Below are 54,995 nucleotides of genomic sequence, written 5' to 3' on the forward strand. Positions count from 1 at the left end.
CTCGCTCGGCACGAACCACGGGCGGGCCCGCACCCCGGTGGAGATCAGCACCCGGTCGAAGGGGACCTCGCGTCCGTCGGCGAGCCGCACATGGTCGGTGGCCAGGTCGAGACCGCTCGCGGGCACGCCGAGCAGCCACTCCGCGTCGATATCACGGCGCCGTGGCAGCGTGGTGCCGTCGGCGGGCACCCATCCCGTCAGCACCTGCTTGGACAAGGGGGGACGGTCGTAGGGCTCGCCCAGCTCGTCGCCGATCATCGTCAGCGATCCGGTGAACCCCTCGTCGCGCAGGGACTCCGCGGCCCGCAGTCCCGCCAGCGACGCCCCGACGATCACGATGCGGCCGTCGCGCCGGAACGCGCGCAGGTTGTCGGCGCTGGTCATGACCTCGCCGCCGTCACCGGTACGTCCCGCTCCGCCGCCCGCCCCTCCAGCCGGTCCACCAGGATCGCCTGGACCGGGCAGGCCGCCGCGGCGCGCAGTACCCGGTCGCGCTGGGCGTCGTCCGGGTCCGGGTCGTACATCAGCGCTTCCTCGCCGTGCATCCGGAACGCGTCCGGAGCCAGGAAGGCGCACTGCGCATACCCTTCACATCGGGAAAGATCTACGACGACTCGCATCCCGACCTCCACGGGGGGCTGCAGGCTGCGGGCCCCGAAGCCGGTCCCGCCGTGTCCCGCCGCCACACGCGGCGGGACGGCGCACCGCGCCTGTCGGGTCTCCGCAGGAAGAATGGGTGATCGCGAGAAGGAAATGGCTGATCGGATCGTGAGAGGGAATCCGCCGTCACGCGAAGGCGACCGGCGTCGGTAGGACCGCCCGGAGATCCTGACCTTTCACCCGATCAGCGTATGCCGGGCGCACATCGCCCGCACCCGGAGAGACCCGCTGCTCACGGCCCGGCCGCGGGCGGCCGACCGGTGCGGTCCGCCCGTGCCCGGCGGGTGACGCGGGCGTGCCGATGGTTCGGTGTCGGGAGCAGCGCCCGGCCGGGGCGACCGCCGGAGCAGGAGGTTTCCCGATGGCCTCGGACCAGCCCGTCCCCTCCCGTGCCACACCCCCGCGGCCGGCACCGCAGCCAACACCGCAGCCGGCGCCGCACCCCCTCTCCGAAGCGGCGTTCCGCGACCTGTACCGCCGGCTGCGGAGTCACGCCCGGGACGGCGGAGCGGGCCGGCGGGGCGCGCTGGACCGGCTGACGCCCGAGCGGGTCGTGGCGGCCGCCGCCGAGGTCCGGTCCGGGCGCACCGTGTCGCTGGCCGCGCCCGTGGAGACGCGGCGCGCTCCGGACGACCCGGAGCCCGCGACGCACCGGATGACGGCTCCCGTACGCGGGGAGACCGCCGCACCCGGGCTCGCCTTCGCCCGCGACCGGTTCGCCATGAACGTGCACGGCGACGTCGACAGCCACCTCGACGCGCTGTGCCACGTGATCTTCGACGGCGAGCTGTACGGCGGCGTCCCGTCGAGCACCGTGACACCCGACGGCGCCGAAGCCCTCACCCTCGACCTGGTGCGGGACGGCATCGTCGGCCGGGGTGTCCTCCTGGACGTCCCGCGGCTGCGCGGGGTGCGGTGGCTGGAGCCCGGCGACCAGGTGACCGCCGGGGACCTCGCCGCGGCCGAGACCGCCCAGCGGACCACGGTCGGACCGGGTGACCTGCTGTTCGTACGGGTGGGGCACCGCCTGCGGCGCCGGACCCTCGGCCCCTGGGACGTGACCCGGGCCCGCGCGGGCCTGCACCCGACGGCCATGGACTTCCTGGCCGAGCGGGGCGTGTCGGTGCTGGGCTCGGACGGCAACAGCGACGCCGCGCCCAGCGCCGTCCCCGAGGTCGGGTTCCCCGTGCACGCGCTGGCCGTCAACGCCATGGGGCTGCACCTGCTGGACTGGCTGGACTTCGAGGACCTGGTACCGGAGTGCGAGCAGCAGGCGCGCTGGCACTTCCTGTGCGTGATCGCCCCGCTGCGGCTCCCGGCGGCGACCGGCTCCCCGGTGAACCCGATCGCCGTGCTCTGACCGGACCGCGCCGGAGCGCCGGGCGGGCTCCGGGTGCCGCGCCCCGGTACGGCGCGTACGTTCGAAGAAAGGGACCTGCACCGGCCGCGGACCGCGCGAACAAGGACGGTGGTTGCCATGGACGCCCTGCCCCCGTACGACGTCATCGTCATCGGCACCGGTGCCGGCGGCGGCACCCTCGCCCACCGCCTCGCCCCGTCCGGCAAACGGATCCTCGTCCTCGAACGCGGCGGCTACCTGCCGCGCGAACGCGACAACTGGGACTCCACGGCCGTGTTCGTAAAGGCCAAGTACCGGGCCCCGGAGTTCTGGCTGGACCGGCACGGCAACGAGTTCCCGCCCGAGGTGAACTACTACGTCGGCGGGAACACCAAGTTCTACGGCGCGGCCCTGTTCCGGCTGCGCCCCGAGGACTTCGGCGAACTCCGCCACCACGACGGCATCTCCCCTGCCTGGCCCATCGGTTACGACGACCTGGAGCCGTACTACACCCAGGCGGAGCACCTCTACCTGGTGCACGGCCGGCACGGCGAGGACCCCTGGGAAGGGCCCTGCAGCGCCCAGTACGCGTATCCGCCGGTCGAACACGAGCCACGGATCGAGCAGTTGAGCATGGACCTGGAGAAGCAGGGACTGCACCCCTTCCACCTGCCGATCGGGGTCAACCTGACCCAGGACGAGGACGGCCGGGCCACCCACTCCAGCGTCTGCATCCGCTGCGACCGCGTGGACGGCTTCCCCTGCCTGCTGCGCGCCAAGTCGGACGCCCAGGTGATCTGCGTGGAGCCGGCCCTGGAGCACCCGAACGTGGAGATGGTCACCGACGCCCGGGTGACCCGGCTGGAGACCGACCCCACCGGACGCAGCGTCACCTCCGTCGTCGCCCAGCTCCCGGGCGAGCGGGAGGCCCGGTTCTCGGCCGACGTCGTGGTCGTGGCCTGCGGAGCCGTCAACTCGGCGGCGCTGCTGCTGGCTTCGGCGAACGACCGGCATCCGAACGGACTGGCCAACAGCTCCGACGTGGTCGGCCGGAACTACATGCGCCACAACAACATGGCGCTGATGGCCGTCTCGGAGGAACCCAACGACACCAGGTTCCAGAAGACCCTCGCCCTGCACGACTGGTACCTGGGCGCGGACGACTGGGAGTACCCGCTCGGCGGGATCCAGATGCTCGGCAAGTCGGACGCCGACCAGATCCACGGCGAGGCCCCGCGCTGGGCCGGGGCGGTCGCGCCGGACATGCCGTTCGAGGTCCTGGCCCATCACGCCGTCGACTTCTGGCTGTGCGGGGAGGACCTGCCGCAGCCGGACAACCGGGTGACCCTGGAGGACGACGGACAGATCCGGCTCACCCTCGACGAGGGCAACAACATCGCCGGCCTCCAGCGCCTGCGGCACAAACTCCAGCACCTGCTCAGTCATCTGGGGATGCGCGAGCACCATCTGCTGTCCCGCAGCATCTACCTGCACAAGGGGATGCCGATCGGCGCCACCGCACACCAGGCCGGCACGGTGCGCTTCGGCACCGATCCGGCGTCCTCGGCCCTGGACGTCAACTGCAAGGCCCACGACCTGGACAACCTCTACGTCGTGGACACGAGCTTCTTCCCGAGCATCGGCGCGGTCAACCCGTCCCTGACGGCCATCGCGAACGCCCTCCGGGTGGGCGACCACCTGCTGGAGCGGCTGGGCTGAGCCGCCGGGAGCCGCTCTGCCCCCGACCGGGCGAAGTTCCTCCGCCGGGCAGCGCAACGCGGTCCGCCGGGGCGTGCCGCCCTCCCGCCCCGGTGCTTGTCTGAGGCCTGGACCTCCGGGCGACGGGCCCGGCAGGAAGCGGGCGCGCAGTGGAGGAGCAGGACATCGTGAGTTCCACCGAGGGGACGTCCCGGGGCGTGGTCCCCGCCCATCTGCTGCGGGGCCAGAAGGCGCTCGTGACCGGCGCGAACTCCGGTATCGGCAGGGCGACGGCCGTCGCCCTGGGCCGGGCCGGGGCCGATGTCGTGGTCAACTACGTGGCGGGCAAGGACGAGGCCGAGCAGGTGGTCGAGGAGATCACCGGACTCGGCGTCCGGGCGGCCGCCTACGAGGCGGACGTCTCCGACGAGCACCAGGTCGTCGCCATGATGGACCGGATGGTCCGGGAGTTCGGCACGATCGACATCCTGGTCGCCAACGCGGGCCTGCAGCGGGACGCCCCGTTCACCGAGATGACCCTCGCCCAGTGGCAGAAGGTCCTGGACGTCAACCTCACCGGGCAGTTCCTGTGCGCCCGCGAGGCGACGAAGGAGTTCCTGCGCCGCGGTGTCGTGCCCGAGGTGTCGCGCGCGGCCGGAAAGATCATCTGCATGAGTTCGGTCCACCAGATCATCCCGTGGGCCGGGCACGTCAACTACGCCTCCTCCAAGGGCGGGGTGCAGATGATGATGGAGACGCTGGCCCAGGAGCTCGCCCCGAAGAAGATCCGCGTGAACGCGATCGCCCCCGGCGCCATCAAGACCCCCATCAACCGCGCCGCCTGGGAGACGCCCGAGGCCCGGGAGGACCTGCTGCGGCTGATCCCCTACGACCGCATCGGCGACCCCGAGGACATCGGCTACGCGGCCGTGGGCCTCGCCTCCGACCTCATGGACTACGTGGTGGGCGCCACCCTCTACGTCGACGGCGGGATGACGCTCTTCCCGGGCTTCGCGACCGGCGGCTGACACCGGCGGCCGCCCCGACCCGTCCGCGCCGCCCCGGAGAGACGACACACACCCATGGTCCACACGGTCCTGCTGCTGGCGGACGCACCGGCGCAGACGCTGCCGGCCCGGTCGATGATGGCCTTCACCCTGGCCTCCCACATCATCCTGGTGCCCCTGGGCGTCGCGCTGCCGCTGATCACGCTCGTCATGCACGGCTACGGCCTGCGCCGCGGCGACGCCACCGCCCTGCTGCTGGCCCGGCGGTGGTCGGCCGTCATGGCGGTGCAGTTCGCGATCGGCGTGGTCACCGGCACGGTGCTGTCCTTCGAGTTCGGACTGCTGTGGCCGGGCATGATGGGCCGCTGGGGCGACGTCTTCGGCATCGGCTTCGGCGTCGAGGCCTGGGCGTTCTTCCTGGAGGCCGTCCTCATCGCCATCTACCTCTACGGCTGGCGGCGCCTCCCTTCCCGGACCCACTTCCTGCTCGGACTGCCGCTGCCGTTCGTGGCCCTGCTCGGCGCCTTCGGCATCCTCGCCGCCAACTCGTGGATGAACACCCCGCGCGGCTTCACCCTCGACTCCGCCGGAAACCCGGTCGACGTGAAGATCTGGAAGGCCGTCTTCACCCCCATGTTCGGCCCGGAGTACTGGCACTTCGTCTTCGCGATGTTCGTGACGGCGGGCTATGTCGTGGCCGGCGTCTACGCCACGGGACGGCTGCGCGGCCGCCGGGACCACTACCACCGGCTCGGCTTCACCGTCCCCTTCACGCTCGCGGCCGTCTGCACACCCGTGCAGTTCGTGCTCGGCGACTCCATCGCCCGGCAGGTCTTCCAGAAGCAGCCGGTGAAGTTCGCCGGCATGGAGATCGTCTGGAAGACCGCCACCCACCAGACGGAGTACCTGTACGGGCGGCTGCACCCGGACGGCACCGTCACCGGCGGCATCGGGATCCCGGGGCTCGACTCCGTCCTGGCCGGCTTCCGCCCGGACACCCGGGTCACCGGACTGACCTCGGTCCCCGCGGCCGACCGGCCGACGCCCACCCAGGCCACCATCGCCCACTGGGCCTTCGACACCATGGTCGGGATCGGCTCCCTGCTGCTCCTGCTCGCCCTCTGGTACGGCGTTCTGTGGCTGTGGCGCCGGCGGCTGCCCGCCTCCCCGTGGTTCTTCCGCGCCGCCGCCTGCGCGGGCGTCGCCTCCGTGGCCGCCGTCGAGTGCGGCTGGATCACCACCGAGGTGGGCCGCCAGCCCTGGATCGTCTACCAGAACATGCGGGTCGCCGAGGCGGTGACGGCGACCCGCTCCACCAGCCTGTGGATCATGTTCGCCATCATCGTCGTCGTGTACGTCCTCGTGTTCGGCTCGTTCCTCGCGGTGCTGCTGAAGATGCGCTCGCGCTGGCGGCTGGAGGACGAGGAGGGCGGACCCCGGCCGCCGAAGGAGACCCCGGAGCCCGGGACACCGGAGACGGACACGCCGTACGGGCCGCGCTCCGCCGGGAGCCGGCTGTGATCGCGGGCGTCATCGCGGTCGTCCTGCTCCTGGCGATCGCCGCCTACGCCTGCGGCGGCGGCACCGACTACGGAGCCGGCTTCTGGGACCTGACCGCGGGCGGAACCGAGCGCGGCGAGCGCCCGCGCCGGCTGATCGACCACGCGATGGAGCCCGTCTGGGAGGTCAACAACGTCTGGCTGATCTTCGTACTGGTCATCATGTGGACGGGTTTCCCGGTCCTCTTCCAGCGGGTGTTCACCACGATGTGGCTGCCCCTGGCGCTGGCCGCCGTGGGCATCGTGCTGCGCGGCGCCGGCTTCGCCCTGCGCAAGCCCGTCCGGCGGCTGGCCGGCCGGCGCCTGTACGGGGCGGTCTTCGCCGTCGCCTCGCTGCTGACGCCGTTCTTCCTCGGTGCGGCGGCCGGCGGAGTGGCCTCGGGCCGGGCGACCGCCACGGCGACGGCGTCCACGGACGCCTGGGCCAACCCCACCTCGCTGCTCTTCGGCCTGCTGGCCGTCGCCGCCACGGCGATGCTCGGCGCCGTCTTCCTCGCCGCGGACGCCCGCCGCTTCGCCGCACCGGACCTGGACCGCTACTTCCGGCGGCGGGCCCTCGCCGCCCTCGCGGCCGTCGCCGTACTCGCCGTCGTCACCCTCTTCGTCACCCACGGCGACGCACCCCATGTCTGGCACGGCCTCACCCACGGCGTCGGTCTCGTCTTCGTCGTCGTGGCGGTGCTGGCCACCCTCGCCACCGCATGGCTGCTGACCCGCCCCGCCGGGGCCTGGTCCCGGGTCACGGCGGTCGGCGTGGTCGCCTCGGCCGTCATCGGCTGGGGCATGGCACAGCGCCCCTACCTCGTCCCGACCTCGCTGACCGTCGCCGAGGGCGCGGGCGCCCACACCACACTGCGCTGGCTGGGACTGGTCACCCTGGTCGCCCTCGTCCTGGTCATCCCCGCGGTCGCCTTCCTGTACTGGCTGGACACCCACGGCGAACTGGAGGGCCTCACCGACGCCGACCTGCGGCGCGGTGACGCCGGTGACTGGTGAACACCGGTCCAGCTGCGCCCCGAAAGGGGCGCGGGCCGTATCGGATATCCGGCTGCCGCCGGGTGGGCGCGACCAGCCACGACGGCGCCGCAGACGGCAGACGGCAGAGCAGTTGCGGCACTTCCAGCGGAGCGCTCAGGCGTGCTGGGTGAGCACGGACTTCCGGCCGTCGAGGGCGTCGTTGAGGGTGATGGCCGAGTCGATGAGGGCGAGGTGGGTGAACGCCTGCGGGAAGTTGCCGAGTTGGCGGCCCGTCGGGTCGATCTCCTCGGAGTACAGGCCCAGATGGTTCGCATACCCCATCATCTTCTCGAACACCAGCCGAGCCCGGTCGGTCCGGCCGGCGCGAGCCAACGCGTCGACGTACATGAACGTGCACAGCGAGAAGGTGCCCTCCGAGCCGCGCAGGCCGTCGGGCGAGGCGTCGGGGTTGTAGCGGTAGACCAGGCTGTCGCTGACCAGTTCGTCCTCCATGGCGTCCAGGGTCGACGCCCACATCGGGTCCCCGGGGGTGAGGAACCCGACCGTCGCCATCCGCAGCAGCGAGGAGTCCAGGACGTCACTGCCGTAGTGCTGGACGAAGGCGTGCCGGTCCTTGCTCCAGCCCTTGGCCATGACCTGCTCGTAGACGGCGTCCCGCTCGGCCTGCCAGCGTCCGGACGCGGACGGCCACCCCTTCGACTCGGCGAGCCGCAGCGCGCGGTCGAACGCCACCCACGACATCACCCGCCCGTACGTGAAGTCCTGGCGGCCGCCGCGGGTCTCCCAGATGCCCTCCTCCGCCTGGTCCCAGTGGCCGGCCAGCCACTCCAGGTCCGTCCGCAGCGAGGTCCAGCCGCCGTAGCCGACCGTGAAGCCGTGCTGGTGCGCGAAGTAGATGCTGTCCAGCGCCTCGCCGTAGATGTCCAGTTGGAGCTGGGTGGCGGCGCCGTTGCCGATCCGGACCGGGGCGGAACCCGCGTAGCCCTCCCAGTGGTCGAGGATCTGCTCGTTCAGGTCGGAGGAGCCGTCGACCTTGTACATGATGTTGAGCGGGCCCGTGTTCCCGTTGCCGGCGCCCTCCTTGACCCGGTCGCCCAGCCAGACGATGAACGCCCTGGCCTCCTCCGTGAAGCCCAGTCCCAGCAGGGCGTACACGGAGAAGGAGGCGTCCCGGATCCAGGTGAACCGGTAGTCCCAGTTGCGCTCGCCGCCCAGCTGCTCCGGGAGGGCCGCCGTAGGGGCGGCCACCACGGCGCCGCTGGGGGCGAAGGTCATGAGCTTCAGCGTGATCGCGGACCGCTCGACGACCTCCCGCCAGCGCCCGACGTAGGTCGACTGCGCCAGCCAGGAGCGCCAGAACTCCGCCGTCTCCTCGAAGAGCCGTTCGTGTTCCTCGCGGCGGATCTCCCTGGGCGGCCCCTCGGCCCCCATCTCCAGGATCAGCCCGCGCTGCTCGCCGGCCTGCAGGGTGAGCGTGACCTGCACGTCGGCGTCCCGGTGCGTCAGAATGTCCGCGATCCGCTCGTCCTCCGGCTCCCGGATGGGGTTCACGGTGAGTTCCGTACCGTCCTCCGCGACGAAGACGGCCCCGTGCTGGGTGATGTGCACCTCGTGCTTGCTGAGCCCGTAGTCGAACCGCGGGGCGATCTCCACGTCGAACGTCATGGTGCCGCGGACACAGCGCACCAGGCGCACCAGCCGGTGCCGGCGCGTGGTCCTGGTACCGGTCACGGGCATGAAGTCGACGACCTCTCCGGCGCCCGCCTCGGTCATGAACCGGGTCACCAGGATCGCGGTGTCGGGCAGGTACAACTGCTTGGTCGAATGGGTCGGGTGCGCCGGCCGGACCGTGCAGTGGCCGCCCCTGTCCTTGTCCAGAAGCGCCCCGAACACACTCGGCGAGTCGAACCGCGGGGAGCAGAACCAGTCGACCACCCCGTCGGTGGTCACCAGCGCCGAGGTCTGCAGATCGCCGATCAGCCCGTGGTTCTCGATGAGCGGGTACTCGTCCATCGGGGCGCCCCTTCCGGCCTGCGATTCACCCGAATGCACCCCCTCGATCAGCGTATGCCGCAGCTCCTCCTCCGGCTCGTCGGGCGAGGCTCCCGGCCCTTCGTCGCCGTACGCCCACCGCTGCGCGCCTGTCCCTGTGCGCCTACCGCTGCGCGCCGGCCCGGCGAGCCGCCCGGTGCCACAGACGGCGCTGCACGCGCAGCGTGAGAACCCCGACGATCACGAGCACCGCCACGTTGAGCAGCAGCTGGACCAGCGAGCCCCGTGCCTCGTGCCAGTCGGCGAAGGCGAGCGAGACGGCGATGTCGGAGGCGGCGGGAATGGTGGTCACCGAGATGAACACCCCGAGCAGGGCGCTGGCGCGCGCCTCGGTGAGCGAGACGATCCCGACGATGCCGGCCAGCACGGCGACGGCGACCGAGAAGAAGTTCGGGGTGTCGATGAGATGGGACACGGGCCGCAGCCCCAGGTCGAAGGCCGTGGACTGCAGTCCGGCCGCGCGCGCCAGCGCGGCGAAACCCAGGGTGGCCGCGATGGCCAGGGCGAACCCCACCGCCAGCGCCCGCGCCCCCTCCCGGACCCTGCGGCGGCTGCGGCGGTCCAGCCCCAGGGCGATGCTGGTGATCGCGTTGTACTCGGGGCCGACCACCATGGCCGCCACGATGAGGATCTGCGAGTTCGTCATGATGCCGACCGAGCCGATCAGTCCGGCGATCACCAGGAACAGGTAGAACGACGGCGGATAGGTCCCCGCCGCCCGGATGTGCGCCTCGACCGCGGCCCACAGCGGTGTGTGGACGAGCGGGCTCGGCTGTGCCACCTCGATGCGCTCGGCCGACTGCGAGAACATCATGTCGACGTCGGCGACGGCGATCGACCCCGTACGGTCGACCCCCAGCTCGCGCAGGTCGCCGAGCACGCCGTTCGCGGCACCCTTCAGCACGTCGCACTCGACCGCGTCACCGCCCGGAAGGTGTGCCTCCCGCAGGACCACGAGGTTGAGCACGCGGTCGTGCGAGGCGAGCAGTGCGACGGCCTCCTCGGTGAGCGCGGAGGGCATGACCATACGGAAGTGGATCAGATCCATCCGAAACCTCCCGGGGACGGGATCCGACGTGCTCACGGACGGCGCCGGGCCCCGGCGGGACCGGACGGGCCGGCTGCGGGTCCCTCGGCGTGGGGCCGACCGCGAGTCCCTCGACGTGGGGCCGTGCTGCCGGAGCGGGCCGGCGGCTGTCACCGATCCGGCGCGGCCCCGTCCCGCACCGCCCGCGCCGCGGCCGCCAGGACCTCCGCCGTGCTCTCCGACTCGTTGATGTCGATGGTGACGCCCGGTTCGTCGGCGTGCAGCGGATCCAGCGTGGCGTACTGGGAGTCGAGCAGCTCCAGCGGCATGAAATGGCCCTTGCGCCGTGCCATCCGCTGCTCGGCCACCTCACGGTCGAGGGCCAGGTACAGGAACCACACGTCCGCGTCCGTGTGCCGGAACCGGTCGCGGTACGCGCGCCTGAGCGCGGAGCACGCGACAACGCCTCCGCGCCCACTCGACGCGGTGGCCCGGATCCACTCCGTGACCGCCTCCAGCCAGGGCCGCCGGTCGGCGTCGTCCAGCGGGTGTCCGGCCGCCATCTTGGCGCGGTTCGCCGCCGAGTGGAGGTCGTCCCCCTCCAGGAACGGCACACCGAGCAGCTGCGCGAGCCCGGCTCCCACGGTGGACTTGCCCGACCCGGACACACCCATCACGATCACCACACGCGAACCGCCCCCGTTTCGGCCGACTGTCCTCCCGGACCTGCGGACGGCATGCATGACTCCACTATCACCCGCACTCCCGACCGGGGCAGCCGACGGCAGGCCCTGGCAGCCGGCCGGGATCCGAATCCGGCAGCACGTCCTGGGATCCCGTCAGTCCGTGTGGTCGGGGGCGATGCGGTCGACGAGCCGGAGCAGTGCCGACCAGGCGAGGTCGTAGGCCTTGTCGTCCTGGAGGTCGGAGTCGTGTTCCTCCCCGGCCAGCTGGCGGGCGGTGAGCTCGCGGACCTCGGGGTCGGGGAGGACGAGCTTCGCGCCCCCGGCCATGGCCGCGGTCTGTATCTCGCAGGCCTTGTCCAGGTAGTGCATGCGCAGGAACGCCTGGCCTGGGGTCTCGCCCACGGTCAGCAGGCCGTGGTTGCGCAGGATCATCGCGGGGTGGCTGCCCAGATCGGCGACCAGCCGGCGCTGCTCGGCGAGGTTCAGGGCGACGCCCTCGTAGGAGTGGTAGCCGAGCCTGCCATGGAACTCCATGGAGATCTGGTTGAGCGGGAGCAGCCCCTCTTCCTGCGCGCCGACCGCACAGCCGGCCCTGGTGTGGGTGTGCAGGACGCACTGGGCGTCGGCGCGGGCCGCGTGGATCGCGCTGTGGATGACGAACCCGGCCGGGTTGACGGGGTACGGGGTCTCCTCCACCGGGTTGCCGGACAGGTCGATCTTCACCAGGTTCGAGGCGGTGATCTCCTCGAAGAGCAGACCGTAGGGGTTGATCAGGAAGTGGTGCTCCGGGCCCGGGAGCCGTACCGAGATGTGCGTGAAGATCAGGTCGGTCATCCGGAAGTGCGCCACCAGCCGGTAGACGGCGGCGAGTTCGCGGCGCAGACGGAGTTCTTCCGAGGCGGGGGTGGGCATCGGGGACCTTTCATCGAGGTACGGGCACGTGCGGGCGCCGGTGCGGATGCGGGGTGCGGGTGCGTGGTGCGGGTGCGGTGGGTCAGGCGGCGCTGAGCTCCGGGGCCGCGGTGGCAGGGGCGGGCTCGCCGGCCAGGCGGCGGCGCCAGGTCTCCAGGACCGTCTCCTCGGTCGGCCTGGTGGCGAGGCTGACCCCGACGTAGGCGACGAGGCTGGCGAGAAGGCCGTAGTAGATCGGCTCGTTGGCGAGCAGGCCGTCGGTGAACATGAGGGTGATCACCGTCGTACCGCCCGCGATCATCGCGGTCAGCGCGCCCGGCAGGTTGCCGCGCCACCAGACCAGGCCGCCGAGGATCGGGACCAGGAGTCCGCCGACGAGCAGGTTGTAGGCGACGGTGAGCGCCGCGATGACGTCCCCGAGGACGCAGGCGATCCCCATGGCGACGACGCCGAGGACGGCGATGGCGAGCCGGTTGGAGCCGATCTCGTCGTGGTCGTGGTCGCCGTCGCCGGAGACCGCACGGCGGCGCAGCCGGGCCCAGATGTCGTTGTTGGCGACGGTCGCGGAGGCGATCAGGGCGCCGCTGGCCGTGGACATCATCGCGGACAGCGCGGCAGCCAGTACCAGGCCCCGGACGCCGGTGGGCAGGACGTGCTTGACGATGGTGGCGAAGGCCTGGTCGGCGTCGGCCAGGTTCGGGTAGAGGGTCTTCGTCGCCATCCCGATGAACGCGCCGGCCAGGGCGTAGGCCAGGCAGTACACGCCGGCGACGGTGCCGCCCCAGGAGGCGACCCTGTCGCTGCGGGCGGTGAAGACGCGCTGCCAGATGTCCTGCCCGATGAGCATGCCGAAGGTGTAGATCAGCACGAAGGTGAAGATGGTCTGGCCGCCGATGGAGGTGGGCGAGAAGTAGCCGTGCGGGAGCTTGTCGGCCATGGCGCCGAAGCCGCCCGCCTTCACCACCGCGATCGGCAGCAGCAGGACGAGCACGCCGAGGCTCTTCACGACGAACTGCACCATGTCGGTGAGCGTGATGGACCACATGCCGCCGAGCGCCGAGTAGCCGACGACTATCGTGCCGCCGACGACCACCGCGACCCAGCGCGGCACGTCGAAGAGGACGTCGAAGACGCTGGCGTACGCGATCGTCGAGGTCACCGCCAGCATGAGGGTGTAGACCCACATGACGAGGCCGGAGATCACGCTGGCCGCGTCGCCGTAGCGGAGCGAGAGCATCTCGGCGACCGTGTAGACGCGCAGCCGGGCGATCCGGGCGGAGAAGAAGACGCTCAGGGCGAGCAGTCCGAGGCCGATGGCACCGACCATCGTGGCGCCCGAGACGCCGTAGGTGTAGCCGAGGCGCACGCCGCCGATGGTGGAGGCGCCGCCGAGGACGACGGCGGCCATGGTGCCGGTGTACATGAGGGGGCCGAGGCGTCTGCCGGCGACCAGGAAGTCGCTCTTGGACGCGGCACGCCGTTTGCCCCACCAGCCGACGCCGATGATGCCCAGCAGGTAGGCGGCCATGACGAGGTAGTCGAAAGTCACGGGATCCTCCGGGGACGGGGAGAGAAGCGGGGAGGAGAGAAGTGGGGGGTGACACGACCGTAGCCACGGGGTGTACTGGTGCTGAAGTGCCGCTTCTGTCCAATCTGGAGACACCCGTTGGATGAATCCGCCAGCGCCGGAGCCGATGCCGGACAGCCCTCCGTGCGCCTCGGCGTGCTGCTCGCCGACCCGGCCCTCGGTCTCACCCAGGTCGCCGGGCCGCCGGCCGGGGACCGCACGGTCGGCACCGTCGGCACCACGGAGCTGGAGGACCCCTCCCCCTACCTGGTCGGCGGCGAGCTCCTGCTCACCTCCGGCGTCCGGCTCCCGGACGACCCGGGCGGCATCGACACGTACGTACGGCGCGTGGTCGCCGCCGGCGTCGCCGCGCTCGGCTTCGGCGTGGCCCCCGTGCACGCCGAGGTGCCGCCGGACCTCGCCCGCGCCTGCGACCGGCACGGCCTGCCGCTGCTGCGCCTCCCGCCCGCCACCCCCTTCGTCGCCGTCGGGCAGGCCGCCTACGCGGCGATCGCCGAGGACCGCAACCGCGAGCTGCGGGAGATCTCCCGGGCCCAGTCGGCGCTGGCCTCGGCCGCCGCCCGCCCGGACGCCCTCCGCTCCGTCCTCGGCCAGCTCGCCGCGCACACCGGGGCGTGGTCGGTCCTGTACGACGCCCAGGGCACCGAACTCCTCGCGGCGGGCCGCCGCCCCGCCGCCGCGGACCTGCTGCGCGACCTCGCCGTACACACCCTGCGGCGGGACGGCGGCCGTACGGCGGCGGCGAGCCACGCCCCCGACCAGGGCGTCCACCTCACCGTCCACACCCTGCCCATCGGCACCGAGGGCACGGCCACCGCGACACTGGCCCTCGGACAGGCCGCCACCGCACCCCCGACCACCGTGCACCGCCAGGTGACCGGCACGGCCACGGTCCTGCTGGCCCTGCTCACCAGCCCGCGGCACGCCCTGAGCACCGACACCCACAGCGTCGGCGCGCTGGTACGGCTCATGCTCGGGGCCACGCCCGCCGACGTCGCCCCCGCGCTGGTCCCGCGGGACGGGCCGACGGCGAGCGGGCACTGGACGGTGGTCCACGGCCGCCGCCCCGACGGGACGCCCGCCGTCGCCGATCCGGCCCAACTGGCCGCTCTTGCCAGCCTGTTGGGCACCCCCTACGTGCACATCGACGGCCCCGCGCTCAGGGCGCTGGTCCCCTGCGCCGCCGACGCCAGGCCCGGCGTCCCCGACCGGACGGCCGAGCTGGGCTGGGTCCTCGGCTACAGCGCCCCGGCAACCGCGTGCGACCTGCCGCACGCCGACACGCAGGCCGGACGCGCCCTGCAACGCGCCCTCGCCGCAGGGACTCCCGCCGTCGTCCACACCGCCGACCCGCTCACCCTGCACGCGCTCGTCGCTCCGGCCGACGCCCGCGAACTCGCCCGCACCCGATTCGCCCCGCTGGACCGGGCCGGCCCGCCGGGCGCCGCGGTCCTCCTCGACACCCTGCGGACCTGGCTCACCCTGCACGGCAGCTGGGACCGCGCCGCGGCGGCCCTGCAGGTCCACCGCAACACCGTCCGCCACCGCCTCGCGCGCGTGGCCGACCTCCTCGACGTCGACCTCCAGGACCCCGGAGCCCGCATGGAGCTCTGGTTCGCCCTGCAGTGGCTACCGGGCGAGGTCCCGTACGAACGCCCCTGAGGAAGGCGGCCCGCGCGGCCTCTTCCCGGACACGGCAACGCACTTGCCCGAGGGGGACCGGGTCGGCGGCCGCCGAGGGCAGCTCACCGACGTACGACCGCCCCGGCCCCGCGGTGATCGCGGGGGTGTCGCCGGCCCCGGCCCCGGTGTCCCGGCCACGGCGGTGGGTGATCATCCACAGCGAGGCGAGCAGGGTGGTGGAGAAGAGGACGAGGAGCAGTTGCGACGTGTGCGTCCCGGCGCTGTCCGCGGCGCGGGCGACGGGGTTGGGCAGACCCGAACGGTCGAGCAGCCAGCCGAGGGCCAGACCTGCGGTCAGCAGCGCGACTATTACGACGACAACACGCGCCTCATGCCAGGCCGGAGAGGAGATTCGGGAACCCCTGCACTGTCGTCCGAATGCGCTGGAGCGCAGAAAACGCTGCTGTGTACGGCCGGATCCGAGCCCGTGGTGTGATCGTCGCCACAGAGACGTCAAGTGCCGAGCGGACAGGGCTTGTTGTGGAACTTTCCCTGCGTGACCGGATACGCGCCGGCGATCCGGAAGCCTTCGCCGAACTGTTCGGCGCGCATGCCCAGGCCGTCTACGGTCATGCGGCCCGGCTGTCGGCGGACCGGGGCACCGCGGAGGACGTGGTGTCCCTGACCTTTCTGGAGGCCTGGCGGCTCCGGGAGAAGCTGAGACCCGAGGCCGCCGCCTCTGACGGCGATGCCGACGTGCCCGACGGCGACGGACTGCGCCCCTGGTTGTACGGCATCGCCACCAACGTCCTGCGCAACACGCGCCGTACCGCCCGCCGGCACGGCGCCGCGCTCGCCCGGCTCCCCGACCGCGCGGCGGACCGTGACACCCTGCCGGACTTCGCCGACGACCTCGTCGGCCGCATGGAGCAGGCCGAGCGGCTCGCCGCCGCGCGTACCGCGCTCGGCCGGCTGCGCAGAGCCGAACGCGAGGTGTTCGCCCTGTGTGTCTGGTCGGGACTGAGCTACGCGGCCGCGGCTGAGGCCCTCGGCGTGCCGACGAGCACCGTACGGTCCCGGCTCGCCCGGGCGAGGCAGCGTCTGCGGGCCCTGTCGGAGGCGGAGCTGGCCCGGCGCGCCTCCGCCGGGCGGCGTGCCGGGCACCCGGAGGAGCCGAGTACCGCCGCGCCACCGCATGTTCCCCCTCAGCAGAAAAGGCCGGGACTCGACCCGCGCACCGGACAGGTACCGGGTGGCCGTCCCGAGACGGCCCGGTCGACACAGGAGAAGCACCGATGAACCCCGAAGAACGCGAAGAGCGCCAAGAACTGGCCTGGCTGCTGCCGAGCCCGGGCGAGCCGGTCCTGCCGACCCACCGCCACGACCTGCTGAAGGACCGACTGATGAGAGAGCTCACCGAGCAAGCCCCACGGCTCCCGGAGACCACGACAGCACCCGGCCGGCGAGCGCGCGCCCCGCGCCGCCGGTTCGCGGTGATCGCCGTACCCCTCGCCACGGCGGCGGCGATCGTCGCGGCGGTGCTCGCCGGCGCCGTCGGGTCCAGGACCGCCACGACCGATCCGGACGCCGTCGACCTCCTCCGTCGCATCGCCGAGGTCGCCGCCGCGCAGAAGGCCGTGCCCGTCAGGGACGACCAGTACGTCTATGTCCGCACCCAGGGCGCCATGAAGTTCTCGGACACCGACATCCGGGTTCTGCGCGAGGCGAGTTGGACCGCCGTCGACGGAAGGCGCGCGGGACTGCGCCGGGTCACGGTGCTGGTGGGACCGCCGTTCCGGGCCCGGGACCCGTTCTCCTCCTACTCCAAGGGCACGCACGACATGAAGCTGAGCCCCGACCCGAACGTCACCACGTTCCGTGAGCTCCAGGCACTGCCCACCGACCCCGATGCGCTGCTGGAGAAGATCTACGCCGGCACGGGAGGAGAGGGGCAGACCAGACAGAGCGCGGCGCTGGAGAAGATCGGCGACCTGCTGCCCGACGCCACACTCCTGCCCGAACTGGACGCCGCGCTCTATCGCGCGGCCGCGAAGATCCCGGGTGTCTCGGTCGTCGCCGACGCCAAGGACTACACCGGACGCTCCGGCATCGGTCTGAGTTTCAGGGAACGCGACGGCCGCACCGTCTGGGTCTTCGACAGGAAGTCCCTCGGCTTCCTGGGCTCGGCGGACGAGGCACTGCTGGAGGTCGGGGTCACGGACAAGGCAGGCGAGACGTCGACCACGTGAACGCCGGCGCGCAGGTCAAGGAGTGCCACGGTGGGTGCCATGGCGAGTGCCACGGCCTGGGTGAGGGGCAGGCCGGTCACCGGATTGGTCACCTCGCACTCCAGGTCCTCCCCCGTCACCCGCAGCCCCAGCGTGGCCCGGGCGCCGGCGGCGTGTTTGCGGATGTTGGTCAGCGCCTCCTGGACGACACGGTAGACCGTGTGCTCCACGGCGGACGGCAACGGTCGTGCTCCAGACCGGAGTTCCGGCACCGTCGCGGACCACGGCGCCCAGTCCACGGGCACCCCCGCCGCCGCCGAGTCGGCCAGCAGCCGAGGCAGATCCCGCAGCGCCGGGCCGGGCCGGAAGGAACTCTCGACGGTCTCCGGATCGCGCAGCACATCGAGGATCTGGCGCAGCTGGGCCAGCGCGCGCCTGCCGGTCACCCTGATGAGCTCGCCGGTCTCGCGGGCCCGCTCCGACTCCTGCGGGTCCACGCTCAGCGCGCCCGCGTGCAGCGTGATCAGGCTGACCTCGTGGGCCACCACGTCGTGCATCTCGCGCGCCAGCGCGGCCCGTTCCTCCGCACGGACCCGACGGGCGATCAACAGTGCCTCCCGCTCGGCCTGCTCGGCGCGTTCGGCCAGCTCCTCCAGCCTGGCGTGCCGGTACCGGAGCACCGTGCCGCGCCAAGTGGGTGCGCCCACCAGCAGGGCGGCCGCCATGACGCCTGTCGCCGGGGCGCCCGTGGTGAACTGGCCGAGCACCGCGACGGCGTAGACGCCGTACCGCAGGGGGCTCGTGGCGCGCCGCCTGGCCAGCGAGTACATCGCGAAGGGCAGGGCCGGCTGAACGGTCAGCAGGCTCGCTCCGGCGACCACGGCCGCCACCAGGGTGGGCCGGTCGCGCCGCCAGGCCAGCAGGAGTCCGGTGGTGCACTCCAGGACGGCGGAGACGGCGAACGGCAGCGGCAGCAGGGACCGCGGTGCCGAGGTCGGCAGGAGTCCTCCGGAGGCGATCAGTGCCGCCAGCACCCAGGCGAGCGGCTCGGAGGGCCACTGGATCCGGGCGGGGCGAGCCGCGACCGGGGCCGGGGCCGGTGGGACCGGGGGCGGTGGGACCGGGGCCGGGGCCGATGCAGAGGAAACGGACACGCGTGCCACGGTAAAGGGCCTTTCGGTTGATCGTTCCGGGGACCGCCGCCGACCGACGCACAGGGGCCGGGCCCCACCGGGACGGGCCACCTCCCGCTGGGCCGGGCCATGTCCCGCCGGGACGGGCCACGTTCCGCCGGGCCGGCGCGAGACCGGGCGGCTCAGGGCTTGGCGCTCCCGCTGCTCGTGCCCTTGTCCTGGGCGCCCTCGTCCTCGGCGGAAGGCAGGACCTGGGTGGCGGCGACCTTCCCGTCCCGGTAGCAGATCTGAAAGGTCTGCTTCTTCGCCAGGGACACGTTCTTCTGCAGGTAGTAGTCGCAGGTGGTGCCGGCCGGCGGCTCGGGCTTGTCCTGCGGCTGGAGGCCGCCCGGCTCACCGAGTCGGTCGCGCACCGCGTCCCGGCTCTCGCCGACGTGGACGCCCTTGAACTGGGCCGTGGTGATCATGTGCGAGCCGATGTCGCTCGCGACGTGCCTGATGCCGAACCAGAGACCGACTCCGGCAAGCACGACGACGCCCAGGATTCCGACCAGGATCTTTCCGACGACGCCCATGACAGAACTCCTTGGAGAGGGGGATACCGACGTCCTCCTGACGTCGCCCAAGCAGTCTGTTCCGGCACTCCGCGCGGATCGTCGCCCTGAACGGGGAACCCGACCCCCGACTTTCGTATCCCCCGGGGCCGGCTGAACCGACAATGACGGCATCTGGCATGCGACAACTGACCGCGGCGGACGGCGAGAAGGCCCGGGTCCATGACCTGGGCCTTCCCCATGAGGCGGGTGGCGCGACCGAACTCGCGCCGCACGGCGCCTACATGTGCACCGCGGGTGCCTTGTCGGGGTCGGCGACCGGTGCGCCGCGCCGGTACAGCAGCACGCTGACCACCAGGCCGGCGGCGAAGAAGGCGGCCGACCACCAGTAGGCGGTGGAGTATCCCTCCAGGCTCGCGTGGGCCAGGACCATCGGGTCCCTGGGGTTGCGGCCCGCCAGGTAGTCGGTGACGGCGCTGGTCGCGAGGGTGTTGAGGAGGGCGGTGCCGAGGGAGCCGCCGACCTGCTGCATGGTGTTGACGGCGGCGGAGGCGACACCGGCGTCGTCGGTGCGCACGCCGTCCGTGGCCAGAGCCATCGCGGGCGCCATCACGAGTCCGAAGCCGAGGCCGGCCAGGACCAGCGGCGGCAGGATGTCGGTGGCGTAGGAACTGGTCAGGTCGAGACCGGTCAGCCAGACCATGGCGGCGGCCGCGATGCCCATGCCCAGCGGAACCACCGGCTTGGGGCCGATGCGGGGGACGAGGACGGTGGTGGCGAGGGTCGAGGTGAGCATCAGCCCGGCGATCATCGGAAGGAAGGCCAGTCCCGTCCTGATCGGGCTGTATCCGAGGCTCTGCTGCAGGTAGTAGGTGAGGAAGAGGAAGACCCCGAACATGCCGGCGCCGATGATCAGCACGGAGAGGAAGGACGCGCCGCGGTTGCGGTCGAGCAGGACGCGCAGGGGCAGCAGGGGGTGGGCGGCCCGGGTCTGCCACCAGGTGAACAGAGTGAGCAGTACGGCCCCGGCGAGAAGGAAGCCCCAGGTGGCCGGGGAACCCCAGTCGTGGGTCTCGGCGTTGGAGAAGCCGTAGACCAGGCAGAACAGTCCGCCGGAGACGAGGACCGCGCCGGGGACGTCGATCCGGGCGCTCCTGTCGCGGGTGGCGCGCCGCAGCAGGACGGCGCCGCCGGCGAAGGCGACCGCGGCGAAGGCGACGTTGACGTAGAGGGTCCAGCGCCAGTCGAGGTGTTCGGTCAGGACACCGCCGAGCAGCAGGCCGATGGCTCCGCCGGCGCCGGCGATCGCGCCGTAGACGCCGAAGGCCCTGGCACGTTCCCTGGCGTCGGTGAAGGTCGTGGTCAGCAGGGACAGGGCGGCCGGGGCGAGCAGTGCGCCGAACGCGCCCTGGACGGCGCGGGCGCCGACGAGCAGCTCGAAACTGCCGGCGGCACCGCCGAGCGCGGAGGCCCCGGCGAAGCCGACCAGCCCGACCAGGAAGGTGATCTTGCGGCCGAACAGGTCGGCTATCCGGCCGCCGAGCAGCAGCAGGCTGCCGAAGGCGAGGGCGTAGGCGGTGACGATCCACTGCCGGTCGCCGTCGGAGAAGCCCAGGTCCTTCTGGGCGGAGGGCAGGGCGATGTTCACGATCGTCCCGTCCAGGACCACCATCAGCTGGGCCACGCCGATGACGGCGAGGATCCACCAGCGATGGGGAGGCGGCGCGTCGGCGGAGGGGAGGGCGGAGACGGTGGTCCCGCTCGCCGGTGTCGAGGCGGAGGTCTTGGGCATGACGAAGCTCCTGGAGAGGTGAGCAGAGGTGATCAGAAGCGGGCGGGGGGAGCAGGGTGAGCAGGGGTGAGCAGGGGCCGGCTGGAGTGGAGCCGGAGAATCCCGGGTCAGGGTCAGGCCGCGGGAGCGCTGATGCGCGTGCCCCGCGGGGGCGCCGGGCGCCGCGGCAGGCAGTGGGTGACGCCGCGCAGGACACCGGTGACCGGTTCGGGTGCGGATCCGGGCTCCGCGAGCGCGCGTCGCCGGGCCTCTGCGGCCGACGACGCGGAGAAGGTCTGCCAGTACCGTGCCTGGCGGTTGAGTTCGCCGATCAGCGGCATGAGGTCGGTCGTGGCGGGGGCGACGGCAGGGGCGGAAGTGGGGGTGGGGGCGGGGGTGGGGGCGGGCAGCCCCAGCCGCTCCGCCGGTCCGTCCCCGAGGGCCTGGCGGAGCACGCGGTGGATGAGGGTGCGCACCTGCTCCTCGGACAGGGCCGTCCCCGGCGCGCCGGCCATCGCACGGGCCTGGGCGTCGACCGTCGCGGCGGTCAGCGCACGTGAGGTGGCGTCGGGGGCGGCCGTCCGGGAGTCCAGCAGGTCCCGCAGCCGACGGGCGTCGGCGTGGGTGGCGACGCCCTGGTGAAGGCTGTCGTCGATGCCGAGGAGATGGGCGACGTACGACCAGTACGCGTACAGGTGGCGCTCCTCCTCGCCGCTGATCTCGATGCCCACGGCGGCCAGCGCCTCGTACGCGACGAGGGTGAAGCCCAGCCAGAGGCGGGCCGTGTCCGCCTGGCTCACCGGGACTCCCCCGGCGGACGTGTCCCGGCCGCCGGCCGTCGCCGAGGCCCGTAGCCGGGCATGGCGCAGCCGGAGCCGGACCGTGGCCACGTATCCCGGGGCGCCGCGCAGCAGCCCGCCCGGCCGCAGCGCCTGTCGTATCCACACCCCGGTCTCCACGAGCCGGCGCGTGGCCAGGTCCTGCTGACCGCCCGCGCGGACCAGCTGCCCCGCGACGGCCGGGGACGCGTAGAGGTGGGCGAGGGCGGCGGGGACCGAGCAGAGCTGGAACCACAGGGGCGGCACGGACAGGGTCGTGATGTCGCCCCGGTGCGGCGTCAGGGGATCGAGCCCGGCCGGGGCGGTCTCCACCTGCTCCAGCAGCGCGGCGACGGCGGCCGGGAGAGGCGCGTCCAGGCCGGCCGGGCCGGCCGGGCCGGCCGGGCCGGCTGCGCCGTACCGGAGTCCGGCGGCGAGGGCGTGCCGGACCCGGTCGCCGTGGAGGTCCAGCTCGGCGATGACCGCGTCGGCGAGGGGATCGCCGCCGGCGAGCGCGTCGCCGGCGGGGCACGTGAGCACGGGTGCGGCTGCGGGCGGCATGCGGCGATCGGGCTGCGAGGGATGCGAGGCGTGTGCGGGATGTGCGGGGTGTGCGGTCATGTCGCTCTCACTTTCCGGCTCTCCTGGAGGGGCACTGCGGCCGTCCGTGTCAGGCAGGCACGCATCACACCGGAGCACTTCCTGACGCCTGTCAGATTACCGATAATCTGACAGGCGTCAAGTAAGATGGGAGTGCGTACGCTGGCACGACCGAAAGCAAGGGAGGCAAGGGTGGGAGCAGCAACCGGATCCGCTCGGCGGCCGGGACGTCCAGGCGTGGACACTCCCGCGGTGCCCGAGGAGCAGAGCATCCTGCAGCGCGGGCTGGAAGCCTTCGCGGAGCTGGGCTACGACCGCGCCTCGGCTCGCGAACTGGCCCGCCGGCTGGGCGTGAGCCACAACTTCATCAACGACCGCTACGGGTCCAAGGCGGCCTTCTGGCGTGCCGTGGTGGACCACGCGCTCGGGTCGCAGCTGGCGCTCCTGACGGCGGCCGATCCCGCGGCGGACGCAGCGGAGCGCCTGCGGCGGCTGATGGCCGACTTCTACCGCTCCGCGGTGGAGACGCCGCTGGTGGGACGCATCATGGTGGACGAGTTCTCCCGTGACAGCGAGCGTCTGGACTACCTGTACGAGCGGTACATCGCGCCGCTCATGCAGCGCCTCCTGCCCGACGTCGAGAGTCTCGTGACCGCGGGCCGCATGGCACCCGTCCCGTCGGACGTCCTGTTCTTCGTCGTCGTCGGCCCCGTATCGGGCATGGTGGAGATGCCCCTGGCCCGCCGCCTGGGCAGGCCCGAGGCCACCTCACCGGAGCAACTCGGCGCAACGGCGGAGCTGCTGGCATCCCTCGTGGTCAACGGCCTGCTCGCGACGGCTCCGAAGAGCGGTTCCCCGACGAAGGCGTGACAGGGGTCGTTCCCCCCGGGCCAGGACGACGTCAACGTGGCGGCGCGGTGCAGCCTCACATCCGGGATCTCAGCACGTCGACCTCACAGCCCGGCGCGAAGGGGTCGAAGCCGTGCTCGGCCAGCCAGCGGACGATCAGCAGGCTTCGCAACGACCACCACGCGTGGATCACGTCGAGGTCGACGGCGGTGCCGTAGCCGGCGATGACGTCGTCGAGGTGCGCCTCGTGTCCGAGCGTGAAGGTGGCGAGGTCGTACAGGGCGTCACCCTGGCCCGCCTCGGACCAGTCGATGATGCCGGTGACCTCGTCGCCGTCGACGAAGACGTGCGCGATCTGCAGGTCGCCGTGCGTGAACGCCGGAGTCCACGGCCGGAGCGCGGCCTCGGCGACCTGGCGGTTGCGGGTGACCAGCTCGGCGGGCAGGACACCGTTCGCCACGAGCAGCTCGCACTCGTCGTCGAGTTCCGCCGCCAGCGCGACGGCGCTCCGCCCGGCCCGGCCCTGCCGCGGCGGCAGGGGCGCGTCGTGCAGCTTCCGGATGGCGGCGCCCGCCGCGGCCCACGCCGCCGGCGACCCGGTCGACGGCCCGCCGAGGCGCCCGAGCGTCGTCCCCGGGAGCGCGGCGAGCGCGAGCACGGGCGGCTTGTGCCACAGGACCTCCGGGGTCGGGACCGGCACGAGGGACATCACCTCGACCTCGACGTCGACACGCGTCTGATCGACGTCCACCTTCAGGAACACGTCACCGACGCGCAGAGTCGCGCGCTCGGAATGGGCGACGACGACCTCGACCTCATCCATGGGCACCCAGTATCCCGAGGACGATCGCCGACGTCGCCGGCTTTATCCCCGGCTCCGTCGCCTGCGACGTCGCGGCCGACCGCTCGTCGCTGCCCGGGTCCGGGAATGTGACGCTTGATCGTTCGGGTGCGCTGGTATCTGAGGGCACTCCGGTGACGGCTGTGCCCCGCGATGGCTGATGACAACGACAACGGGGCTTCCGGGTGGGGCATGAGAACTGAACAGAGCGTTCGGCGCGGTCGCCGTCGAACTGGTCCGAAGAAGCGGACGTGGGTCGCGTTGGGGGCACTCGTCGCCGGCGGCGGCGTGGCCGTGGCGGCCGTCGCCACGGCCGGCTCACCGGGCCATGGAGCGCCGGCCGCGCAGGGACCGATCAGGACGCATGTCCACTCGCTGTCCCTGACCGGAGCCGATGCGTCGCTCAAGACACTGGGGGCCCGGTCCACGGCTCCGTTCAGCATGGTCGGCGTCACCTGGAACGGCGCGCACGCCGAGCTGCGCGGCACGGTGGAGGTGCGGACCCGTTCCGCCGCCGACGGCCACTGGACCCGGTGGCTGAAGATGCAGCAGCCGGACGAACTCCCCGACGCCGCCGAGCTGAACCGTCCCGGGGTGCGCGGCGGGATGTCCCCGATGTGGTCGGGGCCGTCGAACGGAATCCAGGTCCGCGCGACCGGCGCGGGCAGGACGACCGCGTTGCCCGCCGGGCTGCGGGTGGACCTGGTCGACCCGGGCAAGCCCGCCACCGGCGGGACAGCGGACTCCGGCATGGGTCTGGCGGACTACGCCATGGACGCGACGGCCACCGACACCGCCTCCCCGGCGGCCACCGACACCGCCTCCACGACGGACGCCTCCGCCCCGGCCGACACCGCGACGGCCACCACGGGCACCGGCGCCTCGGACACCCCGACCGCGACGGACTCCGCGTCGCCCACGGACACCTCCACGGCCCCCTCCACCTCCCCGACCCCGTCCACCGGGACCTCCCCCTCCGCCACCACCTCGACCTCGCCGAGCGCGTCCCCGAGCGCGTCCCCGACGACCTGGCCCAGCCAGCTTCCGACGACGTCCGAGGCGTACCCGTCCTGCACGACCTCCTCGTCCGGCCCGTCGGCGTCGACGTCGGCGTCGGCGACCCCGCCCGACCCGATGCCGTCCGCGACCGTCTCGACGGTGGCGCCGCCCACCGTGGTGACCCGGGCCGGCTGGGGCGCGGACGAGTGTGCGCGGGACTCGGGTTACCCGTCGTACGGCTCGGCGGTGAAGGTGATGTTCGTCCACCACACGGACACCACCAACGACTACTCCTGCGCCGACTCCCCGGCGATCGTGCGCGGCATCTACGCCGAGCACCTCAACCAGGGCTGGCGCGACCTGGGTTACAACTTCCTCGTCGACAAGTGCGGCACCGTCTTCGAGGGCCGCTTCGGCGGAATGGCGCTCCCCGTCGTCGGCGCCCAGACCTACGGGTTCAACACCAACAGCATGGGCGTGGCCGCCATCGGCACGTACACCGACCTCAGCGGCGGCGACTCCACGGCCAGCACCTTCACCGGGGCCGCGCCGAGCCAGGCGATGCTGGGCTCCATCGCCCGCATCGCGGCCTGGAAGTTCGGCATGACCGGCGTGAACCCGGGCACCGGTACCGCGTCCCTGCCCGAGGGCTCCTCCGACAGCTACGGCTTCACCCTGGGCAAGAGCTACAGCTTCGACGCGATCTCCGGGCACCGCAACGGCTTCGCCACCGACTGCCCCGGCAACCAGCTCTACAACGCCCTGAGCACGATCCGCTCCTACGCGGCCGGCCCGGTCGGCGCGGTCTCCGTCACCGGGATGTCCGGCGGGGCGGCCAGGTCCGGGACGAGCTACTACACCAAGGGCGCGGCCACGGTGAGCTGGACGACCGCCACGCCGTCCGCGGTGATCTCCGGCTTCGACGTCCTGGTCGACGGCAAGGCCGTGGCCCACACCTCCGGCTCCGCCCGCTCCGCCTCGCTCTCGGTGGCCGCCGGCAGCCACACCGTCCAGGTGCGCGCCACCCACGTCCGCGGTTCGACCACCCTGTCCGGCTCGGTGCCCCTGGTCGGCGACACCACCGCGCCCACGTTCCCGACCGCTCCCGGCGTGCGGGTGCGCACCGGCACGGTGAGCTCCACCTCCGTCCCGGTCACGGTGGCCTGGAAGGCCGCCGACAACGCGGCGCTCGCCAAGGTCACGGCGACCTCGCCGTCCTCGGCCACCTTCGGCCCGACGGTGACCTCCTGGTCGACCGGCGCCAAGCCCGGCACGTCGGACCTGTTCGCCCTGAAGGCGTACGACGCGGCCGGCAACGCCACCGCCGCCTCCGTCCACCGGACGCCGAGCATCGTCCAGGAGACCTCCACCACCCGGACCGGTACCTGGACACGCAAGAGCAGCACCAGCTACCTGGGCGGGTACTCCTACGGTTCCTCGTCCGCCAAGGCCTCGATCAGCTGGACCTTCACCGGACGCTCGGTGGCCTGGATCGTCTCGCGGGCCGCCACGTCGGGCCAGGCGTACGTCTACGTCGACGGCGCCAAGGTCACCACGGTGGACCTGAAGTCCTCCACCACCCTCTACCGCCAGGCGATCTGGACCAGGAGCTGGTCGGCCGCCGCCAAGCACACCCTGAAGATCGTCGTGGTCGGCACCGCGGGCCGCCCGACCGTCACCACCGACGGCATCGCCACCATCGGCTGAACCGCCGGCCGTACCTCACGAAGGAGCCCTCTGCCCGCGGGAAGTCCGCGGGCAGAGGGCTCCCTTCAGGCACATCCCGCTTCCCGTCGACGCCGACGGCACCCCCATGGCTACGCCAAGAAGAAGCCGGACGCCGTCCTCTTCCCCGGCGAGAAAACAGCGGCCTTCCGGCGCACCTCCTCCGGCCGTAGGCCTCGCCGTGGGGACGCAGGGCGCGGCGAGTGCTGCTCGTCAATCTGGCGCGGCGCCTCGGCGATGCTGCCGACGCCGTGCCCTGACAGGGACTCCGCCGGGACGGCGTGCCCGTTCGTTGCCCAAATCCGTTCGGATCCTGCGTAACATCCCACCGGCCCCGAGCGTGTCCTGGACATGAGCAGGTACGCGGCACGGGGACGTGCCCGACGGACGGGGGACGACGGGGATGGCGACGCAGCCGGAGGAGTTCGACGCGTTCTACTCCGCCACCGCCAAACGCATGGTTGCCGTGGTCTATGCGATGACCGGTGACCTGGGGGCGGCGGAGGACGCGGTGCAGGAGGCGTACGTACGCGCATGGCAGCGCTGGACGAAGCTCACGCGTGAGGGTGATCCACTGCCGTGGGTGCGCACGGTGGCGATGCGGCTGGCGATCAGTACATGGCGGCGGGCCAGGGGGAGGCTGCGCGCGCACTTCCGGCACGGCCCGCAGCCGGATGTGCCCGAACTCTCCGGCGACCGTGTGGCGTTGGTGGCCGCGCTGCGCGAACTGACCCCCGACCAGCGGCAGGCGGTTGTCCTGCACCATCTCCTGGACCTGCCGGTGGAGCAGGTCGCGCGGGAGACCGGCGCCTCCAACGGCGCCGTACGCACCCGGCTCAGCCGGGCCCGCAAGATCCTCGGCGAGCGGCTCGCCGAGAGCGATCCCACTTCCATTGCCGAGGGGGCGGCCAGCCATGGCTGAAGTCGAGGAACTGCTGGACGAGGTCACGGTGTGCATGCCGTCCGCGGCTCAACTGCGCGCCCGGGGGGACCGGCGGCTCGCCCGTCGGCGGTCCGGTGCCGTGGCCGCGGCCGTCGTCGCGGTGGCGGGGGTGGTGACCTGGGCCGTCCTGCCGGGGAACGGTACGCATGAGACGCGTCCGGCGAAGACGCCGGCCGCCTCGCGGTCGGCCGCGGTGGGAATCACCCCGTACACGAAGAACGGGGTGATAGAGCTCAAGGCACCCAAGGCGCTGCCGCTGTACGAGGAGTGGCACTGGCGAGCGAGCGGGGACGGGAGCGACGACCCGGTCCTCGGGTCGACGGGAGGGTGCCTGGCGGTGGACCAGCTGCTGCAGCGGCCGAGCAGCACGTGGAGCTACGACCGGGACTTCCGGGGAGACCGGGGGGCCAGGGCGCGGCACACGTACATCGAGTACGGCGGCCGGAGCGACCTCACCACAGACCTCTCCCGGCTGCGCGAGGCGCTCTCCGGCTGTGGCCTGACGTCGAAGGGTACGTCCACGGGTCCTCAGGGCCGGACCGTCGAGACGTACACGGGGACCGTCGATCAGCGTGTGGCGCGGACCGTCGTCGAGTACGGCACCCGATGGCTCTCGGTGGTACAGGAATCCGGCGGAACGCCGGGGAGCTGACCCGGCCCGGCCCTGACCGGTCCTGCGGGCACGACGGTCCGTCTCGCGATGACCGTCGTCCTCAGGGCACGGGTGGTGCCGTTGCCCGGCCGGCCTGCACCGCCGGAGAAATGCCACGCGGTTGCTCGCGAAGTGGCGTCCGGTGCCAGAGGCTGGGGCGATGTCAGAGCCTGTTCAGGAACCGGGAGAGCCGGCGAGATCGCCAGGGTGAAGCGCCGACGTGGCGGCGCGGATCCGGAGTGAGGCGGCCGCGACGGGTTGTCAGCCCCTTCTGCCAGCATGCTGCCGTGACAGACACACCTGATCAGCGTCCCGCCGAGACCACGCTCGACTTCCTGCGCTCCGTGTTCCCGCCGGAGTGGCGCGAGCCGGCGCTCGGGCAGGAAGCCGTCGCGGAGTGGGAGCAGGAGAACGGGGTGGCCCTGCCGGAGCCGTACCGGACCTTCATCGCGGAGGTCAGCAACGGGTCGAGCCTGGGCCCCGCCGGCGACGGCGGCCTCCAGCCGCTCGGCTGGCTGCCCGACACGTGGCCCAGCCTCGGCCCGCGACAGCCAGGGCACCCGTTCCCCCTGGAGGCGGCCTGGCTCTGGGAGGACGACGAGAGCGTCGACCCCGAGGACCCGCGGATCGACGCCGCGTTCAACAAGGGGTCCGTGGTTCTCGGATCCGAGGACGGGCCGTCGTTCTGGCTCCTGCTGACCACCGGCCCCCGCCGCGGCGAGGTGTGGATGATCGCCGACGTCGGCGCCGTCCCGGCCCCCGGCGACCGGGCATGGGGCTTCGAGGAGTGGGTGCGGCGTTGGCACACCGGCGACGACTGGTGGGAGTGACCGCTCCCCCGCGCACAGCCGAAGGTTGCAGACCGTTCGAACCCCTGGTGCCGGCGGACAGCGCGTCGGAGAGTCGCACGGCCGGGTCGCCGGCGAACGGATGCCGCGACTGATCGCCGCAGAACGAGCCGTCTGCGAACACGCCTTCGCACACCTGAAGAACCGGCGCGTACTGACCCGGCCCCGCCTCGACGTGCAGTGGGCCACCCGGCTCGTCCGCCCGCTGATGGTCGTCGACTGGCACGAGATCGCCCGCTGACCGACGGGACGTGACCAGGCCATGTCCGCGGCACCGGCGCCCTGAGGGACGCCCCGGTCGTGTTCGGGGCGGTCGTGTTCGGGGCGGTCGCCTTCCGCCTGGTCGGTACCGTCAACCAGCGGATGGCTCACGCCATCCGGGCCGCCCCGATGCGGCGGTTCAGCCGGTCGCGGGCCCCGTGGGGATGGCCGCGACCGCCGCTGCGGTCATCTGCCGTGCGGTGGTCACGAGGCTGGTGATCGCGTCGTCGGGGGTCAGGTCGCAGAGGTCGATGAGGGCGAACAGCGACTCGGCGCTGATCACGAGGGCGAGGCCGCGGACCAGTTGTTCCACGTCCGGGCGCTGCGCGGCGCCGCACCTGTCGGTCCACGGGGCAAGAGCGTGCTCGATGAGTGCGAAGCGGCGGACGGGACGGTCCTTGGACGTCGAGGGTTTCGCGATGGTCGAGGAGACGACCACCCGGACGGCACCCTGCCTGCGCAGCACCGCCCGGCCGAGGATCTCCGCCGCCTGGCCGATCCGTTCGACCGGGTCGTCGCCGCGCGTCGCCGATCGCAGGACCGCGACCAGGTCCTCCGTCATCACGGCGGCGCGCAGGAGCGAGAGGAGGTCGGGAAAGTAGCGATAGGCGGTCGCTTCGGAGACCCCGGCCTCGGCCGCGACCGCCGGCATCGTGATCTCCGCCCCGGTGTCGGCGAGGTCGCGGGCGGCCGTGACGATCGCCGACCTGGTGCGTTCCATCGTCTTGCTGAGCCCGCTCGGGCGACTCCGCTCGGCCATGATCACCCTTCCGTACCGGCCGAAAGCATAGCGGGCGAGACCACCGAATGAGAGTCGACTCTTTTTTTGAGAGTCCACTTGCATGAATGTTCGGATCGATCATAGGGTCCTTGGCGTTGGCAACCCCACCAGTCAGGGAGACTCCATGGCCAAGGTGTCGATCACCGGTCCCGGCGAGGGCGAGCTCATCGTCAACGGCCCGTCGACGATCCGGATCCTCGAGGACGGCAGCAACACCGACCACCGCCTGGGGATGGGTGAGATCACCGTCCCCCCGCACACCGCCGGCCCTCCGCAGCACCGCCACGCACAGCACGACGAGGGCTTCTACATACTCTCGGGCAGCGTGCGGTTCACCGTCGGTGAGGACGACCACGACGCCGGAGCCGGTACGTGGGTCATGGTCCCGCCGGGCGCACCGCACACGTTCGCCAACGTGACCGACGACACGGCGGTCATGCTCAACACCTTCACCCCGGACCTGTACGTGCGGTACTTCCGAGACCTCAAGGCCATGGTCGAGTCCGGGCAGCCGTTGTCGCACGACGCCGTCGCAGAGGTCTGGACGAAGTACGGCACCGAACCGTCGACCGAGTACGCCTCGTGAACGTTCTCCTGGGGGCCAACGCCGTCGGCGCAGTCGCCGGCATCGCCTTCGCACTGGTGGGAGGCGTACGCCCGGCGGCGCTGAGTGAGAGCGGCACGCCGACCGCCGGCGAACGCTTCTACGGCTGGATGTACGCGACCCGGGGAGTGCCACTGGGAGCGGCGGCCCTCGTCGCACCACTCGCGTGGTCGGGTCCCGCCGTCTCGCTCATCCTGTGCGCGGCCGCCGCGGCCCAGGTGGGCGACGCCGTCATCGGAGTCGCCACGCGGAAAGGGACGATGATCGCGGGCGCTTCGCTCCTGACCGCGCTGCACGTCGCAACGGCTGTCGCCACCGCCTGAGCGCGACTCCCTAGCCTCGTGAAGCAAGACCGCAACCATCCCGAGCACCACAAGGACGCTGCCGGCGATCTGGCTCCCGACAACCGACGTGCGCATCCTGCGGCGTGCGACCCGGGGCGAAAGGGGGCACCGGGGGGGGCGACGGTCAGGGCTTGAGGAGGGCTTTGATCGCGCGGCGCTCGTCCATCGCCCGGTAGCCCTCGGCGACCTGGTCCAGGGGGAGGGTGAGGTCGAAGACCTTGCCGGGGTTGATGCGACCGGACAGCACGCGGTCGATCAGGTCGGACATGTAGCGGCGCACCGGAGCCGGGCCGCCGCACAGGCCGACCGCACCGTCACCGACCACCACGGCCGTCGAGCCCGGCCTGACCTCGGCGGCCAGCGCGGCCCGCCAGCCGGTGCCCATCACGTCGGAGACGGCCAGCAGGCCGGGCACGTGGTCGGCGTCCGGCTGCCCGTCGGTGGCGACGAGGGTGCCGTGGGCGTTGGGGATGCGGACGTAGTCGGCCTGGCAGGTGCTCATGAACTCCCGGTGCAGACAGCTCGACTGCCAGCCGCCCAGGCAGTTCGCGCAGGTGTTGTCCGAGGTGGCGAAGGAGCCGACCACGAACTGGCCCGGCCTGACGTGAGTCACCTCGGCGCCGACCTCCTCGACGATGCCGACGTACTCGTGTCCCATCGGGTGCGGGTCGCCGACGGGCTCCAGGCCGCGGTACGGCCACAGATCCGAGCCACACACGCAGGTGGCGACCGTGCGGATGACCGCGTCGGTGGGGCAGCTGATCCTCGGGTCGTCCAGGGTCTCGAAGCGCACGTCGCCGGGGGCGTGGATGACTGCTCCACGCATGGTGGTCTTTCCTTCACTGCGAGGGTTCGGGTGGGAGGGGCTGAGATGCCGCGTTCAGGGGGCCTGAACAGCGGCTCGACATCGAGCCTCACACGCACGGGAAGGCGCGAAAAGCGGAGGAATCCATCCGGGGAGGGAAACATCCCGGGCAGAATTCCTCCCCCTTTCGCGCGTCCGATCGATGCCATGCTGGGTGGCATGACCGGCACTGTCCCCCTCAATGACCTGGGAGAATTTCTCAAGAAGTGTCGCGCCGAGCTGAGCCCGCGCACGGTCGGCCTGCCCGAGTCCGGCGGGCCCCGCCGGGCGGCCGGGCTGCGCCGCGAGGAGGTCGCCCAGCTCGCCAGCATCAGCACCGACTACTACACGCGTCTTGAGCAGGGCCGTATGCAGGCGTCCGCGCCCGTGCTGGGCGTCCTGGCCCGGGTACTCCACCTGAACGACGACGAGCGGAGCTACCTCTTCCAGCTCGCGGGCAGGACCGCCGGCCGCACCCGGCGCCGAGGCAGGCAGAAGGTCCAGGCTCGGCTTCAGCGGGTTCTGGACGACCTCACCGCCACCCCGGCCATCGTGCAGAGCGACGCGTCCGACGTGCAGCACGAGATCGAGTTCCAGCTGTACGGGGCGATCGCCGCCACCAAGGCGGTGCTGCCCGCCATGCGCGAGGCCGGCGCCGGCACTCTGCTCTACACCACGGGCGCCGGCTCCCTCGACCCCGTGCCGGTCGTCGGCAACGTCAACGCCGCCGCGGCAGCGCTGCGCAACTGGGCGGTCAACCTGCACGAGGAACTGGACGGCACCGGCGTCCAGGCCGCCCACATCGCACTGGACGTGTCGATCGCCGTCGCCCTCATCCCGGGCTCGCCGGTGATCCAGCCCGAGGACATCTCGCCCGTCTACTGGGATCTGCACACCACCGAGCGCGACCGGGCCGAGCTCGTCTTCAAGGGCTGACCGGCCCAGCCGCCCCGTCGAACCCCGATCGCGCCTCGGCGTGCGTGCGCCGCGGCGCGATCGAGGCGGAGGTTCCTTCGCGGCCTCCGGCGCCCTCCGGCCGAGCCTGTCGGGTGCTGCACGCCGCAAGGAGGCCCTCGGACAGAACGCCCTACGGGGGTGATGGTGCTGCCGGACGCCGTCAGGTTCTGGTCGGCGGCCCACGACGCCAGGAGCCGCAGTCCGTCGTGGGACGGGGAGTCCGGCAGGGCGGTCCAGACGATGATGTGCCGGGCGGCCATCGTGAAGAAGTAGCCGAGGGTGAAGGACTTGTCGCCGTTCTTGGCACCCGAGTTGGTGAACCCGGCAGCGATCTTGTCGGCCCACGTCTGGGCGTACCAGCGCTTGCTGCTGGCCTCGGCGAAGGCATGGAACGCGGCCGACGCCGTGCCCATGTAGGTGGGCGCGCCGAAGACGATCGCGTCGGCGGCGTCCAGCTGCGCCCACTGCTCCTCGGTGATGGCGTCCACGGCGACGGAGACCACCTCGGCACCGGCTTCGGCGGCACCACGGGCCACGGCCTCGGCGAGGACGGCGGTATGGCCGTACCCGGAGTGGAAGGCGACGGCGACAGTGACGGTGGGACGGTCGGAACCGGACATGCTGATGGTGCTCCTCGAAAAGGGGATTGCGGGGGTATGGCTGCCAGCCTGGCACCGGAAAAGCCCGCTGTGAGGGGGTGGAAACATGCCCCCGTACGGGATCGTCCGAGGTGAACGGCGTCCTGACCTGCGACGGAGGGATGCGAGCACGCGGTGGACGGTCGATTGGTTCCCCGCTGTTCCCCGTGGTTCCCCGACGATCTGGCACGCGTCATTCGTCGTCGCAGCTCTCCAAGACCAGCCCTACGGAGCCTTGTTCGAGCCCGTTGTTCTCCTCCAGGCGGAGGTGAGCGCCGTCCGGCGTGCCGTCCTGAGCGAGAGTGAGGAGGTGGCCGGCCGGCGTCTCCTGGGCGGCATGCGGTGGGACCTGCGGAAACTTGCGCAGGTGTGCCGTACAACCCTGAAGGGGCTCCAGGGGTCTTGTGGGCATCCTGTCTTCCCAGTGGAGGTTGCATCACTGTGCGTGTGCGCAGCATTTCGGCCGTAACAGCGCTCGCGGTCGCTCTCGGCTCTGTCGCCCTGATCGGGTCGGCGGCGGGCTCTGCTGTCGCCGACAGCAGAGCCGCACTGCCCATCACGTCCAGCGGCGACATCATCGTGGACGGCGTTCACCAGCGCGTCTTCATCAGTGACCCGTCGGGAGGCAAGGTCGTCGCCACCGACTACAACGGCACCGTCATCGGGACGATCACCTCGCTGCCGCAGGCCGACGGCCTGGAGCTCTCCGCCGACTCGGCAACCGTCTACGTCGCCGTGCCGGGAGCCGACGAGATCGTGGCCATCGACACGGCGACGCTCACCGAGGCCGGGCGGTACGCGACGGGTGACGGCACAGAGCCGCAGCACCTGGCGCTCGCCGGCGGCAGACTCTGGTTCGGCTACGGCAGCGTCGGGCACGGCAACATCGGCTCTCTCGACCTGTCCGGCGGGCAGCCGCAGGTTTCCCTCGCCCAGGAGGCCGAGGGGACGTGGAAGGACGCTCCCCTGCTGGACTCGGCACCCGGCGCTCCCGACACCCTGGCGGCCGGCTCTCGCCAGTACTACTTCGCCCTCGGCATCTACGACGTGTCGTCCGGCACGGCCGACCGGACCGCGTTCCTCGGCGGGCAGGACGCCGCCATCGCCAACACCGCGGAGGACCTGGCGCTCACCCCGGACGGCACAGAACTCGTGGTGGCCACCGCGGCAGGCGACTTCCAGCCGGTCTTCCGGACCTCGGACCTGTCGCAGACCACCAGGTATCCGAGCGGCTACTCGGCACAACGGTCGGTGGATGTCGCGCCGGGTGGCCTCGTCGCGGTGGGCACGGACACCTACGCCAACTTCACCCCCCAGGTGTCCGTCTACGAGCCGGGCGGCACGACCCCGAGGCGGACCGCCGATTTCACCGACGAACAGGGTGGAGTCTCCCAGGAGACCCTGCTCGACCACGGCGACCTCGCCTTCGCACCCGACAGCAGCCGGCTCTTCGCGGTCACACACGGTCTCTCCGGCAAGTACAGCCTGCGCGTCGTCACCGACCCCGGCAAGGCCGTCACCACCGTCACGGTGAACGCCCCGGCGACCGCCGACCGTGCCAAGTCGCTGACCGTCTCCGGCAAGGTCACGAACACGCTCGGGCTGCCCGCGGGGACCACCGTCGCGGTGACCCGGACGGACCTGGAGTCCCCGAACGGCAAGGCGCTCCCCGCCGCGACGGTGAAGGCGGACGGGACCTTCTCCTTCACCGACGTCCCGCCCGCGGGCAGCAAGGTCACGTACAAGGTCTCCTATGCCGGCGACGCCGATCGCACGGCCGCCTCCGCCTCCGACACGGTCGAGGTCTCCCGGAACGCGACGGCCCTGACCGTGAACAGGAACGGCGCCGTCTACGACTACGCCAGTAACGTGACGTTCACCGCCCACCTCGGCACGACGTACAAGAACCGGACGCTCTCGCTCTACGCGGACACCGCGGGGGACGGCAAGGGCAAGTACCTGGTCAAGACCGGCACGGTCAACAGCGGGGGCAACCTGTCGGTCACCCTGCCCCTGAAGCGCGACACCACGGTGAGCGCGTCCTTCTCCGGCGACGCGCGGACCGCCCCCAAGACGGCCACGAGCCGGGTGGGCGCGAAGGTCAAGGTGTCGCTGAGCCTGAGCCGCTACTACAGGACGGCCAAGGTCAACGGGCACACCAAGTACTACTTCCGGAAGAAGACCGACCCGCTTCTCACGACCACGATGACGGCCTACCCCGGCCGCGCGCAGAAGCTGGAGTTCCAGATCTACTCCGCCGGAGCCTGGCGGTCGGCGGGGTACGAGTACTTCAAGCTCGGCTCCACGGGCAAGTCGGTGGTGACACTGGGCGGCACGCACCAGACCGGCTACTCGATGCGCGTGCGGTCGTCCTACATCAACAACGCCTCGAACGACAGCGTGAACTCGACCACGCACGGCTCCTGGAAGTACTTCACCTTCACCAGCTGAGGCCGCGGAGCGGGCCGCGCCGAATCCCCGGTTCACATCGACGACAAGATCGGTGTGATCACGGCGTTCTGCCAGGGTGTCAACACATGCCCGGCCGCGTTGACCCGAGTATGACGGAGCACTCGATGGCATGGGACGAGACGGGCCTGTCCGGTCTGCAGGCGCAGCTGGCGCACGACATGCTGAGCCGTGTCACAGCGTTCACGTCCGGACCGGACGTCCGGCTCGTCCGAGGTGTGATGGCCTCCCCGGACCGGCCCGGCGCCGGCCGCGTCGTCCTCTGGGACGGGCGGCACCTCGACAGCTCCGTCGCCTACGACGTGCCACTCACGGACCCCCAGGGCGGAAACATCCCCCCGGGGGACCTCGCCGCCGCCCTGCGCGGCGTGGCCGCGAACCGTTCGGAACACGAGGCCGAGAAAGCACCGCGCGACGCCTTCGGGATCCCCGTGATCGACGCATCCGCCCTCGTGCACGCCTTCGTCGCCGAGCCGCGTTTCGAGGTCCCGGACGCACTGCACGCCGCAGCGGCCGCGTTCTCCCTCTCTCCAGAGCCGGAAGACTCCCCGGAACTGCGCCTGCGCGGCTTCCTCCTCCTGGACCGGACAAGGTGCCGCCTCTACCTGGACACCCCCGAGTCACAGGACGCACCGCCGTTCGGCATCGACCTCCCCCTCCAAGACGAGAAAGGGTCCGTCACGGTCGGCGTGACAGCGGTGCACGCCGCGCTCCCGGTCCTCCTGCTGGGCGAGCTGGAACGCATGCGCAAGGACGTCCACGACCCGTACTGCCATACCGTCTACGACTTGGTGGACTGGCTCTCGGGCAGCTGACCGCACAACGCCCTGACACGAATCCGGCACGCGACAACTGATCACGATGGACAACAAAAAGGCCCGGGTCTCTGACCTGGGCCTTCTCCCTCCTCGCTCGTCTCGTCGCCGTCGATACGGCTCACCAGTTCGTCCAGGTACACCAGTTGCAGCACGAACACCTGACCCGCGAGGCTGAGCACGCTCAGCGGGGAGCGACGACGTCGGCCCGGGGCAGGTGAGGGCGCCCGGGCGCCGGCGTGATCCGCCCGCGCCCCGAACAAGGCACATCGCTACTTGATTTCGATCGCCCCGTTGCCTTGTGCGGGCGTCCTGCGGCGCTGGAGAAATACCTGGTCGCTCCCTGTCGGGCCGCTGCTCCGGGTCCCGGCGGGCGAGCCGAGGTCGCCCGACTGCGCGCGGGGAAGGCCGGACGGGTAGAACTGCGCGTACCAGCGCCGCAATGCCTTGATGCCCTTTTCGTGCGGCAGCAGGATCGGGTGCGGTCGGTGGATCTTGTGATCCCAGATCCGGAGCTCCTCACGCACCTCGCCCAGGGCTTGCGTTCGGAAGACGACCTTGAGCGCGGGCGTCAGGAACGGGAACCGAGCCGGTTTACGGATGTAGTACAGCATCCGCATCTCGCTCGTACGGTCGTCGACGGGGGTGGTGAGGGCGACGGCGGTCAGTGACAGGACGGGGCCCTGGGTGCGGACCACCATGACACCCGGTCCGTACATGAAGGCGTCGAAGGTGTTGTCGATGTCCCGGCCGAGAACGCGCCGGCGGATCCGGCCGCGGGCTTCGGCGAAGGGGCCGTTCGACCGCCAGTCCTGGAGAAGTGGTTCGCTCTGGCCGTGAATGAAGTGGAAGTGGGACTCGTCGACGATGTTCTCGCGCATCTCCTGGACGTGGATGCGCGCGCGGCAGGTGTCGTCGATCGGCTTGGCGAACCGCCTGGATGCCGCCTCCGGTATCTCCGGTACCTCCCATGACGGATCGTCCGGCCCGGCGTGGACGAAGACGAGCCCACTGTGCTCACGGACCGGAAAGCCGCCGAGGGACACCTTCGGAGTCCGCTGCGCGAACGGGGCCTTCACGCACCGTCCGTCCGGGCCGAATCGCCAACCGTGGAACGGACACTCCACGGTGCCGTCCACGACCTTGCCGCCGGCGCCGAGATGCGCACCGTAGTGGGGGCAGTGCGCGTCCCGTACGGCCGCTCGGCCATCAGCTCCGCGGAAGGCGATGAGCGCCCGTCCGAAGTAGTGGAGGCTGACGACCTCGCCCGGACGGAGCTCGGCGCTGCGGAGCACGGCGTACCACCCGTACGGAACGGTCGGCATCGGGTAGTCATCGGCTCGCGGGTCGCGCGGCAGGGCGGCAAGTTTGTCATGGCGCCGACGAAGAGGCATGAGTGGATGCTAGCGAGGGCGCTGCTCCCGCACCGCCGGAAGCAGCGCCGCGTACCCGGGCACGTCCGGACACTTCCAGCCGTAGGGCGAGTGGGCGGCACTCCAGGTGGGGGTCTCCTGGAGCGGTGTCGACCACAGTGTCACGCCGGTCTCATCGACGACCGCCGCCCAGTGGTGCCCTTTGCCTACGTCGACGCCAACCCGTACCCGGGTCCGTGGCTTGCTCACTCGCCCTTCCTCGCACCGCACGGCACTCGATCAAGGAGGCTGCGGAGCGGACCTGCTCAACGGACCAGTCCGGGTGATCGGCACGAACGCACATCGTCCAGGGGCGGACGCGTGGTGGAATGCGGGGGGGGTGGTGGCCCCGGTTCCGACGGGGCCACCACCCCTTGTCCTGCCCTTGTCCTGCCCCTGTCCGGTCAGGCCGGTTCCGCCAGGGTCAGCGGTAGCAGGTGGTCACGAGGACCGTGTCACCCGCGTGGACGACCGTCGGGGCATGCGGCGAAAGCGCGACCACCGCGTCCTCCTGCTTCCTGCAGTCGGACATCCGGACCCGGGTGAATTCGGGCGTGAGGCGGAAATGGACAAGCGCCACCCTGGCCCTCGCCGCGCTCGCGCCGGCCAGCTGCTCCCTGGCGATCGTGCCGTCGCTGGTGCGGACGAGCAAGGTGGTGCTGTCGGCGGCGGTGCTGTCGGCGGCGGTATGCACCGAGGTCTGCGAACCGCTGCCGGCGACGCCGGCGGCCAGGGCGGTGCCCGCGCCGCAGGCCACGACCAGGGCGGTGGCGATGCCCGCGATGGCGGTGGCCCGCTTGCGGCGAGCCCCACGCTCGATGACGGCCGTGTCGAAGTGCGGCGTCTCGGCGGTGTTCACGAAGTCGTTCATGGCGTTCACCAGTTCCTGCTCGAAGAGTGTGCAGCCAGAAGGCCGCGATTCGTGTGATCTCATCGGATTCCTTCCGTGGGCTGCTGCGGTGAAGGGCTGGAGAGTGCGGGGAACTGGCCTCTGAGCTTGTCGATGCCGCGAGCGAGCTGGGACCGCACGGTGCTTGGTGAGATCTTCAGGTCGGCTGCGATCTCGTCATCCGACAGGTCATGGAAGTACCGCAGTACCACGACCGTCCGCATGCGAATCGGCAGACCCTGGAGGGCCCGGACCAGTTGGTCCCTCGTGTCCACCTGCCCGTACTGGTCCCCGGGGGCGGCACGGTCGCCGTCGTCCTGGTGCGGGACCGTGCGACGGAACCTCCGCCACCGGTCGTTGACCAGGTTCACCATGATCCGCCGCACGTAGGCCTCCGGAGCGTCCTTGGCGGCGATGGTGCGCCACTTGCGGCAGGCCCGCTCCAGGGTCTCCTGGACCAGGTCCTCCGCGGTCTCACGGTTCCCCGTCAAGACGAGGGCCCCGCGGAACAGTACGGCCGACCGGGCGACGACAAAGTCGTGGAAGTCGTACTCCGACTCCGACTCCGCCGGTCCGGGCTCACCGATTCCGATTCGGACATCGCGCTCGGTTGCCAGGTCCACATCCCCATCCCTTCCTGTCACCCCTCCTCGACGGGAAAGCGGTCCCGTGTGCTGCACGCACATCGTGAGACCTGGGTCACACAGGTCCTGGAAGGAACGGGCCCGGCCCGGCGACCGGTGCGGACCTGGTTCGAGGCGGAAATGGACGCCGCCCGTGTCCCGTTTGCGAGCCCGCCCGCCCCGTCGCGGGGGGCCCGCCCGGCGGGGGAGACCGGCAAATGCGTCGACCACCGAGTGCCGGGTGCCACATACGGTCAGGGCCTGATCGCGAACACCATGCCTATGTCGCCGGCCTGCTGGACCGGGTTCTGCTCGGTGCTGACCGTGAAGCCGTGCGTGAGGAGGGTCCTGCAGACCGCGTCGCGGTTCTGCCGCCAGCGCTCCACCTCCACCACGGCCTGGCGGACCAGCGGCCAGTGCCGTTCCTCGATGCCCCTGAGTACCTCGAGTTCGGCGCCTTCCACATCGATCTTGAGCAGGTCGATGCGGTCGATGCCCTGCTCGTCGAGCGCCGATGACAGGGTCCGGACCTTCACCCGGTGCGTCTCAAGGCGCCGCATCACCCGCAGCTTGCGGCCGACGAGAACAGTGAGAATGGGGAGGGGTACGCGGCGCAGGACCGGTCCCAGGCCGCCCTGACTGATCATTTCGACAATGCTGGCGGTGACCCGGCGCCGCTCAGCCTCGATGTTCCCCTGATCTCGCGAGGAAGAAGAGAAGATCGTGGCGGCCGGAACGTAGCTGAAATCGAGCTCGTCCTCGCGAGACGCCAAGCCGTAAGGGAGCGCGGTCAGGCGCCCGTTGAAGAAATCGCGAGCGTTGCGCTCAAGTGTCGCGTGGAGTGGGGGCAACGGCTCGAAGGCATAGATCCGCACGTCCCCGTCCAGCCGTTCGTACACGGTCGCCGAGAACACGCCGATGTTGGCGCCCACGTCGAGTACCGTCGCGCCCGGCGTGCACACGATGCCGTGGGTGAAGTAGCCGCCCACCTCCTCGCGCAGGAAGGACACCTCCCAGGGATTGATGCTGTGCAGTTCCATCACATTCATGGCCATGACAAATTCACTATCAGCACTGGGACGGCAATCCAACCCGTGCGGTTCACTTCGGCCGATTCCCTCGCCTGGCACTGCGGCCGCGCCGGGGCGTCACAACAGACCCCCGGGCCGTCATCAGCCCGGGGGTTCGTGGTGGAGCGGGTGACGAGAATCGAACTCGCGCTCTCAGCTTGGGAAGCGACGGCGCTTGGGGAGTCGGATAGCTTCTGACCTGGGCATACGCGCTCAGGCGTGGCGCTTCGGAACGAAGGATTACGCCGTTGTCGACCGTGGTTTACGGGTCTTATGGGCACGCTATGGGCACGCCGTCGGGTTGGAGATGCGGTGGCGCTCTCCTCCGGCCGGCGAGTGGCCGAGCCCCAGAAGTGAGCGTTTGCCGTGAGGCTGCCGTTGCGTGAGTACACGCCGGATCAGTGACGGCCGAACGCATCGGGGCGGAGGTGACCTTGAGCAGCTCCTGTCCCTCGGTCTGCGCCGTGTCGCCGCCGAAGAGCAGTTGCTCGGCTGGCCCAGGAGAGACGCGGATCGCCCGCACGAGGCTGCCCGCCGTCACCTGCACGCTGCTGTTCGGTGTGCTCACGGAGGCGGGCTACCTGGTGGAGGCAACTCAGGCGGGTGTTCCGAGTGCTCTCATCGTCCGTGTCGGACGTACCTCCACCCGCGGGTCCCCCGCGACCCGGGCACTGGCGCACTGGCCGACCCTCACCCCGCATCGGTGAGCCTGCCTCTCCTTCGACGTGGAACCGCGCCTGGTCGACGGGCAGGGCGACGCTTACGACGAAACCGGCTCCGGGGCTGCACAGCCACAGGACCGCCTGGGCGATCTCGTCGGCAGTGCCGAGCCGGTTGATCGGCTGGTTCGCCTCGGCTTCGGCCCGGTCGAGCTCACTTTGTCAATCACGCCACTCACCATCGGGGTGTCGATGGTGCCGTCGACCGCGACGGCGACCTGGTCCTCGTCGCTGACGTCTCAGGTGAGGGCGAGGGCTCGGTGGCCGGACTACACGCGCCTCGAACAGGGCCGCATGCAGGCCTCCGCGCCGGTCCTGGACGTTCTCGCCCGGGTGCTCCACCTGGACGACGACGAGCGCGGCTACCTCTTCCAGCTCGCCGGCAAGACCATCGCCCGCACCCGGGGCCGAGGCCGGCAGAAGGTCCAGCCGCAGTTGCAGCGGGTGCTGGACGACCTCACCGCGACCCCCGCCATCGTGCAGGGCCGGCGCGGGGACGTCCTGGCCTGGAACGCGCTGGCGGCAGCGCTGGTCACCGACTTCTCCCGGGTCCCGGAGAAGCACCGCAACTACCCTCGACTGATCTTCACGGATCCGGCCATGCGCACCCTGTACTCCGACTGGGAGAACTCGGCGAGGCTCGCCGTGGCTCAGTTGCGGATGGAGGCGGCGAAGTACCCCGAGGACCCCCGGCTGATCGAGCTGGTCGGTGAACTGTCCCTGCGCGACAAGCAGTTCGCCCAATGGTGGGGCGACCACAAGGTCGCCGCCCGCACGGTGGGCACCAAGACCCTCGACCACCCGGTCGTCGGCGAACTCGTCCTGGACTGGGACACCCTCACCGCCAGCACCGACCCGGACCAGAACCTCACCGTCTGGACCGCGGCCCCCGGCTCCGCCACCCACGACCGCCTGCGCATCCTCGCCTCCTGGGCGGCCGAACAGCGTCTGTCGGCGTCGCAGCCGCTGAGCTGACAGCGCGGGCCGCATGGTGGCGTACTGCTCATGCGTCGTGGTGGCTGCGGGAGGCCGGGGCGGGGTTCGGCTGGACGTCTTCGGTGGCGGCCCAGGCAGCGAGCAGCTGCAGGGCGTCGTGGTCGGGGGTGCCGGGCGCGGCGCTGTAGGCGGTGAGGGTCAGACCCGGCTGGGCGGGCAGTTCCATGGCGTCGAAGTCGAGGGTGAGGGTGCCGACGGCCGGGTGGTGGAAGGACTTGCGGCCGGTGTGGTGCAGGCGCACGTTGTGCCTGGCCCAGGCGGTTCGGAACTCCTCGCTGAGGGTGACGAGTTCGCCGATCAGCCCGGTGAGTTCGGTGTCGTGCGGGGCACGGACCGACTCGGTGCGGAGCAGGGCGACGGTGGTGTTCACGGACACCTCCCGGTCGGGAAAGAAGTCACGGCCGCCGGGCAGGAGGAACTGGGAGCGGGCGATGTTGGCCGTCTGCGCGGTGGGAGTGGGGAACAGGGGTGCGTAGAGGGCGCGGCCGACGGTGTTGGTGGCGAGGATGTCGAGGCGGCCGTTGCGGATGAAGGCCGGGGAGTCGGTCATGGAGCGCAGGACGCGCAGGACACTGTCCGGGAGCGGGCCGCGGGCGCGCCTGCGGCGGGCCGGGCGTCTCGCTGCGGCCCGGGCCAGGTCGAACAGATGGGCGCGTTCGGCGTCGTCGAGCTGGAGGGCGTTCGCGACGGCGTCGAGGACCTCCTCGGAGGCCCCGGCGATGTGGCCGCGTTCCAGACGGACGTAGTAGTCGATGCTGACGCCGGCGAGCAGGGCGACCTCTTCGCGGCGCAGGCCGGGGACGCGCCTGTTGCCGCCGTAGGCGGGCAGCCCGGCCCGCTGCGGGGTGATCCTGGCGCGGCGGGAGGCCAGGAACTCGCGGATGTCGCTCTCGGTGCTCACCGTTCCAGGCTAGGTCGGGTGGCCGGAGCGTGGGGGGCTCTGTCAGTACCTGGCGGCACAGACCCTCCCTCACCGCTTTGAGCTGCTGTTTCCTCGATGGAGGCAGACCATTCAGACCAAGGAGTCGTCCCTCATGCCGAAGCAGTCCGCACCCCAGGAGCTGGCCGGGATCGCGCCCAAGCTCGTCGAGGTCACCGACGAGGTCCTCTTCGGTGACGTCTGGGAACGGCCGGGACTGTCGCCGCGCGACCGAAGCCTGGTGACCGTCAGCGTGCTGGCCGCCCTCTACCGCGGCGAGCAGCTCGAATACCACCTGGGTGTCGCCCTCGACAACGGGCTGGGCGTGGCGGAGCTCTCCGAGGCGATCACGCACCTGGCCTTCTACGCCGGCTGGCCCAACGCCATGTCGGCGATCACCAGGCTGAAGGGCATCGCCGAGAAGCGCGGCGCCTGAACCTGCACGAACACGAAAACGAACACGAACACAAGCACAAAGGAATCGATCATGGAACTGCTCCCGAAGCCACCGACGATGAAGCTGCCCGAGAAGTGGTTCACCGGAGACGCCTGGGCGGACGTGATCTACCGCGGTGAGGAGCCGTCCCGGGCCCGTGCCAACGCGGTGCGCTTCGCACCCGGTGCCCGCACCGCCTGGCACTCCCACGGCCTGGGCCAGACCCTGTACATCGTCGAGGGCATCGCCCTGATCCAGTCCCGCGGCGGCGACATCCTCGAAGCCCACCCCGGCGACGTGGTCTGGACCCCGCCGGGCGAGGAGCACTGGCACGGCGCCGCCCCGGACCACTTCATGGTCCACATCGCGCTCTGGGAGACCGACGAGGTCGACTGGCTCGACCACGTCACCGAGGCCGAGTACACCGGCCCTCGCCGCGGCGGCCGCGCCGACCGCGGCGCCTGACCGGCGCTCCCGTACCGCCGTCAGCGCCGCCGGATGTCAGCCGGCCACCTCTGTCAGCCGCGTCTGCGGGAGCCTGCGGTGGATCGGCCCGGTGACCCGGGTCAGGGGCAGGCCGGTGCTCCGGGTGGCGTGGGCGATGATCTCGGCGGTGATGGAGACGGCCGTCTCCTCGGGGGTCCGGGCGCCGAGGTCGAGGCCGATCGGGGAGTGCAGCCGCTCCAACTGCCCTTCAGTTACTCCGACTTCACGTAGTCGGCGCAGGCGTTCGTCGTGGGTGCGCCGGGAGCCCATGGCGCCGACGTAGCCGACGGGCAGGTCGAGGGCGAGGCGGAGCAGGGGGATGTCGAACTTGGCGTCGTGGGTCAGGACGCAGACGGCGGTCCGGGCGTCCACGGCCGTCCGTGCCAGGTACCGGTGGGGCCAGTCGGCGACCACCTCGTCGGCGTGCGGGAAGCGCGCCGTCGTGGCGAAGACGGGGCGGGCGTCGCACACGGTGACGTGATGGCCGAGGAAGCTGCCGGCCTGAGCGAGAGCGGCGGCGAAGTCGACGGCGCCGAAGATCAGCATGCGGGGGCGGGTGGCGGCCGTGTGGACGAGGACGGAGAGCTGCTCCGGGCAGGTGTCGGCGTCTCCTCCGAGGGAGAGCAACGCGGTGCGTCCGGTGCGCAGTTGGGCGGTGGCCCGGTCCGCGACCGCCCGGCCGGCCGGCCCGTCGCCGAGCTCGCGGTCGGCGATCCAGCTGTCGCCGAGCACGCTCAGGATGGCCCCGGCGAGGGGGCCGTCCACGACCTGTGCGACGGCTGCGGGCCGGCCCCGGGCGGCCTCGGCGAGCGCCGCACCGAGATGCGGCCGGCCGGCGGGGTCGATGCGCTGGACGAGGACCCCTAGTTCGCCGCCGCAGGTCAGTCCCACGGCGAAGGCGTCGTCGTCGGAGTAGCCGAACCAGGCTCGCTGGGTGGGCCCTTGGTCGTGCAGCACCTGCCGGCACAGCTCGTACACCGCGCCCTCGACGCAGCCGCCGGAGACGCTGCCGACGGCGTTCCCGTCCTCGTCCACCGCGACCGACGTCCCGATGGGCAGGGGTGCGCTGCCGGTGACGGCCACGATGGTGGCCAGGGCGGAGGGGCGTTCCGCACGGCACCAGCGGTGCAGGGTGTCCGCGATGTTCAGCATGGGGGCTCCGGAGCAGACGAGCACTGTCGTAGAAGTCGTGAAGCAGGTGAGCGGGCCGCCGCCGCGGCAGGGCGCATGCGCGGCGGCGGCCCGGGGAGGGCCCGGCGGCCGTACGGGGAGTTCGGCTGCCGGACCCGGCTGTGGGGACGGTGGCGGTGGCTGTCGCCGTGGCGTCAGAGCAACGCCTCTGCGGTGATGGGCAGTTGGCGGATCCGTCGGCCGGTGGCGTTGAAGACCGCGTTGGCGATGGCGGGCGCGACACCCACCTGGACGACCTCGCCGAGCCCCTTGACGCCCAGCAGGTTGCCGGCGTTGTCCTCGCCGTCCAGGTAGATCGCGCGGATCTCGGGGACGTCGGCGTTGACCGGGACCAGGTAGTCGGCCAGGCTGGCGTTGACGATCCGGCCGTCGCGGTGGTCGGTGACCGTGTGTTCGAGCAGCGCTGTGCCGATGCCGCCCACGATCCCGCCGAACGCCTGGCTCTCGGCGAGTTTGGGGCTGATGATCCGCCCCGCGTCGTACACGCCGAGCATCCGCCGCACCCGCACCAGGCCCAGGGTGGCGTCCACGGCGACCTCGGCGAAGGTGGCGTTGTAGGCGAAGTAGGCGGACCGGTCGCTGCCCGGCCCGGTGTAGGAGCCGTCGGCCTCCAGGTGGGTGCGGCCGCCCCGGGCCAGCAGGCTCTTGTACGTCTCACCGCGCACGGGGTCGCCCTGCACGTGCAGCCGCCCGCCACGCACCACCACGTCGTCCGCGTGCACGCCGTACAGCGGCGACTCCCGGTCCCCTACGGCCAGTTCGACCGCCTGCTGCCGCACCTGGTTGCAGGCGTCGACGACGGCGGAGCCGACGCTGGCCATGGTCGCCGAGCCGCCGTGCGGCGAGGTCGGCGGATACAGGGAGTCGCCGAGCCGGAAGGTCACGGTACGCATGGTCAGGCCGAGGGCGTCGGCGGCCACCTGGGTCTGGGAGGTGTAGGTGCCCGGCCCCATGTCGCCCATCACGCGTATGCGGGTCGGCAGCTCGAATTCCAGTCGACAGCGACGTCACGTCATGCGTCGTTGCCGGGAAAACAGGAGCGCACCATGACCGAGGTCGATTTCGCCGAACTGGCCTTCAACGGATTCGTCGGGCAGTGGACGGAGGGCACCACCGACGGCCGGCGCGCGCCGCTGCTGCGCCGTCCCTCCGAGCTGGGCCTGTCCTACGAGGACGTGACGTTCCCGTCGATGGACGGCGTGCCTCTCGAAGGGTGGTTCATCCCGGCGGACTCCGACCGGCTGGTCATCCACAGCCACTTCTCGCCCGGCAACCGCTACGGCTACCCCGGCCACCTCCCCGGCTGGGACCGCTTCGGCGGCTTCGAGGTCGACTTCCTCCCCGCCTACAAGGGACTGCATGACGCCGGCTACAACGTCCTCACCTACGACCTGCGCAACCACGGCATGAGCGGCTACGGCAACGGCGGCATCTGCACCATCGGCCTGACCGAGTACCGCGACGTCATCGGCTCCCTCCGTTACGTGAAGACCCGCCCCGACACCAAGGCCATGAAAAAGGTCCTGTTGTCGGTCTGCCTGGGCGGCAACTCCACCGCGGTTGCCTGGGACAGGCACCCCGAGGAGTTCGACGAGATCCAGGCGATGGTGCTGCACCAGCCGCTGGAGGGCCGCTCCATAGGCGAGCAGTTCTCGAAGGTCATCGGCTTCGAGGGCGGCTACGACCGCCTCGACCGGGCAGTCCTGGAACGCACCGGCTTCCACTTGGCAGAGCAGTCGCCCGCGAAGTACGCCTCCGCCATCACCGTGCCCACGCTGGTCGGGCAGGTGCACGACGACGTGATGACCACCCCGGAAGCCGTGCAGGCCGTCCACGACGCCATCCCCGTGGAGGACAAGAAGATGCACTGGATCTACGGCACTTCACGCCGCTTCGACGGCTACAACTACTTCAGCGAGCACCCTGAGGTCGCCGTCGCCTGGTTCGACGAGCACGTCCGCTGACCAAGGCGGCCAAAGCGCAGCAGAACCCCCCGTGCGCCGGGTCTCAGCGTCGCCGCAGCCGCAGCACGGGGACCAGGTTCAGGAACAGCCCGACCACCGCGACGCCGGTGACCAGGTTCAGGCCGGGCCGGTAGGCGGTGAAGTCGGCGCCGCTGTCGCCCGCTCCGGCGAGCACGGCGGTGAGTACGGCGAGGACGAGGGCGGCGCCCACCTGGCCGGAGGTCTGCACCAGGCCGGACGCCAGGCCCTGTTCGGAGTCGTCGATGCCTTCGGTGGCCTGGGCCATGATGGCGCTGTACCCGAACGCGAAGCCGCCGCCGAGCAGGATCAGGGACGGGAACATGGCGGACAGGTAGTCCGGGGAGGACCCGGCCGTGGCCAGGAACCAGAGGTAGCCGAGGGTCGAGGAGGTCATCGAGGTGATGATCAGCGGTGCGGTGCCGAAGCGGTCGACGAGTCTGCCGGTCAGCGGCGAGCCGACCGCGACGATCAGGCCGACGGGCAGCAGCGCGAACGCCATGCGCAGGGGCGACCAGCCGCGGCCGTCCTGGAGGAAGAGGGTCATCATGAACTGGAAGCTGATGTAGGAGCCCATCAGCGCGATCATGCTGAGGTTGGCCCGGACCGTGGCGGCCTGGCGCAGGATCCCGAAGCGGATCAGCGGATGCCGGACCCGCCGTTCGATCAGGACGAAGGCGAGCAGCAGTACGACCGCTGCGGCGAAGGCGCCGAGCGTCGCCGGGGAGGTCCATCCCTTGCCGGGAGCGGTGACCACGGCGTACACGGCGAGCAGCATGCCGGCGGTGAGGGTGACCGCTCCTGCCGGGTCATGACCGCCGGCCTCGACGCGGCGGTCGCGCGGTATCAGCACCAGGCCGACGCCCAGCGCGAGCAGCGCGAGCGGGACCGGCATCAGGAAGGTCCAGCGCCATCCGATCCCGGTGAGCAGGCCGCCGAGGATCAGGCCCGAGGAGTAGCCGAGGGCGCCGAAGAGGCTGAACACCGACAGTGCCCGGTTGCGCTGCGGGCCCTCCGGGAACGTGGTGGTGAGGATGGACAGGCCGGCGGGCGCGGTGAAGGCTGCGGCCACGCCCTTGACGAAGCGCGTCACGATCAGCAGCGTGCCGTCGTCGACCAGCCCGCCGAGCAGCGAGGCGGCGGCGAAGACGGCAAGGGCGAGCAGGAAGACCCTGCGGCGGCCGAGCAGGTCGGCGGTACGGCCGCCGAGCAGCATCAGTCCGCCGTAGCCGAGGACGTAGCCGTTGACGATCCACTGCAGGGAGCCGGTGGCCAGGCCGAGGTCGTGGCCGATGGAGGGCAGCGCGATACCGACCATGGAGACGTCGAGGCCGTCGAGGAACAGCACCAGGCAGAGCACGGCGAGGACGGCCCACAGGCGGGCGGTCCAGCGCGGGTCGGAGGCGGCCGAGGACGGCGTCCCGGGGCGGGACTGGGTCAGGGACATGAGGGGGTGGATCTCTTTCCTGGCGGATGAGCCGGCCGGTCGGACGCCTCGGCGCTGAGGAACCGGTCGGAAGAGGGCCGGACCGGGGGCGGGGACGCGCGGCGCGGTCGGCCTCGTGACGAGCGTGCCAGGAGATGCCGTGCACGAAGAAGGGAGAACCTCTTCCCAGGCACGGGGTGCGTAGGAGAAAAGGCTCCCCCTTTTGAAGGGAATAGCTTTTGAAGGAACAGCCCGCGGTCGTCAGGCGGAGCTGCTCCTGGCCGTGTGGCTCGGGTCCGCGGCCCAGGACGCCAGCATGCGCAGGCTGTCGTGGGTGGGTGTGCCGGATTCGGCGGTCCAGACGATGATCTGGAGGTCGGGGTCGGCGGCCCAGGTGACGGCGTTCCAGTCGAGATGCAGGTCCCCCACGACGGGGTGGCGCAGGTGCTTGCTCCCGGTGTCGCGGACCGCGACGTGGTGGGCACCCCACCATTGCCGGAACTGGTCGTCCCGGACCGAGAGTTCACCCACCAGAGCAGCGAGCTGCGCGTCCCCGGGGTTGTTCGTGTTGTGCATCCGCATCTGGGCGATGGCCAGCCGGGTGACACCCTCCCAGTCCGCGTACAGCTCACGCATCGTGGGATCGGTGATGAGCAGCCTGATGTAGTAGCGCTGCTTCTCGGGGATCTTCCCGAAGTCGGTGATCAGGGCGGCGCCCATGGCGTTCCAGGCGACGATCTCGGTACGCGGTCCGATCACGAAGGCCGGGGTGTGCGCCATGTCGTCGAGCATCCGCTGCAACTGCGGCTGGGTCCTGGGACGCGGCCGGCGGCGGGGCGGACGGAACTCCTCCTTGGCCGCCAGCTCGTACAGATACGCGCGCTGGTCGTCGTCCAGGTGCAGGACCCGGGCCAGGGAGTCCAGTACGGACGGCGAGGGCTGGATGCGGCCCTGTTCGAGACGTGCGTAGTAGTCGGTGCTGATGGCCGCCAGTACGGCGATCTCCTCACGGCGCAGGCCCGCGACGCGCCGCGGGCCGCCGCCGGGCAGGCCGACGGCGGCCGGGTCGAGCTCGGCGCGGCGCGCCTTGAGGAATTCGCCCAGATCATGGCGGTGAGGATCGTGGCTCATGCCCTCACCTTGGCACCGGAGTGCGGCATTGTCAGGGGGAGGGATCTCTCCCTGGTTCAGCGGACGCGGCTCCACTTGCCGTGCAGCTGGACGAACTGCCCGCCGATGACGGAGCTGGCCATGCAGGTGCCCTCGGTGTAGTCCTCGATGTGCGTGACGTGGTCACCGGCGTCGGGCTCGGTCCAGCGCACGACGTACAGGCCGTCGCGGAGCTGGGTGGTGGTGTACTCCATCGTCTGCTTCCGGCCCTTGATGGCACCGCCGGTCACCTCGAAGCTGACCTGGGTCGCCGAGTCGAAGGTGATCTCCACCGTGAAGTGGCCGAGCGGGGTGTCCGGACCGAGGTCCGCCAGCCAGGTCTGTCCGACGCTGGGGAGGGTCGCGTTGCTGTCCATCGTTACTGCCTCTTTCTGTGGTGCTGTGAGCGGTGGTGCGGGGTGTCAGCCGAGGGCCTTGACGACTTCCTGGGCGAGGGGGACGGCCGAGGCGGGGTTCTGGCCGGTGAGGAGGGTGCGGTCCGCTTCGAGGTGGGGGGCGAAGTTCTCCTCGCCCTTGTGGTAGTCCGCGCCCACGTCCGAGACGAGGCGATCCTGGAGCAGCCACTTCGCCCGGTCGGCGAGGCCGTTCTGGATCTCCTCGGAGTTGGACAGCCCGGTCAGGCGGTAGCCGGCGAAGGGGGACTTGCCGTCGGCGTCCACGGTGGACAGCAGTGCGGCCGGGCCGTGGCACACCAGCGACACGATCTTGCCGGAGGCGAGCCAGGCGCTGAGCAGCCTGCCGGCCTCGGGGTCGTCGGACAGGTCCTCCATCGGGCCCCAGCCGCCGGGGACGAAGACGGCGGCGTAGTCGTCGATGTCGACGTCCTCGATGCGTATCGGGTTGGCCAGCTCGGTGGCCTCCCGCAGCGCGGTCCGCATCTTCTCCGCGCCCTCCTCGCCGCCGTTGAAGTCGGGGGTCAGGCTGAGCGCGTCGGCGGTCGGCGGGACGCCGCCCGGGGTGGCTGCCGCGATCTCGTGCCCGGCCTCCTTGAAGACGCCGTACGGACCGATTGCCTCCTCGGCCCAGAAGCCGGCGGGCTGCTCGAACCCGTCGGCCAGGGTCCAGTGGTCGGCGGCGGTGATGAGGAAGAGGATCTTCGCCATGGGTTTCTCCCTGGGGTGGGTCGAGAGTGGTCAGTTGTCGTTCGCGGCCTGCTGGACGACGTGGCTGTCGGCGGCCTGGACCAGGTGGGTGAGCTTGCCGCCGCCCACCGTCCACAGGTGGATGAAGCGGGCGTCCGACTCGGCGCCGGACTTGGCGACCGCGTGGTAGTGGCCGCGGACGAAGACGTGGTCGCCGGAGCCGTAGAACTCCTCGGCCACCGCACCGAAGGACGTGAAGCGGGGCGCGAGCCGGCCGAAGAAGTCGGCGCCGGCGCTCGCCCAGGTCTTGTAGACGCCCCCGTAGGGGAATCCGGGGGTGATGTCCCAGACGATGTCGGGGTCGATGACCTCGCCGACCACGTCCGGGGCCATGCCGGAGTCGTAGAGCCGGCGGACGAGGGCGACGTTCGGGGAATCGGACATGAGGGTGCTCCTCGATGATCTGCGGTGGGTGGCTCAGGCGGCGAGCGCGGCGCGGCCCGCCAGGAAGAACGCGGTCTGCTGGGCGACGCGGGCGCCGAGTCCCTCGGCGGTGGCGATGTCGGACTTGTGGACGGCCTCGGGGCCCGCGTCGACCGGGGTCTGGGCGCCCGCGCCGACGAAGTAGCCGAGGCGGTTGACGTCGTCCTCGCTGCCCTCGGTGGAGGCCCAGCCCGGCTGCACGCCGAGGCTGACCCAGTGCATGCCGTGCTGGGCGGCCATCGTGAAGAAGTAGCCGAGGGTGGAGGACTTGTCGCCGTTCTTGGCACCGGAGTTGGTGAACCCGGCGGCGATCTTGTCGGCCCACGTCTGGGCGTACCAGCGCTTGCTGCTGGCCTCGGCGAAGGCATGGAACGCGGCGGACGCCGTGCCCATGTAGGTGGGCGCGCCGAAGACGATCGCGTCGGCGGCGTCCAGCTGCGCCCACTGCTCCTCGGTGATGGCGTCCACGGGGACGGAGACCACCTCGGCACCGGCTTCGGCGGCACCACGGGCCACGGCCTCGGCGAGGACGGCGGTGTGGCCGTACCCGGAGTGGAAGGCGACGGCGACAATGGGACGGGAGGTGGAGGACATGGGGGGTATTACTCCTGGAAAAGGATCGCGTGAATCGTGCTCTGGAAGCTTGGCACGGAATTCGACAGCGAAGGTGGGAAGGATTTATCCCTGGCTTGGAGGGAAACCCAGGAGGAAATGCCGAAAATAGGAGTACCCATTTCTTCCGGGCTCTCCTTGATTTCTCCGTACGGGTATGGGCGGAGGCCGCACCCGTCAGGCGGCGGTGTCGGACGCGAGGCCCTCCTGCTGAGTCATCGCCCATGAGGAGAGGAAGCGCAGCCCCTCATAGGCGTGCGAGTCGGGTTCGGCGGCCCAGACGATGAGTTGCTGGCCTGGGTCGGCCACGCAGGTGAGTGCGTCCCAGCCGAGGGTGAGTTCACCGGCGACCGGGTGGTCGAACGCCTTGGTGCCACCGGCACGGGGTGCCACATGGCGACCTCCCCACCACGCACGGAACTGGTCGTCGCTCACGGACAGGTCGCCCACGAGGGCGGTCAGCCGCCGGTCGTCGGGGCAGGCCGCGGCCTGCTGCCGCAGCACGGCCACGGTGTTGCGAGCGGATTCCTCCCAGTCGGCGTACAGCGTGCGCATCGCCGGGTCGGTGAAGAGCCGCCGGACGTAGTTGCGCTGCGGCTTGGGAATCTTCGCGAAGTCGGTGCTGAAAAGGGCGGCGGCCATCGGGTTCCACGCGAGGATGTCCAGGTGCCGCCCCAGGATCATGCCGGGCGCCACGCTGAGCTCGTTCAGCACGGCCTGCAGCCGGGGGTGCGCCTTCTGCGGGGCGCGCCGCCGTGGCCCGCCGGCGTCCTTTCCGGCCAGCTCGAACAGCTGGTCCCGTTGCTCGTCGCTCAGGTGCAGGACCCGGACGAGCTCGGACAGCACGGCTGCGGAGGGGGTGATGCGCCCCTGCTCCAGACGGGTGTAGCAGGTGGTGCTGATGGAGGCCAGTACGGCCACCTCGTCCCGGCGCAGACCGGTCACGCGCCTGTGCCGGTCGGTTTCGGGCAGACCGACCGTGCGGGGGCTGAGCTCGGCCCGGCGGGCCTTCAGGAATTGGCCCAGCTCCTTACGGTGCGTACTGCTGTTCATACCGACCAGTGTGCGCGGTCCGCCACTTGACTGGGTAGGACGGTTTTATCCCTGGATACGCCGCTCCCCGGGTGGAATTCTTCTCTGTACGGGCCCGGCGGGCGATGACAGAGTCGGAGACCGGCAATAATTCGGCACTGGTCGCCGACGCTTCTGTATAGCCCATTGGCCATCGTCAAGGAATTCGGCATGTCCGGGTGACATAGCTGCCCCGGCAGCACAGGAATGCACGATGAGAATCACGAGGGAACTCCTGAAGCGGCCGCCGACCGGCAAGGGCCACCCATCAGTGCGAAGAGCCCACCCGGGCCCGCCCCCCCACCCGAGAAACGCATCAGGAGAAAAGTCATGCGCGCGACCGTGATCCACGCCCCCGGCGACATCCGGGTGGAGGACGTCCCCGAGCCCAAGATCGTCAACCCCACGGATGCGATCATCCGCATCGTCGCCACCTGTGTGTGCGGCTCGGACCTGTGGCCGTACCGCGGTCTGGAGCCCGTCGGTGACCCGCACCCGATGGGGCACGAGTACGTCGGAATCGTCGAGGAGACCGGCAGCGAGGTCACTCACGTCAAGCCGGGCCAGTTCGTGGTCGGCTCCTTCGCGACCTCGGACAACACCTGTGCCAACTGCCAGAAGGGCTGGCAGTCCTCCTGCCTGAACCGCGAGTTCATGAGCACCTGCCAGGCCGAGTACGTGCGCATCCCCAACGCCCACGGCACCCTGGTCGCCACCGACGGGCAGCCGGACGCCGACCACGTGCCCGGCCTGCTGGCCGTCTCCGACGTGATGGGCACCGGCTGGTGGGCCGCGCTGGCCGCCGAGGTCAGGCCGGGCTCGACGGCCGTGGTGGTCGGTGACGGCGCGGTCGGCCTGTGCGGTGTCATCGCCGCGAAGGAACTGGGCGCGGAGCGGATCATCGCCATGTCCCGGCACGAGTCGCGCCAGAAGCTGGCCCTGGAGTTCGGTGCCACCGACATCGTCACCGAGCGCGGCGAGGACGGCATCGCCCGCGTCAAGGAACTGACCGGCGGCATCGGCGCCGACTCCGTCCTGGAGTGCGTCGGCACCGCCGAGTCCATGCGCCAGGCCCTGCACTCCGCCCGCCCCGGCGGCAACGTCGGCTTCGTCGGCGTCCCGCACGAGGTCGCCGTCGACGGCCTGGAGTTGTTCTTCTCCCAGGTCGGCCTGCGCGGCGGCCCGGCTCCGGTGCGCCGCTACATGTCCGACCTGATCGACCGCGTGCTGTCCGGCCGGATCAACCCGGGCAAGGTCTTCGACCTCACCCTCCCCCTGGACCAGGTCGCCGAGGGCTACAGGGCGATGGACGAGCGCCGCGCCATCAAGACCCTCCTCACGCCCTGACCCCGCTCGCCTCGTGGGCGTGAGCTGCGCCGGCCGCGCTCACGCCCACGAGGGCACACCCCACCGCACGGTCTTAGCCGTAGAGGGAGGCAAGCCCATGACGACCTGGACGAACGACGAGCTGACCCGCATCGAGCACGCCGAGGAACTCCAGATGGCGCCCTCGCGCCGCGACGGAACGCCACGCACACCCGTGCCGATCTGGGTGGTCCGTGACGGCGACGACCTCTACGTCCGCTCCTTCCGCGGCAGCGCCGGCGCCTGGTACCGCACCGCGC

The 54,995-nt window shown here is 71.3% G+C and carries 53 protein-coding genes and 3 pseudogenes (1 of these 56 running past the window's edge); 25 read left to right on the plus strand and 31 right to left on the minus strand.

The features are described from left to right. Both ABZ887_RS32450 and ABZ887_RS32455 read right to left on the minus strand, forming a co-directional pair. On the minus strand, positions 1-384 hold a 384-nt coding region (locus ABZ887_RS32450; protein ID WP_361297122.1), incomplete at its 3' end, for an FAD-dependent oxidoreductase. Then, positions 381-620, minus strand: a complete 240-nt coding sequence (locus ABZ887_RS32455; RefSeq protein ID WP_361297125.1) for a ferredoxin — start codon at positions 618-620, stop codon at positions 381-383. The genes ABZ887_RS32455 and ABZ887_RS32450, both read right to left, overlap by 4 nt. Positions 621-1,021: 401 nt before the next feature. Here ABZ887_RS32455 and ABZ887_RS32460 point away from each other — a divergent pair, with 401 nt between their 5' ends. From ABZ887_RS32460 to ABZ887_RS32480, 5 genes are all read left to right on the plus strand, one after another. Then, positions 1,022-2,020 carry a cyclase family protein gene (locus tag ABZ887_RS32460; RefSeq protein WP_361297128.1) on the plus strand — a complete coding sequence of 333 codons (999 nt, stop codon included), beginning with the start codon at positions 1,022-1,024 and terminating at the stop codon, positions 2,018-2,020. Positions 2,021-2,137: 117 nt separating this feature from the next. Continuing rightward, on the plus strand, positions 2,138-3,718 hold the full coding sequence (locus tag ABZ887_RS32465; RefSeq protein WP_361297131.1) for a GMC family oxidoreductase: 1,581 nt from the start codon (positions 2,138-2,140) through the stop codon (positions 3,716-3,718). A 167-nt stretch (positions 3,719-3,885) separates the two neighbouring features. After that, complete coding sequence (locus ABZ887_RS32470; RefSeq protein ID WP_361297134.1) at positions 3,886-4,725, plus strand: SDR family oxidoreductase; 840 nt, start codon at positions 3,886-3,888, stop codon at positions 4,723-4,725. Positions 4,726-4,779: 54 nt separating this feature from the next. Next, the gene (locus ABZ887_RS32475; protein ID WP_361297137.1) at positions 4,780-6,225 is read left to right on the plus strand and encodes a cytochrome ubiquinol oxidase subunit I; all 1,446 of its coding nucleotides are present in this window, start codon (positions 4,780-4,782) and stop codon (positions 6,223-6,225) included. Then, positions 6,222-7,259, plus strand: a complete 1,038-nt coding sequence (locus ABZ887_RS32480; RefSeq protein ID WP_361297140.1) for a cytochrome d ubiquinol oxidase subunit II — start codon at positions 6,222-6,224, stop codon at positions 7,257-7,259. Before ABZ887_RS32475 ends, ABZ887_RS32480 begins: the two co-directional genes overlap by 4 nt. A gap of 135 nt (positions 7,260-7,394) precedes the next feature. On the opposite strand, the gene ABZ887_RS32485 is transcribed toward ABZ887_RS32480, so the two are convergent. The 5 genes from ABZ887_RS32485 to ABZ887_RS32505 all read right to left on the minus strand — a co-directional run bounded on the left by ABZ887_RS32485 (position 7,395) and on the right by ABZ887_RS32505 (position 13,467). Then, positions 7,395-9,254, minus strand: coding sequence for a glycoside hydrolase family 15 protein (locus ABZ887_RS32485; protein WP_361297143.1), 1,860 nt, complete (start codon positions 9,252-9,254; stop codon positions 7,395-7,397). Positions 9,255-9,396: 142 nt separating this feature from the next. Next, the gene (locus tag ABZ887_RS32490; protein ID WP_361297146.1) at positions 9,397-10,341 is read right to left on the minus strand and encodes a DUF389 domain-containing protein; all 945 of its coding nucleotides are present in this window, start codon (positions 10,339-10,341) and stop codon (positions 9,397-9,399) included. A 149-nt stretch (positions 10,342-10,490) separates the two neighbouring features. Beyond that, entirely contained in the window at positions 10,491-11,063 is a 573-nt protein-coding gene (locus ABZ887_RS32495; protein ID WP_361297149.1) for a gluconokinase, read from the minus strand. Positions 11,064-11,159: 96 nt separating this feature from the next. Beyond that, on the minus strand, positions 11,160-11,918 hold the full coding sequence (locus ABZ887_RS32500; protein WP_361297152.1) for a class II aldolase/adducin family protein: 759 nt from the start codon (positions 11,916-11,918) through the stop codon (positions 11,160-11,162). Positions 11,919-12,000: 82 nt separating this feature from the next. Then, a complete protein-coding gene (locus tag ABZ887_RS32505) occupies positions 12,001-13,467 on the minus strand; it encodes a sodium:solute symporter (protein ID WP_361297155.1) in 1,467 nt (488 codons plus the stop codon). 117 nt (positions 13,468-13,584) lie between these two features. Here ABZ887_RS32505 and ABZ887_RS32510 point away from each other — a divergent pair, with 117 nt between their 5' ends. The 3 genes from ABZ887_RS32510 to ABZ887_RS32520 all read left to right on the plus strand — a co-directional run bounded on the left by ABZ887_RS32510 (position 13,585) and on the right by ABZ887_RS32520 (position 17,378). Beyond that, positions 13,585-15,168, plus strand: coding sequence for a PucR family transcriptional regulator (locus tag ABZ887_RS32510; RefSeq protein WP_361297158.1), 1,584 nt, complete (start codon positions 13,585-13,587; stop codon positions 15,166-15,168). Positions 15,169-15,669: 501 nt separating this feature from the next. After that, entirely contained in the window at positions 15,670-16,428 is a 759-nt protein-coding gene (locus ABZ887_RS32515) for an RNA polymerase sigma factor (RefSeq protein ID WP_361297161.1), read from the plus strand. After that, positions 16,425-17,378 (plus strand): CU044_5270 family protein, encoded by a 954-nt coding sequence (locus ABZ887_RS32520; RefSeq protein ID WP_361297164.1) that lies wholly within the window; start codon positions 16,425-16,427, stop codon positions 17,376-17,378. The genes ABZ887_RS32515 and ABZ887_RS32520 overlap by 4 nt, the downstream gene beginning before the upstream one ends. 377 nt (positions 17,379-17,755) lie before the next feature. Here the strand turns inward: ABZ887_RS32520 and ABZ887_RS32525 are convergent. The 4 genes and pseudogenes from ABZ887_RS32525 to ABZ887_RS32540 all read right to left on the minus strand — a co-directional run. Continuing rightward, positions 17,756-18,187, minus strand: a pseudogene (locus tag ABZ887_RS32525) (histidine kinase dimerization/phosphoacceptor domain-containing protein); the annotation flags it as partial. Between the two features lie 485 nt (positions 18,188-18,672). Beyond that, on the minus strand, positions 18,673-19,065 hold the full coding sequence (locus tag ABZ887_RS32530; RefSeq protein ID WP_361297167.1) for a hypothetical protein: 393 nt from the start codon (positions 19,063-19,065) through the stop codon (positions 18,673-18,675). Positions 19,066-19,324: 259 nt separating this feature from the next. Further along, complete coding sequence (locus ABZ887_RS32535; RefSeq protein WP_361297170.1) at positions 19,325-20,836, minus strand: MFS transporter; 1,512 nt, start codon at positions 20,834-20,836, stop codon at positions 19,325-19,327. Positions 20,837-20,949: 113 nt separating this feature from the next. Continuing rightward, positions 20,950-22,194 carry an oxygenase MpaB family protein gene (locus tag ABZ887_RS32540; RefSeq protein WP_361297173.1) on the minus strand — a complete coding sequence of 415 codons (1,245 nt, stop codon included), beginning with the start codon at positions 22,192-22,194 and terminating at the stop codon, positions 20,950-20,952. A 276-nt stretch (positions 22,195-22,470) separates the two neighbouring features. On the opposite strand from ABZ887_RS32540, the gene ABZ887_RS32545 reads away from it, so the two are divergent. Then, the gene (locus ABZ887_RS32545) at positions 22,471-23,103 is read left to right on the plus strand and encodes a TetR/AcrR family transcriptional regulator (RefSeq protein ID WP_361297176.1); all 633 of its coding nucleotides are present in this window, start codon (positions 22,471-22,473) and stop codon (positions 23,101-23,103) included. A 55-nt stretch (positions 23,104-23,158) separates the two neighbouring features. Here the strand turns inward: ABZ887_RS32545 and ABZ887_RS32550 are convergent, their stop codons facing one another. Next, on the minus strand, positions 23,159-23,905 hold the full coding sequence (locus tag ABZ887_RS32550) for a phosphotransferase (protein WP_361297179.1): 747 nt from the start codon (positions 23,903-23,905) through the stop codon (positions 23,159-23,161). 279 nt (positions 23,906-24,184) lie between these two features. On the opposite strand from ABZ887_RS32550, the gene ABZ887_RS32555 reads away from it, so the two are divergent. The 5 genes from ABZ887_RS32555 to ABZ887_RS32575 all read left to right on the plus strand — a co-directional run bounded on the left by ABZ887_RS32555 (position 24,185) and on the right by ABZ887_RS32575 (position 29,331). Continuing rightward, positions 24,185-26,629 (plus strand): peptidoglycan recognition protein, encoded by a 2,445-nt coding sequence (locus ABZ887_RS32555; RefSeq protein WP_361297182.1) that lies wholly within the window; start codon positions 24,185-24,187, stop codon positions 26,627-26,629. 421 nt (positions 26,630-27,050) lie between these two features. Next, positions 27,051-27,569 (plus strand): SigE family RNA polymerase sigma factor, encoded by a 519-nt coding sequence (locus ABZ887_RS32560; RefSeq protein ID WP_361297185.1) that lies wholly within the window; start codon positions 27,051-27,053, stop codon positions 27,567-27,569. Next, positions 27,562-28,242 (plus strand): hypothetical protein, encoded by a 681-nt coding sequence (locus tag ABZ887_RS32565; protein ID WP_361297188.1) that lies wholly within the window; start codon positions 27,562-27,564, stop codon positions 28,240-28,242. The genes ABZ887_RS32560 and ABZ887_RS32565 overlap by 8 nt, the downstream gene beginning before the upstream one ends. A gap of 287 nt (positions 28,243-28,529) precedes the next feature. Beyond that, positions 28,530-29,072 (plus strand): SMI1/KNR4 family protein, encoded by a 543-nt coding sequence (locus ABZ887_RS32570; RefSeq protein ID WP_361297191.1) that lies wholly within the window; start codon positions 28,530-28,532, stop codon positions 29,070-29,072. A 25-nt stretch (positions 29,073-29,097) separates the two neighbouring features. Next, a complete protein-coding gene (locus tag ABZ887_RS32575; RefSeq protein WP_361297194.1) occupies positions 29,098-29,331 on the plus strand; it encodes a hypothetical protein in 234 nt (77 codons plus the stop codon). A gap of 159 nt (positions 29,332-29,490) precedes the next feature. Here the strand turns inward: ABZ887_RS32575 and ABZ887_RS32580 are convergent, their stop codons facing one another. Further along, entirely contained in the window at positions 29,491-30,111 is a 621-nt protein-coding gene (locus ABZ887_RS32580) for a helix-turn-helix domain-containing protein (protein ID WP_361297197.1), read from the minus strand. 145 nt (positions 30,112-30,256) lie between these two features. Here ABZ887_RS32580 and ABZ887_RS32585 point away from each other — a divergent pair, with 145 nt between their 5' ends. Beyond that, positions 30,257-30,718, plus strand: coding sequence for a cupin domain-containing protein (locus ABZ887_RS32585; protein WP_361297200.1), 462 nt, complete (start codon positions 30,257-30,259; stop codon positions 30,716-30,718). Beyond that, positions 30,715-31,059 (plus strand): hypothetical protein, encoded by a 345-nt coding sequence (locus tag ABZ887_RS32590; RefSeq protein WP_361297203.1) that lies wholly within the window; start codon positions 30,715-30,717, stop codon positions 31,057-31,059. Before ABZ887_RS32585 ends, ABZ887_RS32590 begins: the two co-directional genes overlap by 4 nt. Before the next feature lie 145 nt (positions 31,060-31,204). Here the strand turns inward: ABZ887_RS32590 and ABZ887_RS32595 are convergent, their stop codons facing one another. Next, positions 31,205-31,906 carry an alcohol dehydrogenase catalytic domain-containing protein gene (locus tag ABZ887_RS32595; protein WP_361297206.1) on the minus strand — a complete coding sequence of 234 codons (702 nt, stop codon included), beginning with the start codon at positions 31,904-31,906 and terminating at the stop codon, positions 31,205-31,207. A gap of 198 nt (positions 31,907-32,104) precedes the next feature. Here ABZ887_RS32595 and ABZ887_RS32600 point away from each other — a divergent pair, with 198 nt between their 5' ends. After that, the gene (locus ABZ887_RS32600; RefSeq protein ID WP_361297209.1) at positions 32,105-32,860 is read left to right on the plus strand and encodes an XRE family transcriptional regulator; all 756 of its coding nucleotides are present in this window, start codon (positions 32,105-32,107) and stop codon (positions 32,858-32,860) included. Here the strand turns inward: ABZ887_RS32600 and ABZ887_RS32605 are convergent. Beyond that, positions 32,803-33,501, minus strand: coding sequence for a flavodoxin domain-containing protein (locus ABZ887_RS32605; RefSeq protein ID WP_361297212.1), 699 nt, complete (start codon positions 33,499-33,501; stop codon positions 32,803-32,805). The genes ABZ887_RS32600 and ABZ887_RS32605 overlap by 58 nt on opposite strands. Positions 33,502-33,966: 465 nt before the next feature. Between ABZ887_RS32605 and ABZ887_RS32610 the strand changes: the two genes are divergently transcribed. After that, positions 33,967-35,970, plus strand: coding sequence for an Ig-like domain repeat protein (locus ABZ887_RS32610; RefSeq protein ID WP_361297215.1), 2,004 nt, complete (start codon positions 33,967-33,969; stop codon positions 35,968-35,970). A gap of 125 nt (positions 35,971-36,095) precedes the next feature. Further along, complete coding sequence (locus tag ABZ887_RS32615) at positions 36,096-36,803, plus strand: hypothetical protein (protein WP_361297218.1); 708 nt, start codon at positions 36,096-36,098, stop codon at positions 36,801-36,803. A gap of 272 nt (positions 36,804-37,075) precedes the next feature. Here ABZ887_RS32615 and ABZ887_RS32620 read toward each other — a convergent pair whose 3' ends face one another. From ABZ887_RS32620 to ABZ887_RS32645, 6 genes and pseudogenes are all read right to left on the minus strand, one after another. Continuing rightward, on the minus strand, positions 37,076-38,197 hold the full coding sequence (locus ABZ887_RS32620; protein WP_361297221.1) for a Rieske 2Fe-2S domain-containing protein: 1,122 nt from the start codon (positions 38,195-38,197) through the stop codon (positions 37,076-37,078). Between the two features lie 9 nt (positions 38,198-38,206). Further along, the gene (locus tag ABZ887_RS32625; RefSeq protein WP_361297223.1) at positions 38,207-38,425 is read right to left on the minus strand and encodes a hypothetical protein; all 219 of its coding nucleotides are present in this window, start codon (positions 38,423-38,425) and stop codon (positions 38,207-38,209) included. Between the two features lie 214 nt (positions 38,426-38,639). Beyond that, positions 38,640-39,086 (minus strand): hypothetical protein, encoded by a 447-nt coding sequence (locus ABZ887_RS32630; RefSeq protein WP_361297226.1) that lies wholly within the window; start codon positions 39,084-39,086, stop codon positions 38,640-38,642. 59 nt (positions 39,087-39,145) lie between these two features. Further along, the gene (locus ABZ887_RS32635) at positions 39,146-39,697 is read right to left on the minus strand and encodes a SigE family RNA polymerase sigma factor (protein ID WP_361297484.1); all 552 of its coding nucleotides are present in this window, start codon (positions 39,695-39,697) and stop codon (positions 39,146-39,148) included. Positions 39,698-39,981: 284 nt separating this feature from the next. Further along, entirely contained in the window at positions 39,982-40,782 is an 801-nt protein-coding gene (locus ABZ887_RS32640) for an FkbM family methyltransferase (RefSeq protein ID WP_361297229.1), read from the minus strand. 755 nt (positions 40,783-41,537) lie between these two features. Continuing rightward, a pseudogene (locus ABZ887_RS32645) lies at positions 41,538-41,716 on the minus strand (SDR family oxidoreductase); the annotation flags it as partial. Between ABZ887_RS32645 and ABZ887_RS32650 the strand changes: the two are divergent. Next, positions 41,676-42,491, plus strand: a complete 816-nt coding sequence (locus ABZ887_RS32650) for a transcriptional regulator (RefSeq protein WP_361297232.1) — start codon at positions 41,676-41,678, stop codon at positions 42,489-42,491. The pseudogene ABZ887_RS32645 and the gene ABZ887_RS32650 overlap by 41 nt on opposite strands. Before the next feature lie 28 nt (positions 42,492-42,519). Here the strand turns inward: ABZ887_RS32650 and ABZ887_RS32655 are convergent, their stop codons facing one another. Continuing rightward, entirely contained in the window at positions 42,520-43,413 is an 894-nt protein-coding gene (locus tag ABZ887_RS32655) for a helix-turn-helix transcriptional regulator (RefSeq protein ID WP_361297235.1), read from the minus strand. Between the two features lie 133 nt (positions 43,414-43,546). On the opposite strand from ABZ887_RS32655, the gene ABZ887_RS32660 reads away from it, so the two are divergent. Together ABZ887_RS32660 and ABZ887_RS32665 are read left to right on the plus strand one after the other, a co-directional pair. Next, on the plus strand, positions 43,547-43,867 hold the full coding sequence (locus ABZ887_RS32660) for a carboxymuconolactone decarboxylase family protein (RefSeq protein ID WP_361297238.1): 321 nt from the start codon (positions 43,547-43,549) through the stop codon (positions 43,865-43,867). 51 nt (positions 43,868-43,918) lie between these two features. Next, positions 43,919-44,332, plus strand: coding sequence for a cupin domain-containing protein (locus tag ABZ887_RS32665; protein ID WP_361297241.1), 414 nt, complete (start codon positions 43,919-43,921; stop codon positions 44,330-44,332). A 36-nt stretch (positions 44,333-44,368) separates the two neighbouring features. On the opposite strand, the gene ABZ887_RS32670 is transcribed toward ABZ887_RS32665, so the two are convergent. Together ABZ887_RS32670 and ABZ887_RS32675 are read right to left on the minus strand one after the other, a co-directional pair. Then, positions 44,369-45,505 (minus strand): XdhC/CoxI family protein, encoded by a 1,137-nt coding sequence (locus ABZ887_RS32670; protein ID WP_361297244.1) that lies wholly within the window; start codon positions 45,503-45,505, stop codon positions 44,369-44,371. A gap of 173 nt (positions 45,506-45,678) precedes the next feature. After that, positions 45,679-46,500: pseudogene (locus tag ABZ887_RS32675) on the minus strand (molybdopterin cofactor-binding domain-containing protein); the annotation flags it as partial. Between the two features lie 90 nt (positions 46,501-46,590). Between ABZ887_RS32675 and ABZ887_RS32680 the strand changes: the two are divergent. After that, positions 46,591-47,508, plus strand: a complete 918-nt coding sequence (locus tag ABZ887_RS32680; RefSeq protein WP_361297247.1) for an alpha/beta hydrolase — start codon at positions 46,591-46,593, stop codon at positions 47,506-47,508. A gap of 43 nt (positions 47,509-47,551) precedes the next feature. Here ABZ887_RS32680 and ABZ887_RS32685 read toward each other — a convergent pair whose 3' ends face one another. The 7 genes from ABZ887_RS32685 to ABZ887_RS32715 all read right to left on the minus strand — a co-directional run bounded on the left by ABZ887_RS32685 (position 47,552) and on the right by ABZ887_RS32715 (position 53,352). Continuing rightward, complete coding sequence (locus tag ABZ887_RS32685; RefSeq protein WP_361297250.1) at positions 47,552-48,973, minus strand: MFS transporter; 1,422 nt, start codon at positions 48,971-48,973, stop codon at positions 47,552-47,554. A gap of 240 nt (positions 48,974-49,213) precedes the next feature. Continuing rightward, on the minus strand, positions 49,214-50,083 hold the full coding sequence (locus tag ABZ887_RS32690) for a helix-turn-helix transcriptional regulator (protein WP_361297253.1): 870 nt from the start codon (positions 50,081-50,083) through the stop codon (positions 49,214-49,216). A 56-nt stretch (positions 50,084-50,139) separates the two neighbouring features. After that, positions 50,140-50,478: a hypothetical protein gene (locus tag ABZ887_RS32695; protein WP_361297256.1), complete on the minus strand. Its 339-nt coding sequence runs from the start codon at positions 50,476-50,478 to the stop codon at positions 50,140-50,142. A 45-nt stretch (positions 50,479-50,523) separates the two neighbouring features. Then, positions 50,524-51,225 (minus strand): type 1 glutamine amidotransferase domain-containing protein, encoded by a 702-nt coding sequence (locus ABZ887_RS32700; protein ID WP_361297259.1) that lies wholly within the window; start codon positions 51,223-51,225, stop codon positions 50,524-50,526. A gap of 30 nt (positions 51,226-51,255) precedes the next feature. After that, positions 51,256-51,648, minus strand: a complete 393-nt coding sequence (locus tag ABZ887_RS32705) for a nuclear transport factor 2 family protein (RefSeq protein ID WP_361297262.1) — start codon at positions 51,646-51,648, stop codon at positions 51,256-51,258. Between the two features lie 33 nt (positions 51,649-51,681). Further along, the gene (locus ABZ887_RS32710; RefSeq protein WP_361297265.1) at positions 51,682-52,281 is read right to left on the minus strand and encodes a flavodoxin family protein; all 600 of its coding nucleotides are present in this window, start codon (positions 52,279-52,281) and stop codon (positions 51,682-51,684) included. Between the two features lie 195 nt (positions 52,282-52,476). Next, the gene (locus ABZ887_RS32715; RefSeq protein WP_361297268.1) at positions 52,477-53,352 is read right to left on the minus strand and encodes a helix-turn-helix transcriptional regulator; all 876 of its coding nucleotides are present in this window, start codon (positions 53,350-53,352) and stop codon (positions 52,477-52,479) included. Positions 53,353-53,700: 348 nt separating this feature from the next. On the opposite strand from ABZ887_RS32715, the gene ABZ887_RS32720 reads away from it, so the two are divergent. Then, on the plus strand, positions 53,701-54,717 hold the full coding sequence (locus tag ABZ887_RS32720; protein WP_361297271.1) for a zinc-dependent alcohol dehydrogenase family protein: 1,017 nt from the start codon (positions 53,701-53,703) through the stop codon (positions 54,715-54,717). 97 nt (positions 54,718-54,814) lie between these two features. Then, positions 54,815-54,995, plus strand: partial view of a DUF2255 family protein gene (locus ABZ887_RS32725; protein ID WP_361297274.1) — the 5' portion only. The gene runs 191 nt beyond the window's last position; the window shows 181 of its 372 coding nt (coding positions 1-181); it begins with the start codon at positions 54,815-54,817; its stop codon lies off the right edge, out of view.

This window comes from Streptomyces sp. NPDC047061 (assembly GCF_040643955.1).
In the GTDB taxonomy this organism is placed as follows: Bacteria; Actinomycetota; Actinomycetes; order Streptomycetales; family Streptomycetaceae; genus Streptomyces.

What these genes read in the sequence shown, in the direction of transcription:
- ABZ887_RS32455 (WP_361297125.1), bottom strand. Translation starts at nt 620, where the DNA reads ATGCGAGTCGTCGTAGATCTTTCCCGATGTGAAGGGTATGCGCAGTGC.
- ABZ887_RS32460 (WP_361297128.1), top strand. Translation starts at nt 1,022, where the DNA reads ATGGCCTCGGACCAGCCCGTCCCCTCCCGTGCCACACCCCCGCGGCCG.
- ABZ887_RS32465 (WP_361297131.1), top strand. Translation starts at nt 2,138, where the DNA reads ATGGACGCCCTGCCCCCGTACGACGTCATCGTCATCGGCACCGGTGCC.
- ABZ887_RS32475 (WP_361297137.1), top strand. Translation starts at nt 4,780, where the DNA reads ATGGTCCACACGGTCCTGCTGCTGGCGGACGCACCGGCGCAGACGCTG.
- ABZ887_RS32485 (WP_361297143.1), bottom strand. Translation starts at nt 9,254, where the DNA reads ATGGACGAGTACCCGCTCATCGAGAACCACGGGCTGATCGGCGATCTG.
- ABZ887_RS32490 (WP_361297146.1), bottom strand. Translation starts at nt 10,341, where the DNA reads ATGGATCTGATCCACTTCCGTATGGTCATGCCCTCCGCGCTCACCGAG.
- ABZ887_RS32495 (WP_361297149.1), bottom strand. Translation starts at nt 11,063, where the DNA reads ATGCATGCCGTCCGCAGGTCCGGGAGGACAGTCGGCCGAAACGGGGGC.
- ABZ887_RS32500 (WP_361297152.1), bottom strand. Translation starts at nt 11,918, where the DNA reads ATGCCCACCCCCGCCTCGGAAGAACTCCGTCTGCGCCGCGAACTCGCC.
- ABZ887_RS32520 (WP_361297164.1), top strand. Translation starts at nt 16,425, where the DNA reads ATGAACCCCGAAGAACGCGAAGAGCGCCAAGAACTGGCCTGGCTGCTG.
- ABZ887_RS32530 (WP_361297167.1), bottom strand. Translation starts at nt 19,065, where the DNA reads ATGGGCGTCGTCGGAAAGATCCTGGTCGGAATCCTGGGCGTCGTCGTG.
- ABZ887_RS32535 (WP_361297170.1), bottom strand. Translation starts at nt 20,836, where the DNA reads ATGCCCAAGACCTCCGCCTCGACACCGGCGAGCGGGACCACCGTCTCC.
- ABZ887_RS32540 (WP_361297173.1), bottom strand. Translation starts at nt 22,194, where the DNA reads ATGCCGCCCGCAGCCGCACCCGTGCTCACGTGCCCCGCCGGCGACGCG.
- ABZ887_RS32550 (WP_361297179.1), bottom strand. Translation starts at nt 23,905, where the DNA reads ATGGATGAGGTCGAGGTCGTCGTCGCCCATTCCGAGCGCGCGACTCTG.
- ABZ887_RS32560 (WP_361297185.1), top strand. Translation starts at nt 27,051, where the DNA reads ATGGCGACGCAGCCGGAGGAGTTCGACGCGTTCTACTCCGCCACCGCC.
- ABZ887_RS32565 (WP_361297188.1), top strand. Translation starts at nt 27,562, where the DNA reads ATGGCTGAAGTCGAGGAACTGCTGGACGAGGTCACGGTGTGCATGCCG.
- ABZ887_RS32580 (WP_361297197.1), bottom strand. Translation starts at nt 30,111, where the DNA reads ATGGCCGAGCGGAGTCGCCCGAGCGGGCTCAGCAAGACGATGGAACGC.
- ABZ887_RS32585 (WP_361297200.1), top strand. Translation starts at nt 30,257, where the DNA reads ATGGCCAAGGTGTCGATCACCGGTCCCGGCGAGGGCGAGCTCATCGTC.
- ABZ887_RS32595 (WP_361297206.1), bottom strand. Translation starts at nt 31,906, where the DNA reads ATGCGTGGAGCAGTCATCCACGCCCCCGGCGACGTGCGCTTCGAGACC.
- ABZ887_RS32600 (WP_361297209.1), top strand. Translation starts at nt 32,105, where the DNA reads ATGACCGGCACTGTCCCCCTCAATGACCTGGGAGAATTTCTCAAGAAG.
- ABZ887_RS32605 (WP_361297212.1), bottom strand. Translation starts at nt 33,501, where the DNA reads ATGTCCGGTTCCGACCGTCCCACCGTCACTGTCGCCGTCGCCTTCCAC.
- ABZ887_RS32615 (WP_361297218.1), top strand. Translation starts at nt 36,096, where the DNA reads ATGGCATGGGACGAGACGGGCCTGTCCGGTCTGCAGGCGCAGCTGGCG.
- ABZ887_RS32620 (WP_361297221.1), bottom strand. Translation starts at nt 38,197, where the DNA reads ATGCCTCTTCGTCGGCGCCATGACAAACTTGCCGCCCTGCCGCGCGAC.
- ABZ887_RS32630 (WP_361297226.1), bottom strand. Translation starts at nt 39,086, where the DNA reads ATGAACGACTTCGTGAACACCGCCGAGACGCCGCACTTCGACACGGCC.
- ABZ887_RS32640 (WP_361297229.1), bottom strand. Translation starts at nt 40,782, where the DNA reads ATGGCCATGAATGTGATGGAACTGCACAGCATCAATCCCTGGGAGGTG.
- ABZ887_RS32660 (WP_361297238.1), top strand. Translation starts at nt 43,547, where the DNA reads ATGCCGAAGCAGTCCGCACCCCAGGAGCTGGCCGGGATCGCGCCCAAG.
- ABZ887_RS32665 (WP_361297241.1), top strand. Translation starts at nt 43,919, where the DNA reads ATGGAACTGCTCCCGAAGCCACCGACGATGAAGCTGCCCGAGAAGTGG.
- ABZ887_RS32670 (WP_361297244.1), bottom strand. Translation starts at nt 45,505, where the DNA reads ATGCTGAACATCGCGGACACCCTGCACCGCTGGTGCCGTGCGGAACGC.
- ABZ887_RS32680 (WP_361297247.1), top strand. Translation starts at nt 46,591, where the DNA reads ATGACCGAGGTCGATTTCGCCGAACTGGCCTTCAACGGATTCGTCGGG.
- ABZ887_RS32685 (WP_361297250.1), bottom strand. Translation starts at nt 48,973, where the DNA reads ATGTCCCTGACCCAGTCCCGCCCCGGGACGCCGTCCTCGGCCGCCTCC.
- ABZ887_RS32690 (WP_361297253.1), bottom strand. Translation starts at nt 50,083, where the DNA reads ATGAGCCACGATCCTCACCGCCATGATCTGGGCGAATTCCTCAAGGCG.
- ABZ887_RS32695 (WP_361297256.1), bottom strand. Translation starts at nt 50,478, where the DNA reads ATGGACAGCAACGCGACCCTCCCCAGCGTCGGACAGACCTGGCTGGCG.
- ABZ887_RS32700 (WP_361297259.1), bottom strand. Translation starts at nt 51,225, where the DNA reads ATGGCGAAGATCCTCTTCCTCATCACCGCCGCCGACCACTGGACCCTG.
- ABZ887_RS32705 (WP_361297262.1), bottom strand. Translation starts at nt 51,648, where the DNA reads ATGTCCGATTCCCCGAACGTCGCCCTCGTCCGCCGGCTCTACGACTCC.
- ABZ887_RS32710 (WP_361297265.1), bottom strand. Translation starts at nt 52,281, where the DNA reads ATGTCCTCCACCTCCCGTCCCATTGTCGCCGTCGCCTTCCACTCCGGG.
- ABZ887_RS32715 (WP_361297268.1), bottom strand. Translation starts at nt 53,352, where the DNA reads ATGAACAGCAGTACGCACCGTAAGGAGCTGGGCCAATTCCTGAAGGCC.
- ABZ887_RS32720 (WP_361297271.1), top strand. Translation starts at nt 53,701, where the DNA reads ATGCGCGCGACCGTGATCCACGCCCCCGGCGACATCCGGGTGGAGGAC.